This is a genomic window from Shewanella litorisediminis (genome assembly GCF_016834455.1).
Taxonomy (GTDB): Bacteria; Pseudomonadota; Gammaproteobacteria; order Enterobacterales; family Shewanellaceae; genus Shewanella; species Shewanella litorisediminis.
Genome location: NZ_CP069213.1, coordinates 2,101,721 through 2,159,391 on the forward strand (window position 1 = coordinate 2,101,721; position 57,671 = coordinate 2,159,391).

49 protein-coding genes, 8 tRNA genes and 1 riboswitch (2 of these 58 running past the window's edge) are annotated in these 57,671 nt (G+C 53.7%); of the genes, 33 read left to right on the forward strand and 24 right to left on the reverse strand.

Annotated elements, in window-relative coordinates; all coding sequences use genetic code 11:
- Positions 1-468 carry the 3' portion of a pyruvate kinase gene (pyk, locus tag JQC75_RS09165; RefSeq protein WP_203327061.1) on the forward strand. The gene continues 972 nt to the left of window position 1, outside the view, so 468 of the gene's 1,440 nt are visible here — the last part of the coding sequence; the start codon falls outside the window, past its left edge; it ends in the stop codon at positions 466-468.
- Between the two features lie 199 nt (positions 469-667).
- On the opposite strand, the gene JQC75_RS09170 is transcribed toward pyk, so the two are convergent.
- On the reverse strand, positions 668-2,947 hold the full coding sequence (locus tag JQC75_RS09170) for an acyl-CoA dehydrogenase (protein WP_203327062.1): 2,280 nt from the start codon (positions 2,945-2,947) through the stop codon (positions 668-670).
- A gap of 14 nt (positions 2,948-2,961) precedes the next feature.
- The gene (gene psrA, locus JQC75_RS09175) at positions 2,962-3,603 is read right to left on the reverse strand and encodes a TetR family transcriptional repressor PsrA (RefSeq protein ID WP_203327063.1); all 642 of its coding nucleotides are present in this window, start codon (positions 3,601-3,603) and stop codon (positions 2,962-2,964) included.
- 188 nt (positions 3,604-3,791) lie between these two features.
- Here psrA and JQC75_RS09180 point away from each other — a divergent pair, with 188 nt between their 5' ends.
- Positions 3,792-5,660 carry a M2 family metallopeptidase gene (locus JQC75_RS09180; protein WP_203327064.1) on the forward strand — a complete coding sequence of 623 codons (1,869 nt, stop codon included), beginning with the start codon at positions 3,792-3,794 and terminating at the stop codon, positions 5,658-5,660.
- 183 nt (positions 5,661-5,843) lie between these two features.
- On the opposite strand, the gene JQC75_RS09185 is transcribed toward JQC75_RS09180, so the two are convergent.
- Positions 5,844-6,431: a Smr/MutS family protein gene (locus JQC75_RS09185; protein WP_203327065.1), complete on the reverse strand. Its 588-nt coding sequence runs from the start codon at positions 6,429-6,431 to the stop codon at positions 5,844-5,846.
- A 111-nt stretch (positions 6,432-6,542) separates the two neighbouring features.
- Between JQC75_RS09185 and JQC75_RS09190 the strand changes: the two genes are divergently transcribed.
- Positions 6,543-7,106, forward strand: a complete 564-nt coding sequence (locus JQC75_RS09190) for a YybH family protein (RefSeq protein WP_203327066.1) — start codon at positions 6,543-6,545, stop codon at positions 7,104-7,106.
- Positions 7,107-7,123: 17 nt separating this feature from the next.
- Positions 7,124-7,582, forward strand: coding sequence for a YchJ family protein (locus JQC75_RS09195; protein ID WP_203327067.1), 459 nt, complete (start codon positions 7,124-7,126; stop codon positions 7,580-7,582).
- 39 nt (positions 7,583-7,621) lie between these two features.
- Here JQC75_RS09195 and JQC75_RS09200 read toward each other — a convergent pair whose 3' ends face one another.
- The 3 genes from JQC75_RS09200 to JQC75_RS09210 all read right to left on the reverse strand — a co-directional run bounded on the left by JQC75_RS09200 (position 7,622) and on the right by JQC75_RS09210 (position 10,831).
- The gene (locus JQC75_RS09200) at positions 7,622-9,799 is read right to left on the reverse strand and encodes a putative bifunctional diguanylate cyclase/phosphodiesterase (RefSeq protein WP_203327068.1); all 2,178 of its coding nucleotides are present in this window, start codon (positions 9,797-9,799) and stop codon (positions 7,622-7,624) included.
- Between the two features lie 136 nt (positions 9,800-9,935).
- On the reverse strand, positions 9,936-10,223 hold the full coding sequence (locus tag JQC75_RS09205) for a DUF406 family protein (protein ID WP_203327069.1): 288 nt from the start codon (positions 10,221-10,223) through the stop codon (positions 9,936-9,938).
- Between the two features lie 95 nt (positions 10,224-10,318).
- A complete protein-coding gene (locus JQC75_RS09210) occupies positions 10,319-10,831 on the reverse strand; it encodes a VC2046/SO_2500 family protein (RefSeq protein ID WP_203327070.1) in 513 nt (170 codons plus the stop codon).
- A gap of 125 nt (positions 10,832-10,956) precedes the next feature.
- On the opposite strand from JQC75_RS09210, the gene JQC75_RS09215 reads away from it, so the two are divergent.
- The 4 genes from JQC75_RS09215 to JQC75_RS09230 all read left to right on the forward strand — a co-directional run bounded on the left by JQC75_RS09215 (position 10,957) and on the right by JQC75_RS09230 (position 12,510).
- Positions 10,957-11,041, forward strand: a tRNA-Tyr gene (locus JQC75_RS09215).
- 37 nt (positions 11,042-11,078) lie between these two features.
- A tRNA-Tyr gene (locus tag JQC75_RS09220) sits at positions 11,079-11,163 on the forward strand.
- Positions 11,164-11,190: 27 nt separating this feature from the next.
- Positions 11,191-11,275 (forward strand) — tRNA-Tyr (locus tag JQC75_RS09225).
- A gap of 164 nt (positions 11,276-11,439) precedes the next feature.
- Positions 11,440-12,510, forward strand: coding sequence for a PLP-dependent cysteine synthase family protein (locus tag JQC75_RS09230; protein ID WP_239002124.1), 1,071 nt, complete (start codon positions 11,440-11,442; stop codon positions 12,508-12,510).
- 89 nt (positions 12,511-12,599) lie between these two features.
- Here JQC75_RS09230 and queE read toward each other — a convergent pair whose 3' ends face one another.
- Positions 12,600-13,271 carry a 7-carboxy-7-deazaguanine synthase QueE gene (queE, locus tag JQC75_RS09235; protein ID WP_203327071.1) on the reverse strand — a complete coding sequence of 224 codons (672 nt, stop codon included), beginning with the start codon at positions 13,269-13,271 and terminating at the stop codon, positions 12,600-12,602.
- 191 nt (positions 13,272-13,462) lie between these two features.
- Between queE and queC the strand changes: the two genes are divergently transcribed.
- Together queC and rrtA are read left to right on the forward strand one after the other, a co-directional pair.
- The gene (gene queC / locus JQC75_RS09240) at positions 13,463-14,155 is read left to right on the forward strand and encodes a 7-cyano-7-deazaguanine synthase QueC (protein WP_203327072.1); all 693 of its coding nucleotides are present in this window, start codon (positions 13,463-13,465) and stop codon (positions 14,153-14,155) included.
- 50 nt (positions 14,156-14,205) lie between these two features.
- Positions 14,206-14,769 (forward strand): rhombosortase, encoded by a 564-nt coding sequence (gene rrtA, locus JQC75_RS09245; protein WP_203327185.1) that lies wholly within the window; start codon positions 14,206-14,208, stop codon positions 14,767-14,769.
- 145 nt (positions 14,770-14,914) lie between these two features.
- On the opposite strand, the gene uvrB is transcribed toward rrtA, so the two are convergent.
- Positions 14,915-16,933: an excinuclease ABC subunit UvrB gene (gene uvrB / locus JQC75_RS09250; RefSeq protein WP_275403212.1), complete on the reverse strand. Its 2,019-nt coding sequence runs from the start codon at positions 16,931-16,933 to the stop codon at positions 14,915-14,917.
- Between the two features lie 754 nt (positions 16,934-17,687).
- Between uvrB and JQC75_RS09255 the strand changes: the two genes are divergently transcribed.
- The 15 genes from JQC75_RS09255 to gloA all read left to right on the forward strand — a co-directional run bounded on the left by JQC75_RS09255 (position 17,688) and on the right by gloA (position 27,700).
- Positions 17,688-17,763, forward strand: a tRNA-Asn gene (locus tag JQC75_RS09255).
- Between the two features lie 49 nt (positions 17,764-17,812).
- Positions 17,813-17,888 (forward strand) — tRNA-Asn (locus JQC75_RS09260).
- Between the two features lie 23 nt (positions 17,889-17,911).
- A tRNA-Asn gene (locus JQC75_RS09265) sits at positions 17,912-17,987 on the forward strand.
- Between the two features lie 23 nt (positions 17,988-18,010).
- Positions 18,011-18,086, forward strand: a tRNA-Asn gene (locus tag JQC75_RS09270).
- 23 nt (positions 18,087-18,109) lie between these two features.
- Positions 18,110-18,185, forward strand: a tRNA-Asn gene (locus JQC75_RS09275).
- Positions 18,186-18,333: 148 nt separating this feature from the next.
- The gene (locus JQC75_RS09280) at positions 18,334-20,262 is read left to right on the forward strand and encodes an EAL domain-containing protein (protein WP_203323848.1); all 1,929 of its coding nucleotides are present in this window, start codon (positions 18,334-18,336) and stop codon (positions 20,260-20,262) included.
- Between the two features lie 76 nt (positions 20,263-20,338).
- Positions 20,339-20,917 carry an electron transport complex subunit RsxA gene (gene rsxA, locus JQC75_RS09285; RefSeq protein ID WP_203323849.1) on the forward strand — a complete coding sequence of 193 codons (579 nt, stop codon included), beginning with the start codon at positions 20,339-20,341 and terminating at the stop codon, positions 20,915-20,917.
- Complete coding sequence (gene rsxB, locus JQC75_RS09290; protein ID WP_203323850.1) at positions 20,917-21,486, forward strand: electron transport complex subunit RsxB; 570 nt, start codon at positions 20,917-20,919, stop codon at positions 21,484-21,486. The genes rsxA and rsxB overlap by 1 nt, the downstream gene beginning before the upstream one ends.
- Positions 21,480-23,900, forward strand: coding sequence for an electron transport complex subunit RsxC (rsxC, locus tag JQC75_RS09295; RefSeq protein ID WP_203323851.1), 2,421 nt, complete (start codon positions 21,480-21,482; stop codon positions 23,898-23,900). Before rsxB ends, rsxC begins: the two co-directional genes overlap by 7 nt.
- A 2-nt stretch (positions 23,901-23,902) precedes the next feature.
- Entirely contained in the window at positions 23,903-24,949 is a 1,047-nt protein-coding gene (rsxD, locus tag JQC75_RS09300) for an electron transport complex subunit RsxD (protein WP_203323852.1), read from the forward strand.
- A 9-nt stretch (positions 24,950-24,958) separates the two neighbouring features.
- On the forward strand, positions 24,959-25,606 hold the full coding sequence (rsxG, locus tag JQC75_RS09305) for an electron transport complex subunit RsxG (RefSeq protein ID WP_203323853.1): 648 nt from the start codon (positions 24,959-24,961) through the stop codon (positions 25,604-25,606).
- The gene (locus JQC75_RS09310) at positions 25,599-26,297 is read left to right on the forward strand and encodes an electron transport complex subunit E (RefSeq protein WP_203323854.1); all 699 of its coding nucleotides are present in this window, start codon (positions 25,599-25,601) and stop codon (positions 26,295-26,297) included. Before rsxG ends, JQC75_RS09310 begins: the two co-directional genes overlap by 8 nt.
- Before the next feature lie 31 nt (positions 26,298-26,328).
- Positions 26,329-26,970, forward strand: coding sequence for an endonuclease III (gene nth / locus JQC75_RS09315; RefSeq protein WP_203323855.1), 642 nt, complete (start codon positions 26,329-26,331; stop codon positions 26,968-26,970).
- On the forward strand, positions 26,963-27,139 hold the full coding sequence (locus tag JQC75_RS09320; protein ID WP_203323856.1) for a hypothetical protein: 177 nt from the start codon (positions 26,963-26,965) through the stop codon (positions 27,137-27,139). The genes nth and JQC75_RS09320 overlap by 8 nt, the downstream gene beginning before the upstream one ends.
- A gap of 150 nt (positions 27,140-27,289) precedes the next feature.
- Entirely contained in the window at positions 27,290-27,700 is a 411-nt protein-coding gene (gene gloA / locus JQC75_RS09325; RefSeq protein WP_203323857.1) for a lactoylglutathione lyase, read from the forward strand.
- 252 nt (positions 27,701-27,952) lie between these two features.
- Here the strand turns inward: gloA and JQC75_RS09330 are convergent, their stop codons facing one another.
- The 7 genes from JQC75_RS09330 to JQC75_RS09360 all read right to left on the reverse strand — a co-directional run bounded on the left by JQC75_RS09330 (position 27,953) and on the right by JQC75_RS09360 (position 38,724).
- Complete coding sequence (locus tag JQC75_RS09330) at positions 27,953-30,472, reverse strand: TonB-dependent receptor plug domain-containing protein (RefSeq protein WP_203323858.1); 2,520 nt, start codon at positions 30,470-30,472, stop codon at positions 27,953-27,955.
- Positions 30,473-30,928: 456 nt separating this feature from the next.
- Positions 30,929-31,933 carry a Holliday junction branch migration DNA helicase RuvB gene (gene ruvB, locus JQC75_RS09335; protein WP_203323859.1) on the reverse strand — a complete coding sequence of 335 codons (1,005 nt, stop codon included), beginning with the start codon at positions 31,931-31,933 and terminating at the stop codon, positions 30,929-30,931.
- Between the two features lie 17 nt (positions 31,934-31,950).
- A complete protein-coding gene (gene ruvA / locus JQC75_RS09340) occupies positions 31,951-32,568 on the reverse strand; it encodes a Holliday junction branch migration protein RuvA (RefSeq protein WP_126166992.1) in 618 nt (205 codons plus the stop codon).
- Entirely contained in the window at positions 32,565-33,086 is a 522-nt protein-coding gene (ruvC, locus tag JQC75_RS09345) for a crossover junction endodeoxyribonuclease RuvC (RefSeq protein ID WP_203323860.1), read from the reverse strand. Before ruvC ends, ruvA begins: the two co-directional genes overlap by 4 nt.
- 3 nt (positions 33,087-33,089) lie before the next feature.
- Positions 33,090-33,836, reverse strand: a complete 747-nt coding sequence (locus JQC75_RS09350) for a YebC/PmpR family DNA-binding transcriptional regulator (RefSeq protein WP_203323861.1) — start codon at positions 33,834-33,836, stop codon at positions 33,090-33,092.
- 123 nt (positions 33,837-33,959) lie between these two features.
- Complete coding sequence (gene aspS / locus JQC75_RS09355; RefSeq protein ID WP_203323862.1) at positions 33,960-35,735, reverse strand: aspartate--tRNA ligase; 1,776 nt, start codon at positions 35,733-35,735, stop codon at positions 33,960-33,962.
- Positions 35,736-35,925: 190 nt separating this feature from the next.
- A complete protein-coding gene (locus JQC75_RS09360) occupies positions 35,926-38,724 on the reverse strand; it encodes a transporter substrate-binding domain-containing protein (protein WP_203323863.1) in 2,799 nt (932 codons plus the stop codon).
- A 148-nt stretch (positions 38,725-38,872) separates the two neighbouring features.
- Between JQC75_RS09360 and cmoA the strand changes: the two genes are divergently transcribed.
- The 8 genes from cmoA (at position 38,873) to JQC75_RS09400 (ending at position 47,711) form a co-directional block, all read left to right on the forward strand.
- The gene (gene cmoA / locus JQC75_RS09365) at positions 38,873-39,604 is read left to right on the forward strand and encodes a carboxy-S-adenosyl-L-methionine synthase CmoA (RefSeq protein WP_203323864.1); all 732 of its coding nucleotides are present in this window, start codon (positions 38,873-38,875) and stop codon (positions 39,602-39,604) included.
- A complete protein-coding gene (gene cmoB / locus JQC75_RS09370; protein WP_203323865.1) occupies positions 39,601-40,593 on the forward strand; it encodes a tRNA 5-methoxyuridine(34)/uridine 5-oxyacetic acid(34) synthase CmoB in 993 nt (330 codons plus the stop codon). Before cmoA ends, cmoB begins: the two co-directional genes overlap by 4 nt.
- A gap of 34 nt (positions 40,594-40,627) precedes the next feature.
- Positions 40,628-41,347 carry an ATP-dependent zinc protease family protein gene (locus JQC75_RS09375; protein WP_203323866.1) on the forward strand — a complete coding sequence of 240 codons (720 nt, stop codon included), beginning with the start codon at positions 40,628-40,630 and terminating at the stop codon, positions 41,345-41,347.
- Positions 41,348-41,373: 26 nt separating this feature from the next.
- Positions 41,374-42,876 carry a UUP1 family membrane protein gene (locus JQC75_RS09380; RefSeq protein ID WP_203323867.1) on the forward strand — a complete coding sequence of 501 codons (1,503 nt, stop codon included), beginning with the start codon at positions 41,374-41,376 and terminating at the stop codon, positions 42,874-42,876.
- Position 42,877: 1 nt separating this feature from the next.
- On the forward strand, positions 42,878-43,834 hold the full coding sequence (locus JQC75_RS09385; protein ID WP_203323868.1) for an alpha-L-glutamate ligase-like protein: 957 nt from the start codon (positions 42,878-42,880) through the stop codon (positions 43,832-43,834).
- On the forward strand, positions 43,797-45,461 hold the full coding sequence (locus tag JQC75_RS09390) for a M3 family metallopeptidase (RefSeq protein ID WP_203323869.1): 1,665 nt from the start codon (positions 43,797-43,799) through the stop codon (positions 45,459-45,461). Before JQC75_RS09385 ends, JQC75_RS09390 begins: the two co-directional genes overlap by 38 nt.
- Positions 45,448-46,572, forward strand: coding sequence for a DUF3541 domain-containing protein (locus JQC75_RS09395; protein ID WP_203323870.1), 1,125 nt, complete (start codon positions 45,448-45,450; stop codon positions 46,570-46,572). The genes JQC75_RS09390 and JQC75_RS09395 overlap by 14 nt, the downstream gene beginning before the upstream one ends.
- 233 nt (positions 46,573-46,805) lie before the next feature.
- Entirely contained in the window at positions 46,806-47,711 is a 906-nt protein-coding gene (locus JQC75_RS09400; protein ID WP_203323871.1) for a LysR family transcriptional regulator, read from the forward strand.
- Here JQC75_RS09400 and JQC75_RS09405 read toward each other — a convergent pair.
- The 9 genes from JQC75_RS09405 to JQC75_RS09445 form a co-directional block, all read right to left on the reverse strand.
- On the reverse strand, positions 47,694-49,148 hold the full coding sequence (locus JQC75_RS09405) for a putative metalloprotease CJM1_0395 family protein (protein ID WP_203323872.1): 1,455 nt from the start codon (positions 49,146-49,148) through the stop codon (positions 47,694-47,696). The two genes, JQC75_RS09400 and JQC75_RS09405, sit on opposite strands and share 18 nt — an antisense overlap.
- A gap of 263 nt (positions 49,149-49,411) precedes the next feature.
- Positions 49,412-49,663 carry a chemotaxis protein gene (locus tag JQC75_RS09410; protein ID WP_203323873.1) on the reverse strand — a complete coding sequence of 84 codons (252 nt, stop codon included), beginning with the start codon at positions 49,661-49,663 and terminating at the stop codon, positions 49,412-49,414.
- Between the two features lie 103 nt (positions 49,664-49,766).
- Entirely contained in the window at positions 49,767-50,882 is a 1,116-nt protein-coding gene (gene thiH, locus JQC75_RS09415) for a 2-iminoacetate synthase ThiH (RefSeq protein ID WP_203323874.1), read from the reverse strand.
- Positions 50,879-51,694: a thiazole synthase gene (locus tag JQC75_RS09420; RefSeq protein ID WP_203323875.1), complete on the reverse strand. Its 816-nt coding sequence runs from the start codon at positions 51,692-51,694 to the stop codon at positions 50,879-50,881. Before JQC75_RS09420 ends, thiH begins: the two co-directional genes overlap by 4 nt.
- Position 51,695: 1 nt before the next feature.
- A complete protein-coding gene (thiS, locus tag JQC75_RS09425) occupies positions 51,696-51,899 on the reverse strand; it encodes a sulfur carrier protein ThiS (RefSeq protein ID WP_203323876.1) in 204 nt (67 codons plus the stop codon).
- Positions 51,893-52,645 (reverse strand): HesA/MoeB/ThiF family protein, encoded by a 753-nt coding sequence (locus JQC75_RS09430; RefSeq protein ID WP_203323877.1) that lies wholly within the window; start codon positions 52,643-52,645, stop codon positions 51,893-51,895. Before JQC75_RS09430 ends, thiS begins: the two co-directional genes overlap by 7 nt.
- On the reverse strand, positions 52,635-54,242 hold the full coding sequence (thiE, locus tag JQC75_RS09435; RefSeq protein WP_203323878.1) for a thiamine phosphate synthase: 1,608 nt from the start codon (positions 54,240-54,242) through the stop codon (positions 52,635-52,637). The genes JQC75_RS09430 and thiE overlap by 11 nt, the downstream gene beginning before the upstream one ends.
- 18 nt (positions 54,243-54,260) lie before the next feature.
- Positions 54,261-56,255, reverse strand: coding sequence for a phosphomethylpyrimidine synthase ThiC (gene thiC, locus JQC75_RS09440; protein ID WP_239001985.1), 1,995 nt, complete (start codon positions 56,253-56,255; stop codon positions 54,261-54,263).
- 265 nt (positions 56,256-56,520) lie between these two features.
- Positions 56,521-56,619: riboswitch (TPP riboswitch) on the reverse strand.
- Positions 56,620-56,750: 131 nt separating this feature from the next.
- On the reverse strand, positions 56,751-57,671 hold the 3' portion of the coding sequence (locus JQC75_RS09445; RefSeq protein WP_203323879.1) for a hypothetical protein. The gene runs 180 nt beyond the window's last position; 921 of the gene's 1,101 nt are visible here — the last part of the coding sequence; its start codon lies off the right edge, out of view; the stop codon is at positions 56,751-56,753.

Consider the following 57,671-nt stretch of genomic DNA (forward strand, 5'->3'; position numbering starts at 1 on the left):
CCTGAAGAAACCGTGCGCGCCATGGCCAACGTGTGCGTGGGCGCAGAGTCTCACCCAAGCGTTAAAGTTTCCAAGCACCGTATGGATGAGCGTTTTACCTCCGTTGAGGAAACCATCGCACTCTCGACCATGTATGCGGCTAACCACCTGGATGGCGTAAAAGCCATTATCGCTCTGACCGAGTCCGGTGCCACTGCCCAGCTGATGAGTCGTATCAGTTCATCTTTGCCAATCATCGCCTTGTCACGCCATTCAACCACGCTGGCGAAAATGGCCCTGTACCGTGGCGTTCAGCCTGTGTATTTCGACTCCACGGCCTTCAGAGCCGATGAAGTCGCAGCCCAGGCTCTGGAAGCCGTACGAGCAGCCGGCTATCTCGGCAGCGGTGACATGGTGCTGATGACCAAGGGTGATGCCATGGAAACCATCGGTGGCACCAACACCTGTAAGGTGCTTATTCTGCCGTAATAGATGGTTTGCCATCTTGTCTGATAACCCGGCCTGTGCCGGGTTATTTTTTGTCAGCCTTTCCCGGGGAGTTCTTTCTCCCCGCCCCAAACGCTCTGCTATTCCAATAAAAAAGGTACGCATTTGCGTACCTTTTTATGTACCTCAGACTGGTTTTACTGCGTTGTTAAGGCGCAAATCCACCCGTATGGCTATAACCCTACAACGCACTGAACTCATCAACGTTGATAGCGGCCAGGCGCAGTTTGTCAGCCTCAAGAAGTTTGTCATGCTCATCCTGAGTGATAACGCCTTGTTCAACCGCTTGGCTCAGCAACACTGCAGTAATGCCTTTACCTTTCAACTTGCCTTCTTTTTGTGCTCCGCGCAGCTTTTTGTATATGCTGCGACACTCGTACTGTGCCAGGAAGGCTTCTTCCACTTCGGCGATGCCGCCCTTGTCGCCATCGAATGATGGGCAGAGGAAGGTCAGACGGTCACGGGCAGGTCCGGGTTTGAGCATGGCTTCCACAACCTGAGTCGACAGTTTGTCAGACGGGCCATTGAAGTGGTTACCAAGCGGGAACACCAGTGCGCGCAGCAACCAGCCAACCGGACGCAGCGGGAAGTTTCTCAGTGCATCTTCCAGCGCCTTGGCAGCTTTCATCAGACGGGTTTGCATCACGTAGTGCACAGTGGGCAAATCATCATGCTGACGGCCATTGTCCTCGAAAAGCTTCAGCGTAGCAGACGCCAGATAAAGCTCAGACAACACATCACCCAAACGGGCTGAGAGCATTTCGCGGCGCTTAAGTTCACCACCCAGGATAAGCATGGCCATGTCGGTCATAATGGCCAACGCTGCCGACATGCGGCCCATGTGCTGATAATAACGCTTGGTATCACCACTGACCGGTGACTGTGCAAAACGGCTGCCGGTCAGCGCAGAGAACAGACTTGCGAAGGCATTGCGGGTCGCGTAACCCATGTGGCCGAGCAGCAAATCGTCGAAGCGCTCCAGTGCTGCGTCGATATCCTCCATTCCTGCCGTTTCCATTTCGGCCAGTACATAGGGATGGCAGCGTGTGGCGCCCTGTCCGAAAATCATCAGGCTGCGGGTCAGGATATTGGCCCCTTCCACGGTGATGGAGATTGGATTGGCCATATAGGCATGACCCAGATAATTTTTTGGACCGAGCTGAATACCCTTGCCTGACTGGATATCCATGGCATCGTCCATCACAGCCCTGCCCATCTCAGTCATATGGTACTTGGCAATCGCGGTGACCACAGAAGGTTTGACCTTGAGGTCAATACCCGTGGTAGTGAGGCGTCTTGCCGCTTCCAACTGATAGGTGTTGCCTATAATGCGGGCCAGCGCTTCCTGAACACCTTCAAAGTGTCCAATGGACATACCAAACTGTTTACGCACATAGCTATACGCTGTGGTAGTTTTGGTGGTGACATGCCCTGATGCGGTGGCCAGTGCAGGCAGCGAAATACCGCGGCCGGCAGACAAACATTCAACCAGCATACGCCAGCCTTTACCGGCATATTGAGGGCCACCAATTATCCAATCCAGTGGGATGAATACTTTACCGCCACGGGTGGTGCCATTCATAAAGGCCATATTCAACGGATTGTGGCGATTACCAATTTCAACACCGGGATGACTGGTTGGAATGAGCGCACAGGTAATACCTATGTGCTTTTTATCACCAAGCAGGCCGTCAGGATCTTTCATTTGGAAAGCCAGACCTAGCACAGTGGCGACAGGCGCCAGTGTGATATAGCGTTTGTCCCAGGTCAGTTCAATGCCCAGAACCTCTTCACCGTTGAACTCTCCCTTTTTCACCACGCCCACATCGGGAATGGCGCCTGCATCTGAACCAGCTTCAGGGCCGGTCAAGGCGAAACAAGGGATCTCATCACCATTTGCAAGCGCAGGCAACCAGCGTTCTTTTTGCTCTTTGGTACCGTAGTGGGTCAACAGCTCGCCCGGGCCAAGAGAGTTAGGCACCATCACGGTAACAGCTGCACTCACACTGCGACTGGCCAGCTTGGCGACAATAGTGGAGTTGGCATAGGCCGAAAACGCTTTACCACCGTATTTCTTGGGAATGATCAGAGCAAAGAAGCCTTCTTTTTTGAAGTAGTCCCACAGTTCGGGGGGCAAGTCCTTGCGGTTATGCACAATGTCGAAGTCATCAATCATCGACAACGCCGTCATCACCTGGTTATCGAGAAACTCTTTTTCCTCGGCTGACAAGGTTGGCTTGCCATAGGCATGCAAGGTTTCCCAATTGGGTTTACCCCGGAACAGCTCCCCTTCCCACCACACATCGCCGGCTTCCATGGCTTCGCGCTCAGTGTCAGAAAGGGGCGGCAAAACCCGTTTAAAAAAGGCAAAAACCGGCTGAGTGATAAACTTCATCCGTAAATCTTTCACCGCAAACAGCACTACCAACGCCGCGATTAACAATAACAACAAGAAGGTCATGGCAAATACTCCTGTTATGCCTTGCTGACCGGCACGGCAACGCCGGCGGCCATATAGGGAATGACTTTACGGATAACAGACTCTATATCGTTCTGCTCTTTGAAGTCGGCTTCAGCAATTTCCATCAGGGCATCGGAAGATGCCATGGTGAAGACGACTGTCCCCAGGGTGAAGTGCAGACGCCAAAACATTTCTGCTGGCGGTATATGGGGAGCACTTTGGCTGACGACCTGAACAAAACGGTCCAGATGTTCACCGTAATGGGTAGTAATAAACCAGCGCAGATGGCCCTGGCTTTCGATATAGCCACGACCAAGGAGCTGCAGAAAAATGCGGGTCCCTTCGGTTCGAACCTTGTTAAGATCCAAAAGCGGCCTTACCAGGGCAGAAAAAATGGTCTCCAGGGAGGCATTTTCACTGCTTTGCGCGAGCTTTGTCAGCTCTGTGGATGCGCCAGGCATAAAGACGTCGAGGTAACGGGCCAGCACGGCACGGATTAGCTCTTTTTTGGAGCCGAAGTGGTAGTTGACCGAGGCAAGGTTTACTTCTGCCTTACTGGTAATAAGCCTCAGGGAGGTTTCTGAGAAGCCCCGCTCCGCAAACAACTTTTCGGCGGCATCAAGAATTCGGGTTTTGGTGTCGGATCGATTCGCCATTCCGTGACCTATGATTAATTTAAAACACTCGTTTAAATTAATCATAGGTAAAAGCCTTGTCAAACGAAATCTGAACAGGTGTTTACATTGTGCGGGATTAAGTTTGAATTCACATAGTAATTTATGCCGCTGCTCGTTAGACTTTTGCCGTTCGATAATAACAAGGATGCAACCAAATGACCCAAGCAATGACTCATACATTGTTACGCCCCGCCAAACTGGCCTTGGGTGTAGCCCTTGCACTCGGTTTGAGTGCCTGCCAGGACGACCAAAAGTCTTCCAGCGTTCATAAAGACACACCCGCAACCCCAGAGGTCGCAGCCAGGGTATCCAGCCAGGATGCAATTGATTTTATCAACAAGGCCGAAGCTGAACTTGCTGCGCTCTCGCTCGAAGCCAACAGAGCCGAGTGGATATACAGCAACTTTATTACCGAAGACACCGCCTCCTTGTCGGCGGCTGTAAATGAAAAGGTAACCGCCACCTACGTCCGTTTAGCCACAGAAGCCGCCAAATTCGCCGATGTTGAGTTGGATGCGGTTAACGCCCGTAAGCTCAACATGCTGAGAAGCGCTATTGTGCTGCCCTCTCCACTCGACCCTGCCAAAAATGCGGAGCTTGCCGGTATCGTTGCCGAGCTCAACGGCCTTTATGGTAAAGGTAAATATTGTTTGGCAGATGACCGCTGCCTGACGCAGCCAGAGCTGTCTGCCCTGATGGCCGAGTCCCGTGACCCTGCGCTGCTCAAAGAAATCTGGGCGGGCTGGCGTGAGATTGCCAAACCCATGCGCCCGCTGTTTGAACGCGAAGTGGTACTGGCCAACGAAGGAGCCAAAGACCTTGGCTTCGCCAATTTATCCGAGCTGTGGCGAAGCCAGTACGATATGGCGCCTGATGCCTTTTCAACTGAGCTTGACCGTCTCTGGGGCCAGGTAAAACCCCTTTATGATTCGCTTCATTGTTATGTGCGGGGCGAATTGAATCAGCAGTACGGTGACGAAGTCGTCCCCAAAACCGGCCCCATTCCGGCTCACCTGCTGGGTAATATGTGGGCTCAGCAATGGGGCACCATTTATCCGTTGGTGGCGCCAAAAGATGCGGACCCGGGCTATGACGTGACTGAACTGCTCGCCAAGCAGGGTTACGACGAGCACAGGATGGTAGAGCAGGCTGAGAGCTTCTTTACCTCTCTGGGTTTTGACAAGCTGCCTGATACCTTCTGGAGCCGTTCACTCTTTGTTCAGCCTAAAGACCGTGATGTAGTCTGTCACGCTTCAGCCTGGGATCTGGACAACGAGGATGACATCCGTATCAAGATGTGTATTCAGAAAACCGCTGAAGACTTTACCGTTATTCACCACGAACTGGGCCATAACTTTTATCAGCGTGCTTACAAAAACCAGCCTTTTATCTTTAAAAACAGTGCCAACGATGGCTTCCATGAAGCCATTGGTGACACGGTAGCCCTGTCCATCACCCCCAAGTATCTGCAACAGATTGGTCTGCTCGAGACGGTTCCCGATGCCTCAAAAGACATAGGTCTTTTGCTCAAACAAGCCCTGGACAAGGTGGCCTTCCTGCCATTTGGCCTGATGATTGATCAGTGGCGCTGGAAGGTATTCAGCGGTGAAATCACACCGGCCAACTACAACCAGGCATGGTGGGATCTGCGCCTCAAGTATCAGGGCGTGATGGCTCCGGTGGAGCGTACCGAGGCCGATTTCGACCCGGGTGCCAAGTACCATGTGCCGGGCAATGTGCCTTACACCCGTTACTTCCTCGCACACATTCTGCAGTTCCAGTTCCACCGCTCACTGTGCGACGTAGCCGGTGACAAGGGCCCAGTGCACCGCTGCTCCATTTACGGCAATACAGACGCTGGCGCAAAACTCAATCAGATGTTGGAAATGGGCTCAAGTAAGCCCTGGCCCGAGGCTCTGGCCGTGGTCACAGGCAAACAGGAAATGGATGCCAGCGCAGTACTTGACTACTTTGCCCCGCTGAAAACCTGGCTCGATGAGCAAAACTCCAGCGCCAACCGCCAGTGTGGTTGGTAATCTATTGACAGACTCCAGCTGGGGTTAGGCTCCTTCCAATCTCAGGAGTGTGAGAGAGGGAAGTCGCGACAGGCTCACCTGTGTTGGACAAAGCAAAAGCCCGGTTTTTAACCGGGCTTTTGATTGTTAATCAAGCGTTCTATTGTCAATTGGCGATGGTTTACCGCCAACATGACAGACCATTCAGCGACGCGCTCCCTTGCGATTGGTTTCCCGGCTATGCACCTTTGCCGCATCTGACTTACGCAACATCACATACAGGGCGCCAGTGCCCCCTTCTTCTTTTATTGCCGAGTGATACGCACTGACATCCTCAAGACGGGTCAGCCAGGTACAAAGGGCAGATTTCATCAGGGCTTCGAATGGCTGATTACCTAAACCTTTTCCGGGAATAAGCAGAAGATTCCGGTCGCCGCGAAAGAGCGCTGAATCAATCAGACCAAGCAGCACCTCTCTTGCCTCTTTTAATTTCAAACCGCGAAAATCGTGCCTGACTTTGGCTTCATAACGGCCTAATCGCAATTGCTTTAATACCGCCTCTTGCACGCCTTCGCGGTTGAAACTGACCACCTCGTCCCCTTTGACGCGCACAAGCTCAGCCGGATTTACCGGTAACCATTCAAGTCGCTCGTCGCTGTCGGCGGCCTGACGACGTATTCTCGCCGCCTCATCATCACAGCTACTTTGCAGAAAATGGTGTCTGTCAGCCTCTTTAAGCGGGGTCACATCAGCCATTTCTGCCATAAACAGATCCAGTTCTTCACGCTGCACGCTGCTATCCTCTAACGCTGGAAGTAACACACTTTGTAAAGATATGCCGCTTGGGTTACGGCCTCTCATACATTATATTTGCCTCATAATAGCGTTATTTAAGTCAAACAGATGAGAATTTTTCCAATATTGATGGGCCTCGTGCTCTCGTTTGCTGCTTTGGCAAACAGTGAGGTGCAAACGACAGACGACCTGGCCATCAATAAAACCTATGACCTCTTTTCCGAGGCCTTCGATAAACTGAATGCCACCCTGATAGGCGAGGCATATACAGAGAGTGCCTGCTATATTCCCGAGCGTCACGACAAAGAGATCATTCGTGGACGTGATGCGATTGTGTCCGTTTATGAAAAGTTTTTCGGCAAAATCCGCAGTAAAAACGCCCGCATCGAAGTGGACTTTAGGGTGATAGACCGCAGCCGCGCAGGCGATTCGGTCACCGACGTTGGCTATTACCTCATACGCTTCCATCCCGCCAGTGATACGGGTGAACCAGTGAGCGAATACGCAGGAAAATTTGTCACGGTTTCCAGAAAACAAGCTGACGGCAACTGGCTGCTGTCAATCGATTCCAGCAACCGTTCAGAGCCTAAGTTTTACTATCAGACGCAGCCTGTGGGCGAACTCTATTTCGGGCAAAGGTTCAACTCGCCCGATATGGCCAAAAAACCCTGAATTGCGAGCTTGATACCATGTCGACACCCTGCCCTTGTGGCCCAGGAAGCTATCACAGCTGCTGCGAGCCCTATCACGCCGGTAAGAAATCCGCCCCCACGCCAGAGGCCTTGATGCGATCTCGCTACAGCGCCTTCGTGCTTAAACTGTGGGATTATTTGATTGCAACCCACCACCCAAGCCATCTCCATGGACTCACGCAAACCCTGCTGGCCGAAGGCCCACACCCGCAGTGGCGAGGCCTCACGGTGCACGACAGCCAATTTGATAACCTGAGCGGAGAGGTGTTTTTCACGGCGTGGTATCGGGATGACGACAGATTGGATGGCATGTGTGAGCGCTCATCCTTCGTTTTCGAGCAAGGTCAATGGTTTTACACCCAAGGGAAGCAATATGCGCCAAAGCTTCCCGGTAGAAATGACCCCTGTGTTTGCGGCAGCGGTAAAAAGCTTAAGCAGTGTTGTTTGGGCAAATAACGCAGTCACCATTAAAAAACGCGCCCATGGGCGCGTTTTTTAATGGACGGTGACGACTCTGTCCTGACCGATAAATCTCGAAAACTCCGCCTCGCGCAATGCCGGGCTATAGAGAAAACCCTGCGCCTGGTGGCACAGATTGGCCGCCAAAAACGCCTCCTGTTCCGGAGTCTCGACCCCTTCTGCCGTCAGAGACAGATTCAGTGCCTTGGCCATGGCGATAATGGCGCTCACAATCTCCTGGCTTTCGCGGCTGATGGTGAGATCGGAGATAAACGAGCGGTCAATTTTAATCTTACTGATGGGAAACTGCTTCAAATACCGCATCGAGCTGTAACCCGTACCAAAATCATCAATGGCCAGGCCCACCCCCAGCTCCGCCAGCTCCTGGCAAAGATTGGTGGCATAGCGAATATCTTCCATCAGCTCGGTTTCGGTAATTTCCAAAATCAGCGTCTTGGGCTTGAGGCGATAGCGGGTCAGCAATTGCCACACCTGCTCGTACAGATTACCGCTGAAAAACTGCCTGGCAGATACGTTCACATGCATGGAGATATCCAGGTTGTGATGCTGCCACAAGTTAAGCTGCCGACATGCGGCTTCCAGCACCCAACTGCCAATGGCAGTGATCAGGCCCGATTGTTCTGCAATATCAATGAAAGCGCCGGGATAAAGCACGCCCTTTTTGGGATGATGCCAACGGATAAGGGCTTCTGCGCCTGTGTAGCGGTCGTTCTGCAAATCACGAAGTGGTTGATAATAAAGCTCAAACTGCCGGCCTCGAATGGCCGAGTGCAGGTCACGTTCAATCTGTGCATCGTCTTTAAACGCGCTGAGGAGCGTATTATTGAAGATCTGGATGGCTGCGCCCTGCTTCTTCTTGGCGTACTGCACTGCGATATCGGCACAGGTCAGAGGCGCAATTAGATTACTGACAGAGGCGATATCCACAATCGCCAGCGCAGGCTTGGGATCAACCTGTTCCCGGCCAATCTGAACCGGCGCGGACAAATGCTGATACAGCCGGTTGCTGATGAGTTCCACTTCTGCAATTTGCTTCTCACCCAACAACAAAATGGCAAACTCATCGCTGCCTACACGGGCGATTTCGGTAGCCTTGTTGATATCAGAAAAGTGTCTCAGGCGCCGTGCAATCTCCATAAGGAGCGCATCACCCTGCTCGTGGCCATAGGTATCGTTAAATCGTTTAAAGCCCACCAAATCAACCAACAACAATTGGCCCTGTTGAGTCCTGTCGAGTACCCGGTTGAAATGGAGCCTGTTATACAGCCCGGTCAAGGAACAACGCCAGGCAAGGCGTTCCAACTCCTGCTGGTAGTTATGCTGTTCAGAACTATCTTCGCAGGTTACCAGCACATAATAGTTACCGCGCTCAGTAACGAACTGGCTGGCCTGATAGTTCAGCCAATAGTCACGTCCATCGTAACGCTTAAGCTTCACCTCCCCCTTGGCACTGAGGCCACGGCACACCCGCCCGAGCACTTCTTCACCAAGCCTCGCGTGCTGCTTGAAAAAATCCAATTGCCGTAAGGAGCGACCAATAACCTTTTCTCGGGGGACGCCCGTAATATCGCCGTGTGCCTTATTCACGTACTCTACGGCTTCGGTGTGCAGGTTAATGAGCATAAAGACCTGCTCAGACTGCTCTACCGCACTCTTGAACAGGGACAATTTTTCTTCTTTGTCGTAGGTATTACGGGTCGCCAGCGCCAGCGCCAGCTGATCTGCGACCTGGCTTGCAATATGAAGTTCGCTGTCGGTCCAGCGTGCGCCTATGCTGCGCTCAAGGCTGAGCACCCCTTCAATATGGCCATTTATCCTAATGGCGACTTCAAGGGCCGAGTGAATACCGTTAGGGGTAAAATAGCAGGACGCCAGCTCAACGAGTCTTGGATCTTTTGCCACATCAAAGGCATCGATGTGACGTCGGCTCTCGAGCTCTTTCAGATACAAGGGGCAGTCGGCAATTTGGGTGGGGCGCCGTGCACAGGGTTCGAGGCGGCTTTTTCCGAAGTGTGCCACCTGATGCTGGCTTGACAGCTGCGCATCAAAAGCCCACACACTGGCATCACACAACCCCAGTGTTTGACACAAGAGTTCTGTGGCCAGTTCGGCGGTTTTTTCGAAGTCACCTTGCTGCTTGGCAGCCGAGTGAACTATTTGATCGACCAGATATTGATATTTACGCCTTTTCACTCAGTTCCCTAAATCCCAGGGTGCGGGAAACGACGGACGTCTGTGCGCCCTATTGTAAATTATTGTTATTTTTTATTGGTTTTCGACTGTACATCAGCTGATTACTTTGTAGCAACAGCGCGTACAATTAATTTTTTCACAGACCCTGCTCCAATTGAAAAATCATTTTTTCGGCGGCCACGTCAAAGTTGAGCCTGAGGCGGAACCCTGCGTCAGTGGGGTCAATCTGACCTGTTACGTCGCCAAAACGGGTTACAGCCAAATCAAGCAAGTACTGCGCTCTAACATCGGCGTCTTCGCCTGAAAGCTCTAACGTAAGAACAGTATCTTCTTCTCCTATAACAGCACCTATGTCGACAAAGCTTCCACAGTCGGTGCAGGTATCATTAACACTGGATGATTGATTCGTTTTGATGGCCTTCATGACGCCAAACTCCTTCTGATAGCCCTGCTGGGGGTTAATTGGGTGCAATTACCCACAATTATAGGTAAATGCGCGACGCCAAACCCTGTGTTGGGTCAAACCATGGCCATCAGATTTCGGCTGTCAGGATGCTCCATGAGTTTTTCCAGAGCACGCTGCGCTTCGAGTATGTCGGTAAAATGCTGGTGTGAGGGTAGTGCTGGACGCTCGTCCGAATAATACCGACGCTGCACAGTGGGAGAGCAGTTACTCAGTGCAATTAGCATGTCGGCAGGAACATCACCCCGTATCACCAAAGGCTCGGGCAAGAGGGCTTCTGTCAGATGAAACGCCTTTTTGCCAAAGGTTCGGAATACACCGCTGTTATCCATACAGTCTTCGGCGCCGGGCGTGGCAATCAAGGGTTGCTTAGGGGGCAGTTCGAATTGTTTGTTCAGCCTTTGCTCAACCGACTCATTGGGGGATAGACAAAACTCTGCAAAATCACGGGCATCCTGGGACAACATGGCCAAAATCAGGCCAAAGTCACCCCTGCGCCCGTCTTCCACAGCGCGGGCAAGGCGGTCACCTACTTGGCTTTCATTGACTAAACCAGCAGCAATTTGCATAAAAAAACGTCACAAAAACAGGTTGTTGTCATTTAATCGACCAATCGGCGACTAACTTTAGCCTTTTTTGCAAATTTAGCCTTTACATGACAATAGATTCTGCTTACTATTGCCGCCGCTGATGAGGAGGGGTTCCCGAGTGGCCAAAGGGATCAGACTGTAAATCTGACGGCTCCGCCTTCGAAGGTTCGAATCCTTCTCCCTCCACCACTTCAGCAACGCAAAAAATGTAAAGCAAGAAACTTGTGGAGGGGTTCCCGAGTGGCCAAAGGGATCAGACTGTAAATCTGACGGCTCCGCCTTCGAAGGTTCGAATCCTTCTCCCTCCACCACTTGTTTCTTTCACTTTACGCCCTGATGGAGGGGTTCCCGAGTGGCCAAAGGGATCAGACTGTAAATCTGACGGCTCCGCCTTCGAAGGTTCGAATCCTTCTCCCTCCACCATCTTCTCTGCCCTAGCGGCCGTCTCAAACTGAAATTCATCTCTCGTATTCAATTATTCCAGTCCCAAGAAACATATTAACTGTATCGGCTTTGATCCCGATGCTGTGAAATCCGCTTGATTTTGCTTATTATCCAAGCTCGTATCGCAACACACAGGACTCCCCATGAGCCTTCCCATTTGCACCAATTGGGTAGCCAATGCCATCGGCAAAATCGAAGCCGACTTTCAGCGCAGCGCCGACACCCACCTGATCAAGCTTGAGTTGCCGATGCTTGAAGGTATCGACATCTATTTAAAAGACGAAAGTACCCATCCCACCGGTAGTCTCAAGCATCGCCTGGCTCGCTCACTGTTTTTGTACGCGCTGTGTAATGGCTGGATAAAAGAAGGCACCGCAGTCATTGAGTCGTCATCGGGCAGTACGGCAGTGTCAGAGGCCTATTTCGCCCGTCTGCTGGGATTACCCTTCATAGCGGTCATGCCAAAGAGCACCGCCAAGCGCAAAATCGAGCAAATTGAGTTCTACGGCGGACGTTGCCACTTTGTGGAACATTCCAGCGAAATTTACGCCGAGTCAGAAAAGCTCGCCAAAGAACTGAATGGCCACTACATGGATCAGTTCACTTACGCCGAACGGGCCACCGACTGGCGCGGTAACAACAACATTGCCAATGCCATTTTTGGTCAGATGGAGCGCGAACCTCACCCTATCCCCAGCTGGATTGTGATGAGCCCCGGTACCGGCGGCACCTCGGCCACCATAGGCCGCTATATCCGCTATCAGCGCCTCGCCACCAAACTCTTGGTGGTTGACCCCCAGCACTCGGTATTCTACGACTATTTCATAAGTGGCGATGCCGGCATTACCTGCGAGAAAGGCAGCTGTATTGAAGGCATTGGCCGTCCCAGAGTGGAGCCTTCGTTCATTCCCGGCGTGGTGGATGAGATGCTGAAAGTGCCAGATGTTGATTCCATCGCCACCATGTATTGGCTTGAGTCCCTGATTGGCCGAAAAACCGGCCCTTCTACCGGTACCAACCTGTATGGCGCACTCAAGCTGGCCTCACAAATGAATGCTCGGGGCGAAACCGGCAGCATAGTGACCCTGATTTGCGATCCGGGGGAGCGCTATCTGGATACCTACTACAACAGCGCCTGGGTCAGCACCCATATTGGCGATATCACGGCATCAAGCGCAGCACTTGGCGCCTTCAATGAAAGCGGCAAGCTCTGAACTGCGCCATGCCCAAACTAAAAAAGCTCCCGAGGGAGCTTTTCTATTTCAATGATGCTTAGCCGCGGCCAGGCACCTCGCGTAGCAAATCAATCGATATTCAAATACTTATGAGTTTGAATCGACAGGCGCCAATTACGGGCAATGCAGGTTTTCATCGCAAGCTCGGTGGCACGGGGCTTTTGGCTGATGGGCTGCAAACAGACAGTTTTGCTGCTGATATCTATGCCTTCAAGCAGCGCATCGAGCTCGTCGATATGTGCATCAGTAGCCACAGGGTGTTTGATTTCATTGGCACGCTCAAGCGCCTGTGTCAGTACAGGGTAGCCGCCTTTCATATTGACCTTGGGTGACACTGTCACATAGGTGTTGTCAGAGCAGCGCACCTCAAAGGTGCCGCTGGTTTCTATCTGGCAGTGAAGACCGGCCGCTTCAAAGCCTTCTGTCAGGTCAGTCAGGTCGTGCATACAAGGCTCACCACCGGTGATAACCACCAGTTTTGCTGTAAAGCCCTTTTCATTGAACGCATCAACCAGGGACGCGGCCGAATGCATGGCCCAGCGGCCAATGCTGCCATCTACCTGAATAACATCCGCAGGCGCCACCTTGTTTTGCTCCAGTACATCCCAGGTTTGGGCGGTATCGCACCAGGGACAGGCAACAGGACAACCCTGCAGACGCACGAAGATAGCTGGCAGGCCGGTGTGGCTGCCCTCGCCCTGAATGGTTTCAAACACTTCGTTGACGGGATACTCGGTCATCAAAAATTGCTCTGCTGTTGTCCATGCCCTGATGGGCAAACACTGGATACTCAATACGGCCGGGTGTTATAGAAGATTTTTGCGTTGGATTCAAGGGAACTTTTCCTGTGCACTTGCAAGGGTGCTTTGATGCCGCACCGCCGCTGGGATACACTATATCCCCAAAAGTTTAACTCAGTATCGGTTTTTCCATGTCCAAAGCAGTCGTCGTTTTCAGTGGTGGTCAGGATTCCACTACCTGTTTGGTGCAGGCTCTGTCGCAGTTTGATGAAGTGCATGCCATCACCTTTGATTATGGTCAGCGCCACAGTGAAGAAATTGAAGTGGCCAAGGCACTGGCAAACGAGCTTGGGTGTGCGTCCCACAAAATCATGGACGTATCCCTGCTGGGTGAACTTGCCATCAGCGCCCTCACCCGGGACGCTATCCCGGTTTCCCACGAACTGATGGAAAATGGCCTGCCCAACACTTTTGTGCCGGGTCGAAATATCCTTTTCTTAACGCTGGCTGGCATTTACGCTTACCAACTGGGCGCAGACACAGTTATCACCGGCGTGTGTGAAACCGACTTCTCCGGTTACCCTGATTGCCGTAACGACTTCATCAAGGCCATGGAGCAGGCACTCAATCTTGGCATGGACAAGAAGCTGGAAATCCGCACACCACTGATGTGGCTCAATAAAGCTGAAACCTGGGCGCTGGCCGACCGTTACGGCAAACTTGAGCTGGTACGCAATCAGACCCTAACCTGCTACAACGGTATCCGTGGCGATGGCTGTGGCGACTGCCCCGCCTGCTTGCTGCGACGCCGTGGCCTTGAAGATTACCTCTCCAACCGTGACGCGGTAAACGCCGAACTTGCCAATAAGACGGCCGCCAATTGAGTCTACAGCCGCTCTCGAGTCTGCTGCCTTCCATAGACAAACGGCTGCTGATGGTTGGCGCCGTGCTGACGCTGCTGTGCACAGTGCTCTATTTTTTGCCTGTTGATGGGAAGCTTAACTGGCAAAGGCAGCTCATCGGCGTAGGGGAATACTGGCGCCTTATCAGCGGCAATTTGCTGCACACCAATCACTGGCACCTGCTGATGAATCTGGCAGGCTTCTGGGTCATATTAAGCCTGCATCACTTTCATTACCGCATCGCAGGCCTGCTTTTACTGCTGTTGATACTTTGCCTCGGTGAAGGTGTTGGTCTGTACCTGTTTTACCCAAGCCTTCATTCGTATGTGGGCCTGAGCGGTATATTGCACGGTTTCTTTGGCTTTGGCGCCATAATGGACATCAAACGTGGGATCACATCCGGTTGGCTGCTGCTGATTGGCCTGTGTTTGAAGGTTGGCTATGAGCAGCTATATGGCGCCAGCAGCGATGTGACTCAGATGATAGGTGCGCGGGTGGCAACCGAGTCGCATCTGGTTGGCGCTGTGCTTGGCATCATGTTCGGGGTAGGCTATCTCGCTTATGCCCGGCTTGTCACTGCGAGGGTGGCTGCTTAACCGAACCATCAACCATGGGATGGGCCTAATAAAAACACGCGCCGATGCGCGTGTTTCTATTTCTGAACCAGTCCTGAATCCACTGCGAGGCGTAACCGTATTTCACTTCACGTTCTTACGCAGCGGCTTCAGCGAGTAACGACGGCTATGCCTTCAGCAGTTGCTGGCGCAACGCATGGATTTCATCCCTGATCGCAGCGGCCTGCTCGAACTCCAAATCTCTTGCATGCTGATGCATTTGTTTTTCAAGTGCATCGATTGTCACGGCAATCTGATGTGGGTCGTGTTTCATCGACGGTCTGTCGGCCACACCACCACGACCACCTGGCTTGGGCGCACCGCGGCTTGGCGCCGAACGCTCACCCACATCCATCACATCGGTGATTTTCTTGACCACGCCGCGGGGGATGATGCCGTGCTCTTGGTTAAACTTTATCTGCTTTGCGCGGCGTCTGTCTGTTTCAGCGATAGCGCGGGCCATGGAGTCAGTAATGCGGTCACCATACAGGATAACCTTGCCATTCACGTTACGGGCGGCGCGGCCTATGGTCTGAATCAGAGAGCGTTCAGAGCGCAAAAAGCCCTCTTTGTCCGCATCCAGAATGCACACCAGAGAAACTTCCGGCATATCAAGACCTTCCCTCAGCAGGTTAATCCCAACCAGCACATCAAACACCCCAAGGCGCAGGTCGCGGATGATCTCCATCCGCTCAACGGTATCGATATCCGAGTGCAGATAGCGGACCTTGACGCCATGTTCATCGAGGTAATCGGTGAGATCTTCTGCCATTCTCTTGGTGAGTGTGGTCACCAGCACCCGCTCGTTTACTTCCACCCGTTTACCTACTTCAGAAAGCAGATCGTCCACCTGAATAGCCACGGGTCGAACTTCCAGCTCGGGGTCAATCAAGCCGGTGGGACGCACTACCTGCTCGGCTATATCATCACCGCTCTTCTCAAGCTCATACTTGCCGGGGGTAGCCGAGACGAAAATCGTCTGCGGCATCAGGGACTCAAACTCCTCAAATTTCAGCGGCCGGTTATCCAGTGCCGACGGCAAACGGAAGCCGTATTCCACCAGGGTGGTTTTACGTGAGCGGTCGCCCTTATACATGGCGCCGATTTGCGGCACCGTATTGTGGGACTCGTCGATTATCATCAAACCGTCCGCTGGCAAGTAATCCAGCAGCGTTGGCGGCCCTTCCCCTTCGGCACGGCCAGACAGGTATCGGGAGTAGTTTTCAATCCCTGAGCAGTAACCAAGCTCAGTCATCATCTCTACATCGTACTGCACCCGCTCGGTTATGCGCTGGGCTTCTATGAGTTTGTGGTTATCCAAAAACTGCTGCTTACGGCCCCTCAGCTCCTCTTTGATGAGGTCGATGGCTTCCAGGATTTTTTCCCGCGGGGTGACATAGTGGGTCTTTGGGTACACAGTGGCACGGGCAAGACGCTTGGTGACCTGGCCCGTGAGTGGGTCGAATTCGCTGATGCGCTCAATCTCGTCGTCAAAGAGTTCTACCCTGATGGCATCGCGCTCGGAATCCGCAGGGAAGATGTCAATCACTTCACCACGAACCCTGAAGGTACCCCGCTGTAAGTCGATGTCGTTACGGCTGTACTGAAGCTCAGTCAGGCGCCTTAAGATGTCGCGCTGGCCCATAAAGTCGCCCTGACGGAGGTGCAGCAGCATCTTCATGTAGGAATCGGGGTCGCCCAGACCATAGATCGCAGAGACAGACGCCACTATCACCACGTCACGCCGCTCCAGAAGCGCCTTGGTGGCTGACAGGCGCATCTGCTCTATGTGTGCATTGACCGAGGCATCCTTTTCAATGAAGGTGTTTGAGGCCGGCACATAGGCCTCGGGTTGGTAATAGTCGTAGTAGGAGACGAAATACTCCACCGCATTATTGGGAAAAAACTCCTTCATTTCGCCATAGAGCTGCGCTGCCAGGGTTTTATTAGGTGCCATGATAATGGTGGGGCGCCCCAGGGCGGCAATCACGTTGGCCACGGTAAAGGTTTTCCCTGACCCCGTTACCCCAAGCAAGGTCTGGCAGGCAAGTCCAGCCTCCAGACCGTCAATCAGTTTAGCGATGGCTTTTGGCTGATCGCCCGCCGGTGAGTAATTGGAAGAAAGTTGAAAAACGTGCTCAGACACAGAAAGGGTCATCCTTGTTAAGCCGGGCGTCTAGTGTAAACCAGCGTACAAAAGACGCCAACTGCGCTAACTCAGCAGGATATGCTCTGTGGCTAATACAGCATTTTGTAACTCTCTGACATATCGCCACAGGTTGGCACCTTTCGCTCATTTGGTACGCTCGTACAGCGAGTCATGACAAATTAATGCACACATTTTATGTTGTCGCGTCTCTACAATTTTCATCCGCAACCCTGTTGTGGGCGGTCTACTACCACAAACCACTTGACATTGATTTTATTGAATATTTTGCAAGCGCACTGGGAAGGTGCAATTTAAGACAAATCCCGAATTCATGCGGGTTTGCGGCCTCATTTATCGTGAAACCCACAGGCTTATCCACAGAAATTGTGGAAAAGTGCCTGAAAGCCTCACGGGGCGTGGCTTTGGTCACGGTGTAGCTCAGAGGGCTTATCTGAGGGTCTGTTTGTAATTTAACTACATCTGTAATGGCCATAATATGCAGCTTCACTTGCTGATACCTTAACCTTGATACGTTTTGGCGCCGCTTTACGGGCTGAATTCAATCTTTCGCACGCTAAAACAGTGACTTGCTGGGCAAAAGCTGAACATAGTGTTGATTTTCACGCCACGATGCACATTAGATGAGCACTTAACGTCTTAATCACACTTTTTTTGGTTTCCGGCGTTGACTCATCAGGCCACCCGTTTTACTATGCGCTCCGTTCTCAGCGAGCAGTTGTTTTACAACGATTCCCCTGTAGTTCAGTCGGTAGAACGGCGGACTGTTAATCCGTATGTCACTGGTTCAAGTCCAGTCAGGGGAGCCACTCACTGAAACGCGCCTTTAACGGCATGAAGTTACTCGCAAAAATTTGTTCCCCTGTAGTTCAGTCGGTAGAACGGCGGACTGTTAATCCGTATGTCACTGGTTCAAGTCCAGTCAGGGGAGCCAACTTCACTTGCGATACAATCTGTTCCCCTGTAGTTCAGTCGGTAGAACGGCGGACTGTTAATCCGTATGTCACTGGTTCAAGTCCAGTCAGGGGAGCCAACTTCACTTGCGATACAATCTGTTCCCCTGTAGTTCAGTCGGTAGAACGGCGGACTGTTAATCCGTATGTCACTGGTTCAAGTCCAGTCAGGGGAGCCAATCGCACTTCAGTTTTCTTCGATTCCCCTGTAGTTCAGTCGGTAGAACGGCGGACTGTTAATCCGTATGTCACTGGTTCAAGTCCAGTCAGGGGAGCCATCGAAATCCATCCCCTCCCGTGATATTTACTCTTGCAGCTCAAATCCTGTTGATTTGGATTTTGTTTTCTCTGCTTTGAGGTTACACTTTTCGCTGCTTTTCACATTCTTTAGCTAAAATCTTCAAAACGGCGTTAATGGAATTAGCCATGAGTTTGACCAAAACTTTCCCCCTCGCGCTTATTTTGCTTTTCGGTGGTGCAGCCCTTTGGTTACATCAAGAGAATCTTGGCCTGATGCAGGATGATCGTCAGGCCCTGGAAGCGCAATATCAGAACAAATCCACTGAATTGGTATCCTGGCATGGCGATGGCCAGGCACTCTACCAACACCTGCAAAAAGACATCAAATTGCAGTTTTTTCAGTACACGGATGGCACTGACGGCAGTCGTAACTTCACCACCGGACAACTGCAGAAAACACCTGAATCGGTCTTGGAAAACCTGTTTCCGCTGGAGATAACTGATACCCGTAACCTACCCGATGGCCGTTTGATGGTGAAATTGGACACCAGCCTTCCCCGAGCTCAGGCAGTCAAAACCTACTCAGAGCAGCTATTCATGCTTACCTGTTTGTGGGGTGCTTCTTTACTGCTGTTTTTTGGATTGGCATCCACCCTGTCCCGTAAAATCCAATACGCAGCCGACTATCTGAAGTCACTTGCCGAGCTGAATTTCTCACCGCCCGAGCAATCCAAACTCGGTGGTGAGTTAAAGCCCCTTGCCAGCGCATTTGAAGAAGCCCGGCAAGCACTCAAACACAAAATTGATGGTTTACATCAGGAAAACGAAAAACTGTCCCGCGCCGCATTTCAAGATCCCATTACCGGTTTTGGCAGCCGCGCACGCTTTACCCGTAAGTTGGATGAGTTGGCCAAGAGTGAGAAGGATTTACTCGGTTCGCTCGCCATGTTGCAAGCTACCGAGCTTGGTACCATCAATCAGCTCAAGGGCCGCACCGCCGGTGACGACTATCTTGCGAAAGTGGCAGGATGTTTACGCAAGGCAGGTAGCGCCTTTCCTGAAGCGGAGTTTTACCGAATAAGCAGCTCTGACTTTGCGGTATTCCTGCCCAACCTGGTTATCAGCGATGCAGAACGCTTTCTTGAGCCACTGAAAACCTTACTCGACGAATATCAGTCAACCGCAGCCATGGAATCTGTCGCCTACACCGGACTGGTGCCTTATAAAAGCGGGGTTGACCCGGTAGGTTTGCTCAGTCTCTCCGATGCGGCGCTCAGTATCGCCCAAACCCTGGGTTCAAACAGTTTTCATGTGCTTGAAAAATTCAGTGACGATCAGGAAATTGGCGATAATCGCTGGCAAGTAGCCATTACCGAGATTATTACCCAACGCGCGGTGCGATTCTTTCAGCAACCCATCCAACCCTGCCGCAGTGAGGTGGAAGTTTACCGCGAACTCTTTGCCCGCTTCTTTAATGCTGAAGGCAAGGTTTTGCCAACGGCCACTGTGATTGCCATGGCTGAACGCCACGGGCTAAGCCAGGAACTGGATAAGCTGGTGGTGCTGTCCGCAGTGCGCATGCTGCTGGATAATCCCAACTTAACCGGTGCCTACGGGGTAAATATCAGCGCGGTGTCGGCGACCGATGATAATTTTGTGGTTTGGCTTAAAGATCTCCTGACCAAACACAGGGCCATTTCTACCCGACTGGTATTGGAAATCAACGAGAGTGGTCTCCAAACCAATATGCAGGGCAGTTTCCGCTTTATTCGGGACGTACACAGCGTAGGCACCCGGGTATCCATTGAGCGTTTTGGCATGGGCTTTACGTCCTTTAAATTCTTCAGGGAAGTCAGACCCGATTATATCAAGCTCGATGCCACCTACAGCGAAGCCATTGATCAAGACGCCAATAACAAGTTTTTTGTGCGCATGATGATAGATATCGCCAGACGTATCGGTGTCAGGGTCATTGCCTGCGGCGTGGAACGTCAGGAAGAAAAGCTGACGCTGGAAAAATTAATGGTGGATGGTTTGCAAGGCTTCTATATTGCCAAACCGGAACCTGCCACCGGCAAAGACGTGCTTGACGAGAAACTCGCCCGGCAGCGTTAACCCTGCATTTGATGTGTTGTTAATAAGACTCAAAAAGCCGATAATACCCGGCACCGACCGCTAATGCTTTGTTGCGATGAGTGAATATCTCCTGTTGTTGATCGGTACTGTACTGGTCAACAACTTCGTATTGGTAAAATTTCTCGGACTTTGCCCCTTTATGGGGGTGTCAGGCAAGCTTGAGTCTGCCATCGGTATGTCGATGGCGACGACTTTTGTATTGACTCTGGCATCTGTTCTCAGTTTTCTGGTGAACCAGTACCTGCTGGCGCCTTTTGATTTGACCTATCTTCGCACCATGAGCTTTATTCTGGTGATTGCCGTTGTAGTGCAATTTACTGAAATGCTGGTACAAAAAACCAGTGCAAGCCTGCATCGTGCACTGGGCATCTATCTGCCGTTGATTACCACCAACTGCGCCGTACTTGGCGTTGCCCTGCTCAATGTCAACGAGCAGCACAACTTCCTGGAGTCTGCCATCTACGGTTTTGGCGCCGCGGCGGGATTCTCTTTGGTGCTCATTCTTTTCTCTGCCATGCGTGAACGCCTTGCCGCGGCCGATGTGCCCATGCCTTTTCGGGGCGGCGCCATTGCCATGATCACTGCAGGCCTGATGTCTCTGGCCTTTATGGGCTTTACCGGTTTGGTGAAATAATGTCTGCAGTCATGATAGCCGTTGTATTGCTGGGCCTGCTGGCATTGGTATTCGGTGCCATATTGGGCTTTGCCGCCGTTAAATTTAAGGTGGAAGGCGATCCCCTTGTTGATCAGGTCGAGTCCCTGCTGCCGCAAACCCAATGTGGCCAGTGTGGTTATCCCGGTTGCCGCCCCTACGCCGAAGCCATCGCCGGCGGCGACCAAATCAACAAATGCCCGCCGGGTGGCACCGCCACCATGGAAAAAATCGCCGAGCTCATGGGGGTTGAACCACAGCCCCTGTCTGCCTCAACCGAACAGCAAGTCAAAAAAGTCGCCTACATTCGGGAAGATGAGTGTATCGGCTGTACCAAATGTATTCAGGCTTGTCCGGTGGACGCTATTGTCGGCGCCGGTAAGCTTATGCACACCGTCATTACCCAGGACTGCACCGGCTGCGATCTTTGTGTCGAGCCCTGCCCCGTCGATTGCATCGACATGCTCCCTGTCACTCAGGACATCAAGACCTGGAACTGGAAACTGAGTGCGATTCCCGTGATGCAGCTCGAAGAGGATAAACAGTGCTGACGCTTTTGGAACAACTGGATAAAGGCACGCTTTGGCGCTCACCCGGTGGTATTCATCCTCCTGAGATGAAATCCGTCTCCAATGGCACTGCCATCGCCCCGCTGCCACTGTTTGCTGAATACCTGATCCCGTTGCCTCAGGTAGGCGAACAGGCCATTCTCGCCGTCAAGGTGGGAGATGAGGTACGTAAAGGTCAGGCGCTTACTCAAGGCCAGGGCGTTGGCTATTTGCCGGCCCATGCCCCCACGTCAGGCCGCATCAAAGCCATTGAATCACGACCAAGCAACCACGCATCAGCCCTGCCCGTGCTGACTTTGGTGCTGGAAAGCGATGGACAAGACAAGTGGTGTGAACTTAACAGCGCTTCGCTGGACGAGCTTTCACCGGCCGAAATGGTGAAAAAGGTCCAGGATGCCGGTATCGCCGGTATGGGCGGTGCGGCATTCCCGAGCCACATTAAATTGAGTCCCGCCAGTGAAATTGAGTTGGTGATAGTCAATGGTGTCGAGTGTGAGCCCTACATCACCGCGGACGATCGTCTGATGCGCGAACATGCCGATGACATCATCGCAGGCGTCGGCATAGTAGAGCGCATCCTCGCCCCCAAACGTATCATCATCGCCATCGAAGATAACAAACCTGAAGCCGCTGATGCCATGCGAGCCGCCATCAATCGCAGCCAGATGCCGGCAGGACTGGTCAGGGTTACAGTTATCCCCACCAAATACCCTTCCGGCGGCGAAAAGCAGCTTATTCAGATAGTAACAGGCCAGGAAGTGCCCTCGGGTGCGATTCCCGCTCAGCTCGGCATTTTGGTGCATAACGTGGGTACATTATTTGCCATCCGCGATGCCGTTATTGACGGTAAACCACTGATAGAGCGGATTATCACTGTTACCGGTAATGCGGTAAGTGAACCCGGGAACTACCGCGCACTGATTGGCACCAAGGTTCAGGATGTACTTGACCACTGTGGATTTCGCGCTGCAGAGGCCCAGAAAATCATTATGGGTGGCCCCATGATGGGTTACACCCTCGCCAATACCGAGGTACCGCTTTTAAAAGGCAGTAACTGCCTGCTTGTGCCAAACGGGCTCGAAATCACCGAGATGCCACCCGAAAAGCCCTGCATTCGCTGTGGCGAATGTGCTGTCGCCTGCCCGGCTTTGTTGTTGCCACAGCAGCTCTTTTGGCACGCCAAGGCCGAAGAATATGACAAGGCACAGAGCTACAACCTGAAAGATTGTATCGAGTGCGGCTGCTGCAGCTATGTCTGCCCCAGTGATATCCCGCTGGTAGAATATTACCGGGTTGCCAAGGCCGCCATTAGGCAGCAGGCCGAAGAAAAAGCCAGTGCAGAGCGCGCCAAAGTGAGATTTGAAGCCCGCATTGCCCGCCTCGAAGAAGAGAAAGCGGCCCGCGAAGCCAAGGCCAAAGAGGCGGCGGAAAAACGCAAAGCTGCCATGGCAGGCGGCGAAAAGGATGCCATAGCAGCAGCCCTCGCCCGGGTTCAGGCTAAAAAGGCCGCTCAGGGCCAAGCGGCTGCACAAGAGGACGCATCTCCCACGACGCCATCTTCAGACTCGGCTGCGGATCCCAAAGCTGGTGTGGCTGCAGCCATTGCGCGCGCCAAGGCCAAAAAGGCCGCGCTGGCATCGGGTGGCAATAGTGCTACTGCCGATAGCGCACAGACCACTGAGAATAACGGGGCGAAAGACGCTGACAGCGCTGAAAGTGAGAACCTGACTCCGGCAGCAGAGATTCAAGACACCAAGCGAGCAGCTGTTGCCTCAGCCATCGCCAAGGCGAAAGCCAAAAAGGCCGCAAAGGATGCCGATGACCAACAGGTGACTGCGCCAGACAGCGCAGCCCCAGCGTCACCGCTGACAGACGCCCCCGCGATGGATGACAAAGCGGCACGGGTAGCCGCCGCTGTTGCAAAGGCCAAGGCGAAGAAATTGGCCGCAGGCGCTGCTGAGACCACGCCACAGGATGTCGCCGTTCAGCCTGATGGGGGTATCAACCCAGAGGAGCCAGCGGCGCCAAGCGGACGTGATGAAGACAGCCCTGTGGACGAAAAGGCGGCCAGAGTCGCCGCAGCGGTAGCCAAAGCCAAGGCGAAAGCAGCGGCAAAACGCGCACAGGTACAACCCGAATCCGCTGAAGTTGCAGACATTCACTCTGATACCCAAGCTAAAGAGGCTCAAGAGGCCGACATTCAGGTAACCGCCAATATGGCTGGCGACACTCAGCATATCGACACTGGCTCTGAGCAAGATATCCCCGCTATGCATCATTCAGGCGCAGAGACGTTGGCAGTTTTGCCATCGGATGCCGAGGCGCTCAAGAAAGCCCGTATTGCTGCTGCCGTCGCCAAAGCCAAGGCCAAAAAAGCCGCCAAGGAGCATGAATAATCATGGCGTTCAAGATTGCATCCTCACCCCATGTGCGTAAAGACAGCCAGACATCGGCCGTGATGCAGCGCGTCATTCTTGCTGCCTTACCGGGCCTCGCTGTTCAGTGCTATTTCTTTGGTTGGGGCACCTTTATCCAGGTGTGTGTTGCCATTGCCACAGCCGTGGCCGCTGAGGCCCTGGTTTTGAAGCTGAGAAATCGCCCGGTTTCTCCCACCTTGATGGACCAGAGTGCAGTGCTGACTGCCCTTTTGATTGGCGTCGCCATTCCACCGCTGGCCCCCTGGTATTTGGTGGTGATAGGCACGGTATTCGCCATCGTAATGGTGAAACAGCTTTATGGTGGTCTGGGGCAAAATCTCTTTAACCCGGCCATGGCAGCCTATGTATTGCTGCTGGTTTCCTTTCCGGTACTGATGACGACCTGGGCTGCGCCAAGTACGCTGGCCCAAAGCAGTGCCGGCATTCTGGATGCCATTGAAGTTATCTTTTCGACCCATGGCGCCGCAGACTTTGCGCTGGGCATTGATGGCGTGTCCATGGCAACTCCACTGGATACACTGAAAACCGACTTGTCCATGGGGCTGACCGCCGATGAAAGCCTGAAGAAAGCCATTTTCGGCGGAGGCAGCACAGGGGAAGGCTGGTTCTGGGTGAATCTTGCGTATCTGTGCGGCGGCGTGTTTTTGCTTGCGACCAAAACCATTCGCTGGCACATCAGCGCAGGCCTTCTCGGGGCCCTCTTTGTGTGCAGTCTCTTTGGCTTTGGTGCCTCACCAGACACCCACGCCAGCCCACTGTTTAACCTCTTCAGCGGTGCGACCATGCTGGCGGCCTTTTTTATCGCCACCGATCCTGTGACCGCCGCCACAAGTCCCCGGGGAAGGCTACTCTTTGGGGCCATGATTGGGGTGCTGATTTATCTCATCCGCACCTTTGGAGGTTACCCTGATGGTGTGGCGTTTGCGGTGTTGCTGGCCAACCTCTGCGCCCCGTTAATCGACTATTACATCAAGCCCCGGGCCTATGGCCATCGTGGCAGCCTGTAGGAATTGGCGATGCAAAAATCCATCATCAAAAACGGACTCCTGTTAAGTGGCTTTGCCCTTGTCTGTACCGCCGCCGTGGCGCTGGTTAACGAGGCCACCAAAGACAGGATTGCCGAGCAGCAGCGGCTTGAGCTGACCCGCATTCTGCATCAGATAGTGCCCGATGAACTTCACGACAACGATCTCGGCGCAAGCTGTATTCTCGTTCATAATCCCGAAGCGCTCGGCACCGATGAGCCCATGCCAGTTTATCTGGCAAGTACCGCCACTGAGCCGGTAGCGCTGGCCATCGAGACCATTGCGCCCGATGGTTATAACGGCAATATTCGCCTCATCATTGGAGTCGACCTTGATGGCAAGGTGCTGGGTGTGCGAACCCTCACCCATCAGGAAACACCTGGGCTTGGTGATAAAATCGAGCTGCGTAAGTCCAACTGGGTGCTGTCGTTCAACGATAAGGTTTTTTCTGACAAGGCAACTGACCGCTGGAAGGTGAAAAAGGACGGCGGTGACTTTGACCAGTTCACAGGTGCCACCATCACCCCAAGAGCCTACCTTAAAGCGGTGAGCCGTACCCTGACGTTCGTCAATGCCAATCAGGCAGCGTGGTTTAAACGACCACTTGGCTGTGATAACGGAGCCAATGCAGATGAGTAATTACAAAGAGATTGCCTGGCAAGGGCTTTGGAAAAATAACCCTGGACTGGTACAGCTTTTAGGCCTTTGCCCACTGCTTGCAGTAACCGCAACCCTGACCAATGCCCTGGGACTCGGGCTTGCCACCGTTGCCGTGTTGATTGGCTCAAACGTGCTCGTGTCGCTGGTGCGTGAATTTGTGCCCAAGGAAATTCGCATTCCCGTGTTTGTGATGATCATCGCTGCCCTGGTAACAGTAGTGCAGCTTGTTATCAACGCCTATGCATACGGTCTTTATTTGTCTCTGGGTATATTCCTGCCGCTCATTGTGACCAACTGCGTCATCATAGGCCGCGCCGAAGCCTTCGCATCCAGAAACAGTTTGGGCGCCGCCGCCTTTGATGGTTTGATGATGGGCACGGGCTTTACTGCGGTGCTCGCTGTCCTTGGCGCAGTGCGGGAAATCCTTGGGCAAGGCACCCTGTTTGATGGCGCAGATCTGCTGCTCGGCGACTGGGCCGCCTCTCTTCGTATCGAGCTTTGGCAGGTTGATAACAGCTTTTTGTTGGCCATGCTGCCACCCGGCGCGTTTATCGCCATGGGTTTGCTGATTGCGGTTAAAAATGTCATTGACAAGCGCCTGGAAGCGAAAAAGCCGGCTCCTGAGTCCGCTCCTGCCATCACCCGTGCCAGGATAACCAAAGTAGGCTGAGTAAAGCAGGCCAAGTAAGGTAAGAAAATCCGTGAATGACCAAAAGCGAGTGGAAATTTTGACCCGGCTCAGGGCCAATAATCCCAAACCCGAAACTGAGCTTAACTTTTCTTCCCCCTTTGAATTGCTCGTGGCGGTTACCCTGTCGGCGCAGGCAACCGATGTCAGCGTCAATAAAGCCACCGATAAGCTGTTTCCGGTGGCCAATACCCCACAAGCCATTGTCGACCTCGGGGTCGAGGGGCTCAAGGAGTACATCAAAACCATTGGGCTTTTTAATAACAAAGCCATCAACGTGGTGAAGCTGTCGCAAATTCTGTTGGATAAACACGGCGGCGAAGTACCGGCAGATCGTGAGGCCCTGGAAGCCCTGCCCGGTGTGGGCAGAAAAACTGCCAATGTGGTGCTTAACACTGCCTTTGGCTGGCCTACCATTGCTGTGGATACCCATATCTTTCGTATGGCAAACCGCACCAAGTTTGCGCCCGGCAAAAACGTGGTAGAGGTAGAAGAGCGGATGCTCAAGGTGGTACCGGCAGAATTTAAAGTGGACGTACACCACTGGTTTATCCTCCACGGCCGCTATACCTGTCTGGCTCGTAAGCCCCGCTGTGGCAGCTGCATGATAGAAGATTTATGCGAATTCAAGGACAAGGTTTACCCTGATGAGTAACCCGGGAACCTTAAATGAAAAACGCCGCGAACTGTTGCCAGTTGCGGCGTTTTTCGTAAAAAGCGGCTTAAAACATGGAGGTTGCAAACGCGGCGAAGAACAGTCCAATCACAGCCACAGTGCCCACAGCCATTTTCAGTTCAGTTTTCATCTTCTTCTCCTTTGGTGAACTTATCGACCATTATCCGATGCCATTGTGGCTTTAGCCAACACCACACCGTCAAACTGTGAGTTGCTTCAGATTTCTCCTTTTGCTCCCAGTAAGCTGTACGTTTTTGCTATACTGGCCGCCAACTTAATGCCGTTAAAGGAACCCCAAATGTCTCAAATTCTCCATACCATGGTTCGGGTTGCCAATCTTGATAAGTCCATCGCCTTCTACACAGAGGTGCTGGGCATGACGCTGCTGCGCACCTCCGAAAATCCCGATTACCGTTATTCACTGGCTTTTGTGGGCTATGGTGAAGAAGCCAAGGGCGCCGCAGTGATTGAGCTGACCTGGAACTGGGATACCGATAAATACGATCTGGGCACTGGTTTTGGCCATATCGCCATCGGTAAAGAAGATATTTACAAAGCCTGCGAAGACATCGCCAGGGCCGGCGGTAAAGTCACCCGCGCCCCCGGGCCTGTTGCCGGTGGCACCACAGAAATCGCCTTCGTGGAAGACCCCGATGGTTACAAGATTGAGCTCATCCAGATGAAATCCGCCATGCATGGCCTTGGCTGATTTTACCGGGGCGAAGCTTACTGATTCTGGCTTTTGACACCCCAGTAAACATGTGATGAACTTCTGTAATCGCCCATGCTTCTAGTTACCTCTTACTTGTGGTGAATAAGAAGGTCTCTTTTAGCATGGGCGTTATTCAGGCTATAGCCTCAAGGAACAATCACCACCGCCTTAGGCGGTGGTTTAGGGATGACAATAAAAAAGCGCCCATTGGGCGCTTTTTTATTTCTGCTTTAACGTGTCTGATAGTTATCAGAACTTCATCGTCAGACCACCGTAGATTTGACGACCGATGGTGTCAAATACTTCAGGGATGGTGCCGCCGTCGCTGCCGTTAGGCACGTAGGATGGCTCTTCATCGGTAAGGTTCTTCACACCCAGAGATACGGTGACATCGTCATTGATGAAGTAATTGGCAACCACGTTGTGGTACAGCACTGAGTCTACAGTCTCATTGCGGTCGCCCAGCCACTCGGTTTCACCGATGAAACGGTTGTAGTACATCAAGCTCCAGTCAGCCTGGCCGGCCTGGATGCTGAAGTTGTTACGCACCTTGGCATAACCACCGAAGTTACCATCGATGGTGCCTTCGTAGGCCACGTTATCCTGTTCGAATTCCAGCAGGTAGGTCAGATCGTTATTGATCTTCCAATCCAGGTTCAGGGCTTCGAAGTTGTAGGCCAGGTTGAAGTCGATACCACTGGTGTTCTGGCTGCCCACGTTGGTCAGCGGGTTTGTGAAGTTCGACAGATCGCCGTCTTGCGTGATCTTGAAGGTTTCACAGGCACTCAGAATACCGGCATGACAGTCAACCAGTCCCTTCTGGGCGTCCAGACGGGTAATGGCGTTGGTCACGCGGAAGCGCCAGTAGTCCAGGGTCAGAGACAAACCGTCGATGTAGCTTGGTGAGTACACCAGGCCGGCAGTGTAAGACTCGGACTCTTCTGGCTTCAGATCGGGATCTGAGGTGTAGTTCACCAGAATTTGTGGGTCCTGCTCGTTGCCCCATGGGTCGTCCAGGTAATCGTAAGAACCTGTGTTACCACCGTACAGCTCAGCTACGTTAGGCGCACGGAAACCGGTCGCTGCTACGGTACGCAGCATCAGGTCATCAGTGGCTTCATAGGTCAGACCTACTTTCCAGGTAGAGGCTTTACCGAAGGTAGAGTAGTCATCGAAACGCAGGGCGAATTCACCGGTCAGTTTCTCGGTGAAAGGGACGCTGACTTCCTGGTAGATAGAGAATACGTCGTAGTTACCATCAGTTGGGTCTTGCTGAGCTGCAGTACCATCACCGGCCACAATCACAGGATCGGGATTGTAGTAGCCGCTGTCGTAACGGTACTCAGCACCGATGGCGAAACCAACCGGACCTGCACTCAGGTCAAACAGTTCACCGCTCAGTACACCGGCAACCACATGCTGCTCGTTACCACCATCGTTACGCTCGGTGAAACCGATGTCGTTGATGATGTCCTGGGTCAGTGGCTGGCCGCTAAGCCAGGCATCCTGGTTGTTGTAAAATGAGTTTTCCATTTTTACGCGATTGATGGAGTTTTCGACCCAGGTCTCGGCCTTGTTCTTACCATAGGTGTAAGACAGATCCCAAGTCATGCCGGTATTGATATCCAGCGAACCTTGCAAGCCCAGAGAAGCTCGAAGGGTATCGGTATCCTGATTATAGATACGTGGACCTACGTCATTAGTACGGCGACGGTAGTTAACACGGCCGGTGTCATCGGGCTTGATGCCGGCGGCCAACATATCGGCATCCAGCGTGATGCAACGGGATAAATCGGCACCATCTTCACCGCATACGTCCAGCATGATGTCAGCAGGCTGAGCCGCCATTTGCTGATCAGATTTACGCTTGGTGTAGAGGATGTCACCGGTCAGCAGCAGGTCGTCACCGACTTCCTGAGTCATGTTGGCAAACAAGCTATAGCGTTTGCTTGGGGTTTGATACCAACTGTCCTGGGTAAAGTCGTAACCTGTGTCACGTTTAACCCAGTTACCGTTGGCGTCTTTTACCATACCGTTCAAAGAACCGGTTGGGATAAAGGAACTATTACCCGATTCGGTCCAGTCACGGTCGGCCTGGATCACACCACGGCGCTCAGAATAGGCGGCGCCAAAGGTGTAGTTGCCACCGTTATCGGTGTTGAAGCCATAAAGCATGCTCAGTTCGCCGCTTTCACCGTCACCCTTGTCGGTGCCGCTGCCGTTGAAGTCGAACTGGAAGCCTTCAAAATCTTTCTTGGTGATGATGTTCACCACACCGGCGATGGCGTCAGAGCCGTATACCGCAGATGCACCGTCTTTGAGGATTTCTACACGGGCAATCATGGCAACCGGGATAGAGTTCAAATCCACTGCGCTGTCAGCGCCTGAACCTGAGTTCACCATGCGGCGACCGTTCAGCAGTACCAGAGTACGCTCGGCGCCCATACCACGCAGGTCTACCTGCGCAACACCGTCAGCACCGTTGTTGGTGCTTGAACCTACGGCGGCACCCGCCATGGAGGTTTGAGCCTGCAGCATTTGGTCAACAGAGGTGAAGCCTTCTGCACGGATGGCATCGGCGCTGATCACTGTGACAGGAGAAGCAGTTTCCATATCCTGACGCTGGATACGTGAACCTGTTACCGCAATACGCTCTACATCTTTGGCTTGAGTTTCTTCAGCAAACGCTTGGCTGGACACGACAGCAGACGCACCAGTAGCCAGCAGTACGCAATTGACCGCCCAGGCGATTCTCGTGGTTTTTAACATGATTTAACTCCCTGCTTGTTTTGACTGCGCCTGTAAGATTTTGAATTTGGCGCAGCCCCGATACTCGCCAAGCAGCGGAAAATCGTCAAACCCTCAAATATTTAACATTTCATTTCCAATGAAACGCTTATGTTCGAGTATGTTTTCCATTTTGTATGCCATATTGTTTTGATTTTGTTTATTCGTGAATAGCTATTCAAATATGCAGTTACAGTCTGTCACAAGCGCTCATGTCACCAGCAAACCGACTACCTGCCCGTTAACAATGCAAAGGTTCATTTATGTGATCGCGATCACACTCTTTCTGTGACTGATATCGCTTAAATCGTTTAAATCGGTGGCGTTGATAACGAAATCAACCGCGTCTGTTAATGAATAGCAAAGGACATAAACCCTTGTCGTATAAAAAAAGAGACCCTGAGGTCTCTTTTTTACGCAATCATTACGGTTACTTAATCAGTCGGGTTTGATGAGGTCAAAATGGCTGTATGCCCGCGCCGTAGCGATACGCCCTCGCGGCGTGCGCTGCACAAAACCCTGCTGAATAAGAAACGGCTCAAGTACATCTTCGATGGTTTCCCGCTCTTCGCCGATGGCAGCAGCCAGGTTATCAAGCCCCACAGGACCGCCCATAAACTTATCGATAATGGCGAGCAACAGCTTGCGGTCCATATAATCAAAACCTTCGCTGTCGACATCAAGTAAATCCAGTGCGGACTGGGCAACGGCGCGGCTGATGGCGCCATCGTGCTTCACTTCGGCAAAGTCGCGCACCCGGCGCAGCAAACGGTTGGCAATACGGGGCGTGCCGCGGCTGCGACGGGCTATTTCTTCGGCGCCGCCCTCGTCCATAGGCACGTCCATCACCTTGGCCGAGCGGGCCACAATGGATGACAGGTCGCGCACATTGTAAAACTCAAGCCGCAGCGGAATACCGAAACGGGCCCTTAGCGGCGATGTGAGCGAGCCTGCGCGGGTCGTTGCGCCCACCAAAGTAAAGGGAGGCAAGTCCAGCTTGATGGAGCGGGCCGCAGGCCCCTCGCCTATCATGATATCCAGCTGATAGTCTTCCATCGCGGGATAGAGGATTTCCTCCACCACAGGACTTAAGCGGTGGATTTCATCGATAAAGAGCACATCGCCTTCTTCAAGATTGGTGAGCAGCGCCGCCAAATCGCCCGCTTTTTCAAGCACGGGCCCGGAGGTGGACTTGATGTTCACCCCCATTTCGTTGGCAACGATATTGGCAAGGGTGGTCTTTCCCAGGCCCGGTGGGCCGTAGATCAGCATATGATCCAGAGCTTCGCCGCGTTTCCTCGCCGCTTCAATAAAGACTTTAAGCTGGGCGCGGGTATCGTCCTGCCCCGTGTATTCATCGAGCAGCTTTGGCCGCATGGCGCGGTCAATCACATCTTCCTGACCCAGATCCTGGGGCTGAATAAGCCGGTCGGCCTCAATCATGGTATTCCTCTTTCACCTTAGAGCATGGACTTGAGTGCAGCCTTGATAAGCTGCTCGGGATCCATGCCCTCCTTAAAGGCACTGGATACGGCCTTGCTGGCCTGCTGTGGCTTGTAACCGAGTGACAAGAGTGCGGCAATGGCATCTTCTTCCACCGTGGCAGCCACAGGCGCCGGGGTGAAGTTGCTCTTGAGCACAAACTCCCTTTCGGCGCCCATGGAAGCCTCCATCAGGCTCTTGAGTTTATCGCGCATTTCAACCAGCAGACGCTCGGCGGTCTTTTTACCCACGCCGGGCAGCTTAATCAGGGTCGCGATATCGTCGCGCTCGAGACAGCCGATAAATTCCTTGGCGGTCATGCCCGACAGAATGGTGAGCGCAAGCTTGGGGCCAACACCATTGGCCTTGATAAGCAGACGAAACAGCGAGCGCTCTTCCTTGTGGATAAAGCCATACAGTAGCTGGGCATCTTCGCGGACAACAAAGTGGGTATAAACGATAACCTCGGCGCCCGGCAGTGGCAGCTCGTAAAAGGAGGTCAGCGGCATTTGCAGCTCGTAGCCGACACCGCCCACATCAATCAATACCTCAGGGGCGTGTTTCTCAACCAAAATGCCCTTTAAACGACCTATCATCTGTATCTTCCGTATGTTCTGACACTGGCGCGCCCACCGAGGGCCACCAGACTTTGATGGGTGTGATAATGACACATGGCAACCGCCAGTGCATCTGCCGCGTCGGCCTGGGGCGCTGCGGGCAGTTTCAGCATCTGCTGCACCATATGCTGCACCTGGGCCTTTTGCGCCCTACCTGTGCCCACCACGGCGTTTTTAATTTGCGTTGCGCTGTATTCGGCTACCGGCAAGCCTGCCACTGTGGCCGCCACAATGGCGGCGCCCCTCGCCTGACCGAGCTTCAATGCCGAGTCGGCATTTTTGGCCATAAACACCCGCTCGATGGCAAACTGGCTTGGCTGGTACTGGCGGATAATTTCCTGTAGACCATCGAAAATTTGCTTAAGCCTGTCGGGCAGTTCATCCGATGAGGTGCGAATACAACCGCTGCCAAGGTAGAGCTGATGCCGGCCCTGACACTGGATAATGCCATAACCTGTAATGCGTGAACCCGGGTCGACCCCTAAAATAATGGCCATGGACTATTCCAGCGTCTCCATCACCTCATCGGGGATGTCGGCGTTGTGGTAAACCTCCTGCACATCGTCATGATCTTCGAGCTGATCGATAAGCCGCAGGAATTTGGGGGCGGTTTCGGCATCCAGCAGCGCCCGCGTGGATGGCACCATGGTCACTTCTGCGTTAACCGAGGCAAAACCGGCACCATCGAGGGCGTCTTTCACCGCACCAAAATCTTCAGGAGTGGTGTACACATCGGCGCTGCCATCATCATTGATGACCACATCATCGGCGCCACCTTCGAGTGCGGCTTCCATAATGGCATCTTCATCTGTGCCGGGCTCAAAACTAATTACCCCGCGTTTGGTAAAGAGATACGCCACCGAGCCATCGGTGCCAAGATTACCGCCGGACTTGTTAAAGGCGTTGCGCACCCCGGTCACCGCGCGGTTGCGGTTATCCGTCATGCACTCGACCATCACGGCGGTGCCACCGGGGCCGTAGCCTTCGTAGATGAGGGTTTCCAGGTTGTCGCCATCGAGCTCACCGGCGCCGCGCTTCACCGCGCGCTCCACTGTGTCACGGGTCATATTGGCTGACAGGGCTTTATCGATGGCGGCGCGCAGGCGGGGGTTGGCATCGGCGTCTGAACCACCTTCCCGGGCTGAAACAACCAGCTCACGGATAAGTTTGGTAAAGAGTTTGCCGCGCTTGGCGTCCTGGGCGGCTTTACGGTGTCGGATGTTGGCCCACTTGCTGTGACCTGCCATAGGGTTCTCCTTGAATTGCGGATAGACAACCACTGCCCAGACTAACGGATAATGCTGATGGGACAAAATGCAGTGGCTGTAAAAACAGACCGAGGCATGTGCCCCGGTTTGTTTGTGACTCTATCAGTCTTGTTTCGGCTCTTTCGGCAGCACCGCGATGCCCAGTTCCACCAGTTGGTCGGGGTTGGCATGTCCCGGCGCGTTGGTGAGCGGACAGGCCGCCGTGGTGGTCTTGGGGAAGGCCATCACGTCACGGATGGAGCTTGCGCCGGTCATCAGCATCACCAGACGGTCCAGACCGAAGGCGAGACCTGCGTGTGGTGGCGTACCGAAGCGCAGTGCTTCCAGCAGGAAGCCAAATTTCTCTTTGGCTTCTTCATCGTCAATGCCGAGGATACGGAACACGGTAGACTGCATATCGCCATTGTGGATACGTACAGAACCACCGCCCAGTTCCACACCATTGAGCACCATATCGTAAGCATCAGACACGGCTTTGCCTGGGTTGGCTTCAAGCTCGGCTGCAGTTACACCGCGCGGCGCAGTGAATGGATGGTGCACGGCGTAGAAACGGCCATCGGCCTTCTCGAACATCGGGAAGTCAACCACCCACAGTGGGCGCCACTCACCCTGGAGCAGTTTGAAGTCTTCACCGGCTTTGAGACGCAGAGCACCCATGGACTCGGCAACCACGTTGGCCTTGTCGGCACCGAAGAAGATGATATCGCCATCGGCCGCGCCGGTACGGGCGATGACTTCCTTGATGATGTCTTCAGTCAGGAACTTGGCCACAGGCGACTGTATTCCTTCCAGGCCGGCCGCCAGGTTGTTGACCTTCATCCACGCCAGACCGCGGGCACCGTAGATACCCACAAACTTGGTGTAGTCGTCGATTTGCTTACGCGACAGCTCGGCGCCGCCAGGAATACGCAGGGCAGCAACGCGGCCTTCTTCATCATTGGCAGGACCAGAGAATACGGCAAAATCAACCGCCTTGAGCAGGTCGGCAACGTCCACCAGTTCCAGCGGGTTACGCAGATCCGGTTTGTCCGAGCCAAAGCGGCGCATGGCTTCGTCCCAGGTCATCTTGGGGAATTCGCCCAGATCCACGTTCATCAGTTCGAGGAACAGGTTACGGATCATACGCTCGGTCGTTTCCATCACCTCATCAGAGGTCATGAACGAGGTCTCGATATCAATCTGAGTGAATTCAGGCTGACGGTCGGCGCGCAGGTCTTCGTCGCGGAAACACTTCACGATTTGATAGTAACGATCGAAACCCGACATCATCAGCAGCTGTTTGAACAGCTGTGGCGACTGAGGCAGAGCGAAGAACTGACCTTTATAGGTACGGCTTGGCACCAGATAGTCGCGGGCGCCTTCCGGTGTGGCCTTGGTCAGGATGGGGGTTTCAATATCGAGGAAACCGTTGCCATCCATAAAGCGACGCACAAAGCTGGTGACCTTGGCGCGGAACATCAGACGCTGGGCCATTTCAGGGCGGCGCAAATCCAGATAGCGGTACTTGAGACGCTGCTCTTCGCTGCTGTTTTGATGGTTATCCAGGCTCAGTGGCAGAGGATCGGCAGCGTTGATGATGGTGAGCGCTTTACCGAGCACCTCAATTTCGCCGGTTTTCATCTGGCTGTTCACCTGGCTGTCAGGACGTGGACGCACCACACCTTTTACCTGAACACAGAACTCGGCACGCAGGCTGCTGGCAACGTTGAATACGTCTGGCAAGTCCGGGTCATACACTACCTGAACCAAACCTTCGCGGTCGCGAAGATCCAAAAAGATCACACCCCCCAAATCGCGGCTGCGGTTTACCCAGCCAACGAGGGTGACTTCTTGTCCGACGTGAGACTTATTAACGTCTCCACAATAATGACTGCGCATTGAGAGTTATCCTTTTTCCTGCACCGGTGCGGCGGAAATCTGATTGAAAATTGTGACTGGGCATTATAGAGAAAGAATGCCCTGAGCCAAAGTACTTCACTTTTGGTCGGTGAAGTATCCAGCAAGTTTTTGCCATTGACCAGAGGCCCAGGCCAGCAAAATGCCACGAGTGCGCAAAAAAAACGCACTCTTATGCACTGCGGTAACCATTGCCCCCCGCCTGCTTGGCGAAATACATCATTTTATCGGCTTTTTGCATCAGGCCTATGGGGTTGTCGCTGTCGGACGGGAAGATGGCAATGCCGATACTGGCGGAGAGTTTGACAGTCTTTTTACCCACTATCAGTGGCTCACCAATACGGGCTATCAGGGTTTCGGCCACCTGACAGACACTGTCGAGGTCGTGAATTTTATTGAGCAGCACCACAAACTCATCACCACCAAACCGCGCCACCGTGTCTGACTTTCTCACCGCTTCGTCGAGCAAGTTTGCCACTTTCACCAAAGCGGCATCGCCAGTGACGTGCCCTTCGGTGTCGTTTATCTCTTTAAATCCATCGAGATCGACAAACAGCAGTGCAAACTTACTCTGTTCGCGGCTATGAAACAGGGTGGCCTGCTTAAGACGATCGTCCAGCAACATTCGGTTTGGCAGCCCGGTCAGAGGGTCATGGCTGGCGAGATGGGCAATGCGCAACTCGGCTTCTTTTCTGGCTTGAATTTCACTTTTCAGGCGCCGGTTAATCACGGATATCACCAGTACCAGCAAGGTCAGCAGCGCCAGAGCCACCGCCACACCTTTCATATAACGCTGATAACGCACCAGGCCAGCGTCGAGTTTGATGTCCATCCAACGGCTGTAGATTTCCTGTACCTTGGCCTTATCCAGTTTGGCAATGACCCGATTAATAAAAGGCAAAAGCTCTGCGTGCTTCGAAGACACCGCAATATGGCTTTTCTGATCCGCAAAATCAGCCAGCAGCGACATCTTGAGCTGTTGATACTGTCCTGCGCCCAGTTGGTTTGCGACTGTCACCACTTTTTCAAGGAATACATCGGCCTTGCCGGAGGCGACCGTTTGCAATCCGGATTGACTATCGGGCACCAGCACCAGTTTGATGCCGGGATATTCAGCCATCAAACGGCTGACAATCTGGTATCCCTCTACCACCGCCAGGCGCTGACCTTCCAGCTGCTCCAGGTTGAACACAGTCACGCTTTCCAGTGGGCTGACCAAGGCCCATGCCGAGGGCCAATAGGGCTCGGAATAACCCAGTTGCCCTTCCCGCTCGGCGGTTTTCGCCACACTGCCGGCTAAATCGATATTGCCTTTGGCCAGGGCGCTTATCAGGTCGCTCCATTCCTTAAAGGGCACAGGTTGAATATCGACGCCCAGCATGGTTTCCATCATGTTGGCAATGTCGGCGTTAACACCCGCAAAGTTTCCCTTTTCATCGACAAACTCCATCGGGCCCCAGTTTTCCAGAAACCCCATGCGCAGGGTTCCAAGTCCATCGAGATAGCGGCGTTGGTTGTCTGTGAGCTCAATGTGCTCCTTGTTTTTCAAAAACACATGATCGCGGCTGTTGAGCATCCATTTTTGCTCTATATCTGCCAGTTCCTGCCAACTTATCATGTTGAATCCAGAAGAAATACGATTGGCAAGCCCCTGATCGCCCTGACGTATCAGGGCATAAATTTCAGTATCAAACTCGAGGGTGGGCACTTGATGAAACTCAGACCAGCTGCGATTTAGCAGTAAATAGTGTTGGGTCCAGGCTGCCGCCGCCACAAAACCAACAATATCCCCCTGATGCACGGCTGCGAGCATCTCGTCCATGCCTTGATAAAATCGAATTTGGGTATCGGGTAAAGCCGCCTTAAGCTCAGCGACATAAGGCGCGGTCGGGAATACACCAACACGTTTACCCTTTAATGCGCCCAGCTCCCGACTTTGATCGCCGTACAGAAATAAGCGGCTCTTAATGGTGTACATATGCCAGGCGCGGTAGAGCCCGGTTTTCATATCGTCACTTTCTGGGTAGCCAATATGGACATCGGCCCGGCCAGAGCGCACATCTTCCAGGCTGCCATTCATATCACCGGGGATGAAGTTGATGGGAATGCCGGTTTTCTCTGACCAAAGCCGCCAGATATCCACATAAAGGCCATGGGGCTGACCATCGCCGCCAAGATCGACAAAGGGCTCAACCCCCAATTGCATGGCAATGGCAAGGCCGCTCTGCTGACGCTGATACCCGAGCCAGCGACGTTCGAGCTTGCGAATAAAATCGTCGGCGACGTTGGCAAAGCCTTCATTGATTTCCAGGATAAGGGCGTTGTTGCCCTTTCTGACCGCTGGATGAAGTTTTGTCTCCCGCACCAATACCCGGGTATTGATGGGAAAGTCAGCCGCCAGTTTCTGCTGCAACACCTGATCGCGCATGTAGCCTTCCATCCCGGCAAAGGCAACAAGCTCACCCCGGTATGCGGCTTCAAGCAGGGTATCGCGGGTAGGAAAGTGGCGGAACACCAAACCGGGCTGGCGACTGCTGAGTTCCTGCTCAAAAGTTGAGCCCTTGACTATGCCTATTTTAAAAGGCTGCAGCTCTTCCAGCGCAGTGCGTCCCTGCAGTTGCTTATGCAGGTACACATAGGTGTTGACGTCCGAAATGGCGTTGGCGAAAGCAAACCTGGCTTCGCGCTCGGGGTTAATCGCCATACCTATGTGAACATCGGCGCGGCCTTCTTCCAATTGGGTAACCGAATCGCGCCACACCCTGCCGACAAACACCACCGGCCGACGATTGACCCTGGACCATTCTTTCCACAATTCCACCAACAATCCCTGTGGCTCGCCATCATCATCGAGGAACTGAAATGGGTAGCTGTCTTCTCCCATCACCAGCACCAGCGGCTTTTCACTGGCATGGAGTACCGTGGGCAACAAGAGGCTGAGGAAAAAACACAGTCGTAGAATAAGCTTCAAAGGGAACACCCAAAGGTCAAAAAGGCGTAAAAAGAATGTTACTTAACGACGTATTAGACATAAATTTCCATGAAATAGCCAGTGTGCCCTTGCTGGTCAGAAAAGCGTTTCGTTAAAATACAAGGCTATATTGCGAGATAAGATTCCCATGACCAATCAACAGGACACACTGTTCGCCGAGCCAGGCGAGCACCAGGGTAACTTCCAGTTTGACAGTCGCGTTGCCGGTGTATTTGGCGACATGATCCGACGCTCCGTGCCCGGTTACACGCAAATCATTAACACAATTGGTGAAATTGCCGACCGCTGCGTAACGCCCGGCTCCAATGTCTACGATCTGGGCTGCTCCCTCGGCGCCGCAACCCTTGCCATCCGCCGCAAAATCGAAGGGCGCAATGCGCACATCTTCGCCATCGACAACAGCGAGCCCATGTTGGTTCGGGCAGAAGAAAACCTCTCGGCCTACGTAAGCGATACCAAGGTCCACTTTAAGCTGGCAGATATCCGTGAGCAGACCTTTGAAAATGCGTCTCTGGTAGTGCTTAACTTTACCCTGCAGTTTTTACCGCCAAACGACAGGGACACCCTGCTGGCACGCATCTATAAGGGATTGAACCCCGGCGGAATGCTGGTGCTCTCTGAAAAGCTCAAATTTGAAGGCAGCGACATCCAGGTGCTACTGGACTCGCTGCATCTGGATTTTAAACGGGCCAACGGTTATAGCGAGCTGGAAATCAGCCAAAAACGCAGCGCTATTGAGAATGTCCTGATCCCAGACACTCTGGATCAGCACAAAAACCGGCTGACGCAAGCCGGCTTCACTCAGGCAGACCTTTGGTTTCAATGTTTTAATTTTGCCTCTATGGTGGCTATCAAGTGATCAGTTTCTCAAGCTTTTATCGTCAAATCGCCGATACCCAATTGCAACATTGGCTCGAGTCATTGCCCGCCATTCTGGGTGAATGGCAACGCCAACATAAACACGGCAATCTGCCCAAGTGGGAAAAGGTGCTGGCAAAACTTCACTATCCGGCCCCTGAATTTCTTGACTTGAAAGACAGTGTCACTATTGGCGATGGGCAGCAACTGGACAGTGGGCAAACCGAAAAGCTCGAAAACCTGCTCAGGATTTTGCAGCCCTGGCGCAAAGGCCCCTTCCATGTGCATGGCATTCATATCGATACCGAATGGCGCAGCGACTGGAAATGGGACAGGGTTGCTCCCCATATCAGTCCGCTGACCAATCGCACGGTCCTGGACGTGGGTTGTGGCAGTGGCTACCACATGTGGCGCATGCTCGGTGCCGGTGCAAAGCGTGTTGTGGGTATCGATCCCTCGGCGCTGTTTTTATGCCAGTTTGAAGCCATTAAGCGGCTGATAGACGCAGAATTGCCTGTACACCTGCTGCCCCTTGGGATTGAGGAGCTGCCGCCCCTGGATGCCTTCGATACCGTGTTCTCCATGGGCGTGCTTTATCACAGACGTTCACCCATTGATCATTTGTTACAGCTTAGGGATCAATTGCGAATGGGCGGTGAACTGGTGTTGGAAACCTTGGTGGTAGATGGTGATAAAGACACAGTTCTGGTGCCGCAAGATAGATATGGCAAGATGAATAATGTATGGTTTTTACCATCAATTGATGCACTTAAACTGTGGCTGGAAAAGTGTGACTTCACCGAAGTGCGCTGTGTGAATGTGGATGTCACTTCTCTCGCTGAGCAGCGCAGCACCCCATGGATGCAAAACGAATCCCTGGTGGACTACCTTGACCCCAAGGACATTAACCTTACGGTTGAAGGCTATCCGGCACCAAAACGGGCCACTTTCATCGCGGTAAAAAACCGCAGTCCACAGGATGCAGACTGAGACCAGAACAGCTATCGAAAGGGAAGCAAAGACTATGTTCAAACATGCCCTGGCCGTCGCCATTGTCGCCGTGTGTGCGGGTTGCAGCACCACCTCAACACCAGAAACCGTGGGCCCGGCTCCGGTGAATGCCGATGAGCTGAAACTCAGCCTCGATAACAGTGAAGCCCGTATGCTGGCTGTCATCGACAGGGGAAATCTGGACACCCAGGAAAAACTGTCAGAGTTGAACAGCGCCATCGCCTCCCTGGACAAAAATCTCGCCTCGCTGAAACAACGCAATCAATTGGCAGCCACCACCACTGTGCCTTTGGAATGCCCGCCCAGTGCTATCGGTGACAAGTTTATGCTCGGTGAGGTAGAAAACGTCTTTATCGACGAACTCAAATCCAGTTTTCACACCCGCATCGATACAGGTGCAGAAAGCTCATCACTGGATGCGCGTAACATTCTCTTGTTTGAACGGGATGGCGAGCAATGGGTCCGTTTCGATGTAATGGTGCAGGGTGAGGCCAAGCCCCCCTCCACCTTCGAGTCAAAAGTCGTGCGTTTTGTGCGAATTAAACAGGAAGGTGATGTGGACGACCGCCGCCCGGTTATTCACGCCCACCTTAAAATTGGCAAATACAGCGCCGAAACCGATTTGAACCTCACCGACCGAAGCCATTTGGATTACCCCTTGTTGCTTGGCCGTAAATTTATCAAAGACATTGCAGTTGTGGATGTGAGCCAGCAGTTTATTCACGGAAAGTAATGGATCTCCAGAGCAAAGGAGCGCAGATGCACTCACGTAAGCCATTTTATATTTTCGTTTTTTTATTGGTCGTCCTTGGGCTGTCCAGCAGTATTTATCGCGGCGTTGAGCACAGGGTGCCGTTTTTGCCGGGTGAGCAGGTCAACACCTGGGCGATAGATGCCAAAGTCAGCTTTATCGGTCAGGGCGGTGAGAGTGAAGTCTCGCTGGCCTTACCCGAGGATCCGGCCTTTGAAGTGCTGCTTGAGCACACGACGTCTGCGGGTTTTGGTCTGTCCATCATGAACGATGCACAGGGACGCCGAGCCCTGTGGAGCAAACGTGCAGTGCTTGGGCAACAGGACCTCTACTATAAGGTCACTCTGGTCCCCACCGGCATCTCCCGATTGGCAGAGGAAATCGAACCACAGGCGCCCGAAGCCCCTGTATGGGCCGCCACTGAGCAGACCGCCGCTCAGGAAATCATTGATGCCGCCTGGGAGCGCAGTGGCTCTAACCTCTCCTATGCCCGTCAGTTGGTGAAACTGGTTGGTACAGAAGAAAGCCAGAATCTGGCGCTGCTGCTGACAGCCCAGACCCCAAGCCGTCTTTTTATCAACTTGTTGGCCGCCAAGGGTGTTCCCGCCCGTGAAGTCTCAGCCCTGTTTCTGGAAGATCAGCGCCGCCGCCAGCAACTGGTGCCCTTCGTGGAAGTGTACAATGAGGGCGAGTGGTATCTCTTCGACGCCACCAGTGGCAAAGAAGGACGCCCCGAGAATCTGCTGCTTTGGGAACGTCAGGGTAAATCGGTACTGGACGTGATTGGTGGCAGCAACTCCCAGGTGAGTTTCTCCATGCTGATGGAAACCCGCCCGGCCCTCGCCACTTCTATCGACATGATGGAAACTACGCAGGGACTGGACTTTTCGCTCTATCAATTACCGCTTGAAGAGCAAAGCCTGTTCAAAGGGATTTTGCTTATCCCCATTGGCGTGCTGATGGTGGTGTTCCTGCGGGTGATTATTGGCATCAAGACCTCCGGCACCTTTATGCCGGTATTGATTGCCCTGGCGTTTATTCAAACCACCCTGCTCACCGGCCTTGTCGGCTTTTTGCTGATTGTTGCCTGTGGCCTGATGATCCGCTCTTATCTGTCGCACCTTAATTTGCTGCTGATTTCTCGAATATCGGCGGTGATTATTGTGGTGATAGGCATCATAGGTATTTTTACCCTGCTCTCATACAAGTTCGGGCTCAGCGAAGGCCTGACCATTACCTTCTTCCCGATGATCATTCTCGCCTGGACCATCGAGCGTATGTCTATCCTTTGGGAAGAAGAAGGCGCCAAAGAAGTGGTTCTTCAGGGCGGCGGCAGCCTCTTGGTGGCAACCCTGGCCTACCTCGCCATGAGCGCCAGCTGGGTGCAGCACTGGGTGTTCAACTTCCTCGGGATCCACCTGGTCATTCTGGCGCTCGTGATGTTGATGGGCCAATACACGGGCTATCGCCTGCTTGAGCTCAAGCGCTTTAAACCCCTGGCGGGAGAATAGCATGAAGTTTGCCTGGCCCTGGGAGCTTCGCCGTGCGGGCGTGCTCAATATGAATAAACGCAATATCGACTTTATTGGCCGTTACAACCCGCGAAAGTACTATCAACGTGTGGATGACAAGCTCACCACCAAGCAGCTTGCCCTCGCCAATGACATTGCCGTGCCCGATTTGATTGGCGTGGTGCAGGAGCAACATGAGATTGCCGACATCCCGGAAATGGTACAGGGGCGCAGCGGCTTTGTGATTAAGCCTGCCAAGGGTTCGGGCGGCAAAGGAATTTTAGTGATCACCAAGGTCGAGCATGGCCGCTACTACAAACCCAGCGGCAACGAAGTTACCCCCAGCGAAATCGACCGCCATGTGTCCAACATCCTAAGTGGCCTCTTCTCCCTTGGAGGCAAACCCGATGTCGCCATCGTGGAAGGGCTCATTCAGTTCGATCCCGTGTTCGATGGCTACAGCTATGAAGGGGTGCCGGATATCCGCCTGATTGTATTCAAGGGGTACCCTGTGATGGGCATGCTGCGTCTTTCCACCGCGGCATCCGATGGCAAAGCCAATCTGCACCAGGGCGCAGTGGGCGTGGGTATCGACATCGCCACCGGCAAAGGCCTCAGGGCCGTGCAGTTTAATGAGCCCATCGAGTTTCATCCGGATACAGGCAAGCGCCTGATGGACATTCAGGTACCCAACTGGGATATTCTGCTCACCACGGCCTCCAGCGCCTATGAAATGTGTGAGCTCGGCTATCTGGGCACCGACATGGTCTTGGACAGCGAAAAAGGGCCACTGCTGCTTGAGCTTAATGCCCGCCCTGGCCTTGCCATTCAAATTGCCAACGGCAAGGGATTGCTGCCACGGCTGAAGCACGTGGAATCGCTCGGCAACAAGTTTATGGATGTGAATGACAGGGTGGCCTATGCCAAAGCGCATTTCGGCGCTCACGCTGACAGCTAGTCTGTGGTGCACAGCTGCAATTGCCAACCCTGTCTCCCTGCTGGCTGAGCAATGTCAGCAACTGACGTTGGCAAATGACTTTGCCGCATCCTTCGATTCAGTCAGCCTCAGCAGTATTCAGGACCCTCCATCGGCAGCCATTCAGGCGAGCCGGTTTGAGCGGCTCACCCTGGGGTTTAATAACCTTTCATCCCAGGTTAGCCTTTACCTCAGTGAGCCCCTTTCCAGAGACGACCGCGATCTTCTGGTTAACTGCCAAATTCGCCTCGCCGATGAAATCAGCCTGGTGTCATCCTCTGAAGCCTTTCTAAAGCTCGGTCTCAGGTTGCAAACCTATGGAGAGGCTGATAGCGCCGCACTGGGTAATACCTTGAACCGCATGGCGGTTTTGCGATTGTCATCCATGGACAAGGCGAGATTACACACCGCAGAAGCCAGCTTTATGACCAGCCACAAGCGGGGAGAATTCAGTCTACATCCGGGCGATGACTGCAAAATAACCGATGAATCAAAATCATCTCAAGCCCAAATAAGCCATCGAATTGCGACCTACCTCAGTGAGCAAGCGGATGAGAACTGTCGCGAAAATGCCTGGAAGGCCTATCAAAGCAGAACAAAAACTTCGAGCCATGGTGCAATGAATGTGATTCATGACATCAGAAAGTCTCAAGCCATGCAACAGGGATTTATCGACTACGCAAGCCTTGTACTCAAAGACACCTTCTTCGCCTCCCCCGACACTGCGGCAACATTTTTACAGGCCACTCGTCCCGATAAAACCCTCCCGCCATGGAATATTGGCCGGGCGTTAAAACAGGCCGAAGGCACCCGTCAACCCATCAACAGCAACTGGCTGTTAAAAGCACTGCTGGAGGAAGCACACTCTTTCGGTGTCAGGGTCGACTGGCTCAGCGACAAGCATTTACGGCTCTGGCTCGGCGGCAGGCTTCTTGGCGAGCTTGTCATCGCAACCGGTAAATCGCCAGCGTTTCAGCTTACCCGCCCCGGCATCTTCACGCGCCAGTTCGGTCAGGGACTGTTAATCAGCCCAGAGGAACTGAAAGGCCGTGGCGCCGCCGATGACTTTATCCACGCCTTTGCCCGTGCCATTGCGAGTTTAAGTCATACTCAGCGCCATTATTTGCTGGTGCGACAAAACGAGTATGACGACGGCCGCGCACTCGCGGCCACCTGGCTTGCGATAAAGCTCGGCAACAGGCTAAACGCACGACTGCCGGGCATGACGCCCAGAGAAGCCATAGTTACCGCCCATCGTCAGTCGCAGAACTACTACCGCGCTGCGCTGGCATTGGATTTCTATCGCCACAGGCCTGCCGGCATTGACAGATTCGCTGAACATTTCGAAGGTCTGTGGCCAGATGTTGATGCCCAGTATCAAAGTGCAGTTGCCTTGGTACAGCAAGGCCCCCTGCTTTACCGCGAGTTGTGGCAACAAAGACTCTCCCGCTTTATTGCAACCCACCAGCAGCCGAGTGATGAACAAGCTTTTGAACTGCTGCTTGTGAACCCGGACCAGCACTCTTTGTCGCTGCAACTCACCTCCCTGCTCGGTCGCAGCTATACGGCCGAGGAACTGATAAGGAGTATTGCCGATGACCTCCGCTAGCCATATTCGCGCCCTGTTGCTTTGTGCCTGCATCCTGCCCGTGGCCAACGCCGCTGACATAAAAGAAAGCAAAAAGGCAGCCCAACCATTGGATGCAACACAGGTTTATCAAGCCATTAAACAGGAACTGGAAGCCAATCTGTTTGAGTTGCCGCCCCGGGTGCAGGGCCACTATGGCATCCGCATGTACCGCATGACCGGCGATGAGAAGTATGCCAACGCGGCATTGGTGGATTTGTTCGCAGTCACTGAGTCTCAGGCCTACTATGCCTGTAACCTGGATAAGCCTGGCTTTATCAGCACCGCTGCGGAAGAAGCGATTGCGGCATTGGGCAAGGGCCCAAGGGCAACAGCCCGCAAAAAAGCACTCGACGATTTCCCGGAGTTTTTGTTTTACACCGACGTGCTGCTCAGATTTGGCAGCAGAATCGATGAATTTGGTCTCCTGGGGCCGTGCCATGACAAGATGATAGCGGCCCTTAAGGCCACAGATCTTAAGCGCGGTTTGACCTCACCGGACATGATTGAATCCTGGGCGGCCCAGCTTGCCAACTATGTTTATTGGGCGAAACAACTGGGGGTGGGCGACTATCTGAAAGACTACCGTGACGCCTTTAACAGGGTGTACCCCGATAGCCGTGACAAACGCCTGGACAAGGCGCAGTTTCGCAACAAGCTCTACGGCATGACCCACTTTGTATTCGCCGCCAGCGGTTATTATCAGTCCCCCGTTGATGCCACAGAGTTTGCCTGGGTGTTGGATTATTTTGAGGCCAACATCGACCGCATCCTCAAAGACGGCACAAACGACATCATCGCCGAAGTAGGTGTCAGCTTTTTGTTGGCAGGAAAGGGCGACAGCCATGTCGTCAGTCAAACACGCCGTCATATCGTCAATGCCTTTGACAAGAAGCACGACATCATCCCCTCGCCAAGAGGCAATCCGGACTTGGCGTTGGGAGAGCACAGAAATATGCTCGCCATGATGCTGCTTCGGTGGCCAGAGACGCTGACCCCCGGGCCTTATTTGGCCGAGCTTAAAGCCACAAAGAAATCCCTGCCCAAAATGGTGTCTCCCAAACCTGCTCTTTCCGGCGAACCGGCCAACTGACGCACAGACCCAAAGTGGCTTAATCGGCACACAGCCCAGCGCCGAGCATAAGGTGAATGAAAAGGCCGGTCAAAAGACCAGTCCAAAGACCAGAAACCCCGGCTTTGGACTGGCCTTTAGGTGACATATGATTGCCAGAGTTATGCTTACAGCACTTGGTTACCGTATTTTTTTATTGCAAAAAATCGAATCGAAAGTGCAGTATTAAGCAAACTTCTTTCGATGTAATCGCGATGTTCAGAGCAAAATCTACCTTGGAGCAATGGCGTATTCTGCAGGCTGTGGTTGACCACGGCGGCTATGCACAGGCTGCCACAGCCCTTAACAAGAGTCAGTCCTCTCTCAACCATGCGGTCGCGAAATTACAGCATCAACTGGGCGTCGAATTATTGGAAGTTCGGGGACGCAAAGCCTACCTGACGCCGCGAGGGGAAGTGCTGCTCAGACGCAGCCGCTACATTACCCAGTCTGTAATGGAGCTCGAGCAACTTGCCACCAACCTCGAGCGCGGCTGGGAACCGAGCCTGACCATAGCAAGAGAGATAATCTATCCCATGGATAAGCTCATTGCGGCCATCAATGCCTTTTTACCCAACGCCAGAGGTACCCGGGTATCAGTTATCGATTCTGTGCTCAATGGCACCCACGAGCTGGTTGAAGAAAACAAGGTCGATATCGCGCTCTGTGGCGGTAATCCGCCTAAAGGACACCTAGCCCAGCCCCTTTGTGTCACCGAGATGATTTTGGTCTGTCACCCCTCCAACCCGCTTGCCGCTGAACCCAAGATCCACGATGACAAGTTTCTTGCCCAGCAGTTGCAAATCGTCATCCGGGACACTGCCGCCAAAACAAACAAAGATATGGGCTGGCTAAAAGCAGAGCAGCGCTGGACGGTGAGCAATTTCCATGAAGCGAAAGCCATTTTGTGTTCCGGCAGTGGTTTTTGCTGGTTGCCGAAAGAATTGGTGGAAAAAGAATTGGCCAGTGGGGAACTCGTCAGGCTATACCTGACCGGGAGTGAGTCGCGTAAGGTGCCCATCAATCTGGTGGTTCCCAACAGAGACGATCAGGGCCCTGCCGGCGAAGCGCTGGAGCTGCTTATCCTTGCCCAGCACGGCATCTCATGCCAGCGCCAATAATGGGGATGAGTTATTCTCCTGGCGTTGAAGCTTATCGTTTTCGCGTTGAGTCTTTTCGTTGGCGGCAAGATACGCCAGTATCGCTCTCGGTGGCCCGAGCTTACTGATATCGGTAGTGCGTGAATTATTCTGCACCAGTCCTGCGCCATCAGAGACTGCAGCTGCGTCATTGTCAACGGACCCGGAGTTTGGAACCACAGCGTCGTTAACGTCGCTGTCGCCAAGGTCACTTTGGCTCCGGGCGGTATTGTTTACGCCCTCAAGGGTTTGAGCCAACGAGGCCTTAACGCGCGCCGACAATGCCTCCACAAAACCGCTATTGCCCTCTTCTTTGCTCAATGCTCCCGATGGGTCAAGATTCGTGCCCACTGAAGGTGTTACCGGCTCAAACGCCGGTATTTCATCAATAGCATTTTGAGCTTCCAATAAAGGAGAAAGCTCGTCCCGGGTCGGCATGGCCGCTCTGCGCTCTGCGGCCAACTCATCCTTGGCCAGTTCAATCTTTCTCAGGGCCTCTGCCGCCACGCGCAGATCCGCTTGTGACGGATTTACCGGGGCCATAGCAGCGGCATATACCTGCTGCATCTTATTGATTGTCGCCTGTGGATTACCATGGACAGTGGAAATATCAATGGAGACCTCACCGCCGGTGGCGTATCTCTTACCATCGGGGCCAAGTTCGTAGTCGAAACTGGGGGCCCGGGCAAATTGTCCGCCAACGGCGGCATGGGCTCTTTCGTGGGCCAGTACTTCTGCTTGTCTGGCTTCAAGCTGACGAACTTCCATTTCCTGCTGACGCACTTTTACCTGCTCACGGCGCTGATTGGCACTTTCGCGGGCACGGGCCTGGGCATTGGTTTCCTCTTGCGTTTGACCGGCAGCGCTTTTTGCCACAGAAGAACCAGCATCGCCTCCGAATACCTCAGCAAGCTTTTGTTGCCTTGCCTCATTAATGGCCTTTGGGTCTTCCCGGCCAAATATACCGGTATTAAACGCCTCTTCTTTACCGGACTGACTGCCATCGGCTGCGCCTGTATCAAATACTGCGTTCAGCGCAGATATCTGGCTTGAACCAGCACTGTTTCTATTGGCAACGCCATCCACGGCGGATTGATTTGTGGCGGTAAAGATGTTGGCGGTATGGTTATCGCCGGTACCAGGGTTCCCAATTCCCCGAGGTGGGCTTAACTGAGTACCCGGATAAACGCTGCTTCGAGGCTCACTTGCCGCAAAGGGCTTAACCCCGGGCAATGCCCCGACACTCTGCGCCCCTGTCAGCAGGTTAAATTGCCCGATGGCAACATCAGCACCCAGTGCTGAATCACCATCGAATAGCCCGGCCACCGCAGACTTAACCTTTGTTTGACCGATGCCTTCAGTTACTGAAGGTAAAGTGGCCGAAATCGGCGTTGATTTCAGTGGCAGGCTTTCGCCCAATGAACTTGCAGCCGTGCCAACTGACGCACTGGGAGTTGCAGCGCCTTGGGAGGTTGTTCGCGGTAAAGTAACCTGGGGCGCAGGAACGCCGTGAGCAGGTGCAGTATTTGAGGGGGACTTTAGCGATAAATCGGATGCAACAGAGGACGACGAAGATGAGTTCTTCGCGGTCTTGGCAGCATCAAGATGCCCGGCGTAGGGCTGCCGGGCAACGCCTGTTGACGCCGCATGATTGACAGACAGCGCCTGGGAGGACATGGCACTTACACTTTGATGTCTATGATAGTACCAATAGTCTCGTCGGCCTTATCAATCACCTCGGCCGAAGCCTCTGCCTGATTAACCGATTGGGTGGCCTTAACCAGTGCGTCAGTCTTATCGGGCGCGTCAGACTTAAGCTCAGCACCTTGTTTGGCAGGCTCGGCGCGCGCCACGTCAATGGTTGCCTGAGTTAAACCACTTTGGGCGCTGTTAAAGCCATTAACACCCGATACGGATGCAGGTGGTATTTGCATGGCTTCCTCCAGAATAGGTTGTGGTAATCGCTTTTGATGATCGGGTCAATTATTGGCCAAAACCAGAGCGAACGCCAGTAAAAATAGAACCTGCACGGCGAATTTACCACTGGGATTCCCAGTCCTTCCACACAGGATTAAGCCCCCTCGCCTTCAGCACTGCGGCTATCTGGGCCGCGCTTCTCTCATCACTGATTTCAAACTGATCCAAATGGGTATTAGGCTCGGAATAGCCCCCCGGCGATGTGGCACTGCCGGCGCTGGTTTGGGTGATCCCAAGGGCAAACAGATTGTCGCGAAATTCAGGGCGCTCGCGGGTAGAGAGACTGATATCCAGCGCTTCATTAAACAGCCTGAAGGCACAAATCATCTGCACCAGCCCTTTATCGCTGATCTCGGTTTTGGGCGCCACGCCGCCAGTACAGGGCCTGAGCCTTGGCAGGGAAATACTGTAGCGAGTGCGCCAATACTTTCGCTCTAGGTAATCAAGATGATAGCCCATGAGGAGCGCATCGAGCCGCCAGTCATCGAGCCCCAGCAGTACCCCGAGGCCTATCTTGTCGACCCCGGCCAACGCCAGTCTGTCGGGCGTATCCAGGCGCCAGATAAAATCCATTTTCTTGCCGCGGGTGTGATGCTCAGCGTAGGTCATGCGCTGATAGGTTTCCTGATAGATCATCACCGCATCCAGCCCCAGGGTTACCAGCTCCCGGTACTCATGCTCTGCAAGGGGCTGCACTTCCATGGCCACATAGGAAAAGGCGCGCTTTACCTCGGGCAGTACCTCGCGAAAATACCCCATGCCGACCTTGGTTTCATGCTCGCCGGAGACCAGCAGCACCGAGTCATAGCCCATGGCCTTGATAGCGGCCATTTCGCGGGCAAGTTCTGTGTTATCAAGTGTCTTACGTTTAATGCGGTTACTCATTGAAAAACCACAGTAATCACACTCGTTTGCACACAGGTTCGATACATAAAGCGGCAGGTACATACCCACACTGGCACCAAAGCGCTTACGGGTAAGTTGCATGCTCTTTTGTGCCATCTGCTCAATGTAGGGCTCGGCCGCAGGAGACAAGAGCGCGAGCAGTGCATTCAGGTTACCCGCAGGTGCCCGTAGCGCCGCCTCCACATCAAGTGCTGTGGCCGAGTAGAGCTTAAGCCTCAAACTGTCGGGGTTGAGGCGCGCAAATGCGTCAGAGAAATACCCTTCGCTCATAGCACCTTACCCAACTCGTCCATAGGTACCAAGCCCGTGTCTACTGGTTCTGAGTGTAAAAAACCGGTCAGGGGGCTGGTTTCGTGGGCATGCAGGCTCTTGCTGCCAAGTCCGGCCAAATAGGCTTCACGGCCAATTTGCACCGCCAGCGCAAAGGCTCTGGCCATTCGCACAGGATCGGTGCTCGAGGCTATGGCGGTATTCACCAGCACCGCATCTGCGCCAAGCTCCATCGCCTCACAGGCGTGGGACGGCGCGCCAATACCCGCGTCCACCACCACAGGTATATTGGCCTGCTCAATGATGATTTTCAAAAACTCACGGCTGACAAGGCCCTGATTGGAGCCGATGGGGCTGCCAAGGGGCATTACCGCCGCGCAGCCAATCTCTTCAAGACGACGGCACAGCACTGGGTCGGCATGCACATATGGCAGTACCTTAAAACCCTGGCTCACCAGCTCTTTGGCGGCGGCAAAGGTTTCCATGGGATCTGGCATCAGGTACTTGGGATCCGGGTGGATCTCAAGCTTTAGCCACGTTGTGCCCAGCATCTCCCGGGCAAGGTTAGCGGCGAATATCGCCTCTTTGGCATTGCGGGCACCGGAGGTATTGGGCAACAGCCGCACACCGCGCTCCAACAGCGGCGCCAGAATATCATCGCTGCCGGCGTTAAAGTCCACCCGCTTCATGGCGAGGGTAACCAGCTCGCTGCCGCTGGCAGCAATGGCCTCCTGCATCTGCTTACCCGAAGCAAACTTGCCGGTGCCGGTAAACAGCCTTGAACTAAATTCCGTGTCTGCAATCTTCAGCATCTCAGCCTCCTGCCACTGCTGCAAAAAATTCAACGGCATCATTGTGTTTAAGATGAATATGTTCCCAGCGATGCCGCGGCACCACTTCACCATTTAGCACCAGGGCGATATGGCTATCGCGCTCGCAGTGATGTTTGACCAAACTCGCCAAATCCTGGCCGTCGGTTAATGGATGGGATTGACCGTTAACACTGATACTCAGCATGCCTTGCGCTCCTTGTCCTTACCACAAACCGGGCAAAGGGGATCGGCAGGCACCCTGGCTTCATGCCAGCGAAAATGCCTGAAATCGAATCGCTGCAGGCGTCCAGCCTCGCAGGGAAATTGAAGTAGTTCATTCAAACAAAGTTGCGCCTGCATCGAGGCGACAATAGCCACCGCGGGCCCCATCACCCCAACAGAAGCGCAGTTTTGCGCCGATGTGGTGCCGGGGGGGAACAGACACTGATAGCAGCCGCCCTCGCCGGGCCTTTGCACAAACAAAAGCCCGTCGAAACCGGCAATGGCGCCGCTGATAAGCGCCTTGCCATGCTTTGCGCAGTACGCGGAAATGAGATGGCGCGCCGCAAAGTTATCGGTGCAATCGAGCACCAGGTCGGCGTTATCGAGCTCAGTTAACGTCTCGCAGTTAAGCTCGCCACACACAGATACCCTTAAGCCGGGCTCTCGGGCCTGTAAGCGCGCGGCCGCCACCCCGGCTTTGGCTTTGCCCAAATCCGCGTCGCAAAAAAGCATCTGGCGCGGCAGATTGGAAAGCTCCACGCTATCGGCATCGAACAGTGACAAGTGGCCCACTCCTGCCGCTGCAAGCAACATAGCGGCCTGACAGCCAAGGCCACCCACACCCACTATGGCCACATGGGCGCGCCTTAGTCTGAGCTGCCCGTCTTCGCCGCATTCCGGCAGCAAAATTTGCCGCGAGTAGCGGATAAAGTCTTTATCAGCGAGCATTGCGGTTCTCCCAGGCATCAGCGAGTGCGCGAAAGGCAGCCGCTGGATCGCTTGCTTCGGTCACAGCACGCACCACGGCGATGTTATCCACGCCGGTTGCGGCGACCTTGGGTAAATTGCCCGCCTCTATGCCGCCAATGGCCACCGTTGGCACAGCTGTGCTGACAATCTTCGTCAGCAGTGCCAGGGTCTCAAGCCCCTGTGGTTTGGACGGCATTTCCTTGGTGGTAGTAGGAAAGATATGCCCAAGGGCGAGGTAACTGGGGTGAAGCTCAAGCGCCAGCAAAGCCTCAAACAGTCCGTGACTTGACAGCCCGAGGGCCATGCCGGCCTCTGCTATAGCATCCAGCGGCACTGTATCCACATCCTCCTGTCCCAGATGCACCCCAAAAGCGCCATAGCTGATGGCAAGGCGCCAGTGATCGTTGATAAAGACGCGCGCCTGATACTGCCTGCCAAGCTCAATGGCTCTGATGATGTCCGCTTCAGCTGGGCTGCCCGGGCCAATCTCGCCCTTAATGCGAAGCTGAATGGTTTTGGCGCCGGCCTCAAGCAGTGCTTCAAGCATGTCGATATCGGCCACCACGGGATAAACGCCCAAATTACGCCCAAGGCGGGTAAACCCCTTGGTTGGCAACCTGTGACTGCGACTCTCATGCAAGGGATAAATCGATGCCATCGCAGTAAGGGACTCAGGGATGCCGGTACGGGCCAATGGCCCGGGGCCTTTACCTACAGCGCTTGCCTGCCTTAGCCCCTCAAATACATAGGCTTTGGCCAGCAGCACCGCATCGGGCAGCACCAGCCCCCTGGCGACAAAGGCGGCAATCGCACTTGAGAGTGTACAGCCGCTGCCGTGATTGTGCGCAGTCGCTACCCGCTCACCGCTGAGCCAAAATCCCTGACGCCTGTGCAGCGGCGAAATAGTAGGGATATCTCCCAGCAGCAAGAGATCCTTCGCCCTCGGCTGCTGCCAGGGGCAATCGCCACCCTTCGCAAGCACGCTGCCGCCGAAGCGTTGCCACAGTCTGTCAGCGGCAATCACCAGGGCATCATCGTCTGCCAGCAACTCGCCGGTCAGACGCGCCAGCTCCGCCTTGTTGGGGGTGATAAGGCTGATTTTTCCGACAAAAGGACTGAAATCAAGACACGGCTTACCCTTGACATCGTCTGTTTCCGGCGCCTCTTCCCGGCTCTGCAAACCATCACCGCAGGAAGCCACCATCACGGGATCCAGAATGACAGGCACGCCGGGCAAGTTATCGCCAAGCCAATCGGCAAGAAACTCAAGCTGTTGCTGATTACCGATAAGGCCAATCTTTACCGCGCTTGGGTACAAATCTGCCTTCAACGCCTCAAGCTGGGCGTTAAGCATGGCCGCGCTTACCGGCTCGACCGCCGTCACCGCAACCGAATTTTGCGCCGTGAGGGCGGTTATCACGCTGCAGCCATGGCAGCCAAGGTCATGCAATGTCAGCAAGTCGGCCTGAATACCCGCGCCGCCGCCGCTGTCGGAGCCGGCGATGGTCCAGACCACGGGCCTTACAGACAGCTCTTTTGCAGACAGTTCTCTTTCTACCAAGGGAATTGTAGCCATAGCCTTGCCCTCGCCCATTTACACCAGTTCCTGGCCGGCCTTTCGCGCAGCATCGACGTGGGCCTCGCTGTAAAGCGCGCTGCCGGTTTCTTTGAAGGTGGCCGACATCTTATCCATACCCGCCTTGGCGTAGCTTTCTGCCGTGCCGACTTCAACCATCTGCACACTGTCAACGTCTATGCTGGCAGCATTCTCTAAGCTGGCCGCACTCTCTAAGCTGGCCGCATAGTCGCGCACGTCCTGGGTTATTTTCATCGAGCAGAACTTGGGGCCGCACATGGAGCAGAAATGGGCCACCTTGGCCGACTCCTGCGGCAGGGTTTCATCGTGATAGGCACGGGCGGTATCGGGATCGAGCCCGAGGTTGTACTGATCTTCCCAGCGAAACTCGAATCTTGCCTTGGAAAGCGCATTGTCGCGGATTTGCGCGCCGGGATGGCCCTTGGCCACATCGGCTGCGTGGGCGGCAATCTTGTAAGCGATAAGCCCTTGTTTTACATCTTCCTTGTTGGGAAGACCCAAATGCTCTTTCGGCGTAACGTAGCAAAGCATGGCGCAGCCATACCAGGCAATCATGGCTGCGCCAATGCCGGAGGTGAAGTGATCGTAACCCGGGGCAATGTCGGTGGTTTGGGGGCCGAGGGTATAGAACGGCGCCTCGGCGCAATGCTCAAGCTGCTTCTCCATGTTTTCTTTAATGAGCTGCATGGGGATATGGCCCGGGCCTTCGATGATGGTCTGCACATCGTATTCCCAGGCGATTTTCACAAGCTCACCCAGGGTTTCGAGCTCAGCAAACTGGGCTTCGTCATTGGCATCGGCAATGGAGCCCGGACGCATGCCATCGCCGAGTGACAGCGACACATCATAGGCGGCGCAAAGCTCGCAAATATCGCGAAAATGAGTGTAGAGGAAGTTTTCCTGATGGTGGCTTAAGCACCACTTGGCCATGATGGAGCCGCCGCGGGACACAATGCCGATGACCCGCTTGGCGGTCATGGGCACGTAGCGCAGCAGCACGCCCGCATGGATGGTGAAGTAATCCACCCCCTGCTCGGCCTGCTCAATCAGGGTGTCGCGAAACACTTCCCAGTTAAGATTTTCGGCGATGCCGTTTACCTTCTCCAGCGCCTGATAGATGGGCACAGTGCCGATGGGCACCGGCGAGTTGCGCACTATCCACTCGCGGGTCTCGTGAATATATCGGCCGGTGGACAAGTCCATCACGGTATCTGCGCCCCAACGGGTAGACCACACCAGTTTTTCCACTTCTTCCTCAATGGACGAGGTGACCGCCGAGTTGCCGATATTGGCGTTCACCTTCACCAGAAAGTTGCGGCCGATAATCATCGGCTCGGCTTCCGGGTGGTTGATGTTTGCCGGAATAATGGCGCGGCCTCGTGCCACTTCGTCACGGACAAACTCAGGGGTGATGGGCTTGCCAACCAAGGCGCCGAAGGCCTGGCCTGGCTTTTTACGGTTAAGCTGCTCGTCGGTAACTTCATCCCGGGCCATGTTTTCGCGAATGGCGATGTATTCCATCTCCGGCGTAATGATCCCCTGACGGGCATAGTGCAGCTGGGTGACCCGCTTGCCAGCTTTGGCGCGGCGCGGCTTTGGAAGCACGTCAAATCGCAGGTGATCCAGCCCCTCATCGGCGAGACGCTGCTGGGTAAAATTGGATGAGGCGCTGTTAAGCTCCTCGGTATCGCAGCGCGATAAAATCCAGCCTTCACGCAGCTTTGGCAGCCCCTGACGCACATTGATGTGAGCTTCGGGATCTGAGTAAGGTCCGGCGCAGTCATACACCTTGATGGGCGGATTAGCCTCGAAGGTTTCTTCGCCGCGGCTATTCACTATGCGGGTATCGGTTTGATGGATTTGGCGCATGCCCACCTGGATATCAGGCCTGGAGCCTTCAATGAAAATCTTTTCGGAATTGGGGCGGCGCAGCGGCTTTAAGTTATCGATAAAGTCCTGGGCGGCTTTACGGGTTTCGCGGCGGTTTGACATCAGCAATCTCACTTTTGGTTTCAAAATGGAGTTGCTTGTCGGGGGAGAAAATTGAGCAGTTGAATCAGCGGCGACGACATTTTTGCAGTGTTTTCAGCGCTGTCTGGCGTCTCATTCACCCCGGTTGCCTGGCAAACTCTCGGCATTTTTTGCTGAGTTTTAGCGTTGCTGGCCACTTGGTCATCAGTTTGCGGTGGGCTTTCGCCTCATTTTCCGGCTTATCTTCCGGTTTATCTTCCGGCTTAGGCTGCTGACACTAACTGGGGTGGATTTGATGCTTGTTTCCTTCGCAGGTTCTAACCTGATCAGGTTCAACGGATCCCGAATAAACGGTCTCAGCCCTAAGGCACTCCGACAAGTGCTGGCAGTATAGGCTTAAGCGAAGGCCGATGACAATAGCCGCGAACGGGAAAATTATTCACAAGTAAAGTGAATCAATAATCCATTGTAATTCAAATAAATAATCAATAATATACGCTATCAAATGAATTTGTTTCAACGCAAATCCTGCTTACCCATCAGCGCAAGATACTTATTGATGCCTTCTTTGAGGGCCTTTTTCACCCTGTCTTCACCGCAGCGAAACGGGTATCCCAGGTTTTCTGCGTGAGGATTGAGCGGCGTTGGCACCTTGACCACCCGATAGCAGGTATCGCCGGATTTCACGATGCGGTTGGGATCTATGTCGGAATCCAGGGTGTTGGGTTTATAGAAATCATCGGCATCCGGCACCAGCAGCACTTCCATCTCGGGCAGAAGCTCTGACATGCCACGCCCCGCCGCATTCATGTGAGCGGTTTGCTGATTAGCGTAACTCTCCGACAAGGCGGTTAACGCCAAAGCGTTCTGGCGCGCCATAAAGCGGCTGGCGGGAGTCGAGAAATCAAGTTGGGTGTGCTCGGACTGAGTGTTATCGGGCTGCTTGTTATCTTGCTGCTCGTGATCGGCAGCGAGCACCTCAATTGGCGGCAGAGACTCCCGTCTCACCGCTGCTATCACGGGCTCAGCAGGTAAGGATTCCTCCTTGATAACGTCAGCCTCTTTTGGCACATGCGCTAAAGCGGGTTCAACAGGTTTGTCCTCCTTCAATTGCTCACGCTCAGCCTGTTCGGGTTGGGGGCTGGTTGCAGTGGGCGCTGAAGAATTTGCTTCTGGCAGCTGTTCAGTCGCCTGTTTTGGCGCACTGAAAACCAGATAGGATTGCAACGCCTTAGGCTTGTTGGCGTGTTCATCCAGCGCTGAGCTTAACGTGCTGAGGTGCGGCGCAAGTTGCCAGGCGAGCAGCCCCAATACCGCAAGGTGTATCAGGGTAACGGGAAGCAGTAGCTTAAGCGGCAATGTCTCTCGCTCTCCGGCCACCTCTCGTGGCAAGACACTGAAGGTCGTCTTTACCGGACAGCTATCATACTCAGCGCA

Excerpts from the sequence above, each read along its gene's own strand:
- JQC75_RS09390 (WP_203323869.1), top strand. The coding sequence starts at position 43,797 with ATGCCAAAGCGCATTTCGGCGCTCACGCTGACAGCTAGTCTGTGGTGC.
- cmoA (WP_203323864.1), top strand. The coding sequence starts at position 38,873 with ATGACCAATCAACAGGACACACTGTTCGCCGAGCCAGGCGAGCACCAG.
- rsxG (WP_203323853.1), top strand. The coding sequence starts at position 24,959 with ATGCAAAAATCCATCATCAAAAACGGACTCCTGTTAAGTGGCTTTGCC.
- JQC75_RS09210 (WP_203327070.1), bottom strand. The coding sequence starts at position 10,831 with ATGCAAATTGCTGCTGGTTTAGTCAATGAAAGCCAAGTAGGTGACCGC.
- JQC75_RS09330 (WP_203323858.1), bottom strand. The coding sequence starts at position 30,472 with ATGTTAAAAACCACGAGAATCGCCTGGGCGGTCAATTGCGTACTGCTG.
- aspS (WP_203323862.1), bottom strand. The coding sequence starts at position 35,735 with ATGCGCAGTCATTATTGTGGAGACGTTAATAAGTCTCACGTCGGACAA.
- ruvB (WP_203323859.1), bottom strand. The coding sequence starts at position 31,933 with ATGATTGAGGCCGACCGGCTTATTCAGCCCCAGGATCTGGGTCAGGAA.
- JQC75_RS09410 (WP_203323873.1), bottom strand. The coding sequence starts at position 49,663 with ATGCAAATACCACCTGCATCCGTATCGGGTGTTAATGGCTTTAACAGC.
- thiS (WP_203323876.1), bottom strand. The coding sequence starts at position 51,899 with ATGCTGAGTATCAGTGTTAACGGTCAATCCCATCCATTAACCGACGGC.
- JQC75_RS09230 (WP_239002124.1), top strand. The coding sequence starts at position 11,440 with ATGAGCCTTCCCATTTGCACCAATTGGGTAGCCAATGCCATCGGCAAA.
- JQC75_RS09430 (WP_203323877.1), bottom strand. The coding sequence starts at position 52,645 with ATGCTCGCTGATAAAGACTTTATCCGCTACTCGCGGCAAATTTTGCTG.
- JQC75_RS09180 (WP_203327064.1), top strand. The coding sequence starts at position 3,792 with ATGACTCATACATTGTTACGCCCCGCCAAACTGGCCTTGGGTGTAGCC.
- JQC75_RS09395 (WP_203323870.1), top strand. The coding sequence starts at position 45,448 with ATGACCTCCGCTAGCCATATTCGCGCCCTGTTGCTTTGTGCCTGCATC.
- JQC75_RS09380 (WP_203323867.1), top strand. The coding sequence starts at position 41,374 with ATGCACTCACGTAAGCCATTTTATATTTTCGTTTTTTTATTGGTCGTC.
- rrtA (WP_203327185.1), top strand. The coding sequence starts at position 14,206 with ATGGTTGGCGCCGTGCTGACGCTGCTGTGCACAGTGCTCTATTTTTTG.
- JQC75_RS09350 (WP_203323861.1), bottom strand. The coding sequence starts at position 33,836 with ATGGCAGGTCACAGCAAGTGGGCCAACATCCGACACCGTAAAGCCGCC.
- psrA (WP_203327063.1), bottom strand. The coding sequence starts at position 3,603 with ATGGCGAATCGATCCGACACCAAAACCCGAATTCTTGATGCCGCCGAA.
- ruvA (WP_126166992.1), bottom strand. The coding sequence starts at position 32,568 with ATGATAGGTCGTTTAAAGGGCATTTTGGTTGAGAAACACGCCCCTGAG.
- rsxD (WP_203323852.1), top strand. The coding sequence starts at position 23,903 with ATGGCGTTCAAGATTGCATCCTCACCCCATGTGCGTAAAGACAGCCAG.
- JQC75_RS09420 (WP_203323875.1), bottom strand. The coding sequence starts at position 51,694 with ATGCTGAAGATTGCAGACACGGAATTTAGTTCAAGGCTGTTTACCGGC.
- queC (WP_203327072.1), top strand. The coding sequence starts at position 13,463 with ATGTCCAAAGCAGTCGTCGTTTTCAGTGGTGGTCAGGATTCCACTACC.
- rsxA (WP_203323849.1), top strand. The coding sequence starts at position 20,339 with ATGAGTGAATATCTCCTGTTGTTGATCGGTACTGTACTGGTCAACAAC.
- JQC75_RS09310 (WP_203323854.1), top strand. The coding sequence starts at position 25,599 with ATGAGTAATTACAAAGAGATTGCCTGGCAAGGGCTTTGGAAAAATAAC.
- thiE (WP_203323878.1), bottom strand. The coding sequence starts at position 54,242 with ATGGCTACAATTCCCTTGGTAGAAAGAGAACTGTCTGCAAAAGAGCTG.
- JQC75_RS09195 (WP_203327067.1), top strand. The coding sequence starts at position 7,124 with ATGTCGACACCCTGCCCTTGTGGCCCAGGAAGCTATCACAGCTGCTGC.
- gloA (WP_203323857.1), top strand. The coding sequence starts at position 27,290 with ATGTCTCAAATTCTCCATACCATGGTTCGGGTTGCCAATCTTGATAAG.
- JQC75_RS09205 (WP_203327069.1), bottom strand. The coding sequence starts at position 10,223 with ATGAAGGCCATCAAAACGAATCAATCATCCAGTGTTAATGATACCTGC.
- thiC (WP_239001985.1), bottom strand. The coding sequence starts at position 56,255 with ATGTCAAACCGCCGCGAAACCCGTAAAGCCGCCCAGGACTTTATCGAT.
- JQC75_RS09190 (WP_203327066.1), top strand. The coding sequence starts at position 6,543 with ATGAGAATTTTTCCAATATTGATGGGCCTCGTGCTCTCGTTTGCTGCT.
- ruvC (WP_203323860.1), bottom strand. The coding sequence starts at position 33,086 with ATGGCCATTATTTTAGGGGTCGACCCGGGTTCACGCATTACAGGTTAT.
- queE (WP_203327071.1), bottom strand. The coding sequence starts at position 13,271 with ATGACCGAGTATCCCGTCAACGAAGTGTTTGAAACCATTCAGGGCGAG.
- rsxB (WP_203323850.1), top strand. The coding sequence starts at position 20,917 with ATGTCTGCAGTCATGATAGCCGTTGTATTGCTGGGCCTGCTGGCATTG.
- JQC75_RS09280 (WP_203323848.1), top strand. The coding sequence starts at position 18,334 with ATGAGTTTGACCAAAACTTTCCCCCTCGCGCTTATTTTGCTTTTCGGT.
- JQC75_RS09385 (WP_203323868.1), top strand. The coding sequence starts at position 42,878 with ATGAAGTTTGCCTGGCCCTGGGAGCTTCGCCGTGCGGGCGTGCTCAAT.
- JQC75_RS09170 (WP_203327062.1), bottom strand. The coding sequence starts at position 2,947 with ATGACCTTCTTGTTGTTATTGTTAATCGCGGCGTTGGTAGTGCTGTTT.
- JQC75_RS09400 (WP_203323871.1), top strand. The coding sequence starts at position 46,806 with ATGTTCAGAGCAAAATCTACCTTGGAGCAATGGCGTATTCTGCAGGCT.
- JQC75_RS09320 (WP_203323856.1), top strand. The coding sequence starts at position 26,963 with ATGAGTAACCCGGGAACCTTAAATGAAAAACGCCGCGAACTGTTGCCA.
- thiH (WP_203323874.1), bottom strand. The coding sequence starts at position 50,882 with ATGAGCGAAGGGTATTTCTCTGACGCATTTGCGCGCCTCAACCCCGAC.
- JQC75_RS09375 (WP_203323866.1), top strand. The coding sequence starts at position 40,628 with ATGTTCAAACATGCCCTGGCCGTCGCCATTGTCGCCGTGTGTGCGGGT.